53 protein-coding genes and 1 other annotated feature (1 of these 54 only partly in view) are annotated in these 55926 nt (G+C 63.9%); of the genes, 21 read left to right on the plus strand and 32 right to left on the minus strand.

The window, feature by feature from the left end:
* The first annotated feature begins 53 nt into the window (after window positions 1–53).
* A complete protein-coding gene (locus AAIH46_RS07620) occupies window positions 54–236 on the plus strand; it encodes a hypothetical protein (RefSeq protein WP_430305168.1) in 183 nt (60 codons plus the stop codon).
* A 49-nt stretch (window positions 237–285) separates the two neighbouring features.
* On the opposite strand, the gene AAIH46_RS07625 is transcribed toward AAIH46_RS07620, so the two are convergent.
* The 6 genes from AAIH46_RS07625 to AAIH46_RS07650 all read right to left on the minus strand — a co-directional run bounded on the left by AAIH46_RS07625 (window position 286) and on the right by AAIH46_RS07650 (window position 4654).
* The gene (locus AAIH46_RS07625) at window positions 286–825 is read right to left on the minus strand and encodes a MerR family transcriptional regulator (protein ID WP_430305170.1); all 540 of its coding nucleotides are present in this window, start codon (window positions 823–825) and stop codon (window positions 286–288) included.
* A gap of 149 nt (window positions 826–974) precedes the next feature.
* A complete protein-coding gene (locus AAIH46_RS07630) occupies window positions 975–1313 on the minus strand; it encodes an integration host factor subunit alpha (RefSeq protein WP_430305171.1) in 339 nt (112 codons plus the stop codon).
* Window positions 1314–1401: 88 nt separating this feature from the next.
* Window positions 1402–2373, minus strand: a complete 972-nt coding sequence (locus AAIH46_RS07635) for a beta-ketoacyl-ACP synthase III (RefSeq protein ID WP_430305172.1) — start codon at window positions 2371–2373, stop codon at window positions 1402–1404.
* Between the two features lie 19 nt (window positions 2374–2392).
* The gene (plsX, locus tag AAIH46_RS07640; RefSeq protein WP_430305173.1) at window positions 2393–3442 is read right to left on the minus strand and encodes a phosphate acyltransferase PlsX; all 1050 of its coding nucleotides are present in this window, start codon (window positions 3440–3442) and stop codon (window positions 2393–2395) included.
* A gap of 96 nt (window positions 3443–3538) precedes the next feature.
* On the minus strand, window positions 3539–4111 hold the full coding sequence (locus AAIH46_RS07645) for a YceD family protein (RefSeq protein WP_430305174.1): 573 nt from the start codon (window positions 4109–4111) through the stop codon (window positions 3539–3541).
* Window positions 4112–4117: 6 nt separating this feature from the next.
* The gene (locus tag AAIH46_RS07650) at window positions 4118–4654 is read right to left on the minus strand and encodes a ubiquinol-cytochrome C chaperone family protein (protein ID WP_430305176.1); all 537 of its coding nucleotides are present in this window, start codon (window positions 4652–4654) and stop codon (window positions 4118–4120) included.
* A gap of 281 nt (window positions 4655–4935) precedes the next feature.
* Here AAIH46_RS07650 and AAIH46_RS07655 point away from each other — a divergent pair, with 281 nt between their 5' ends.
* Window positions 4936–5418, plus strand: a complete 483-nt coding sequence (locus AAIH46_RS07655) for an outer membrane protein assembly factor BamE (protein ID WP_430305177.1) — start codon at window positions 4936–4938, stop codon at window positions 5416–5418.
* Window positions 5419–5510: 92 nt separating this feature from the next.
* Here AAIH46_RS07655 and AAIH46_RS07660 read toward each other — a convergent pair whose 3' ends face one another.
* The 12 genes from AAIH46_RS07660 to AAIH46_RS07715 form a co-directional block, all read right to left on the minus strand.
* The gene (locus AAIH46_RS07660) at window positions 5511–7649 is read right to left on the minus strand and encodes a sodium-translocating pyrophosphatase (protein ID WP_430305179.1); all 2139 of its coding nucleotides are present in this window, start codon (window positions 7647–7649) and stop codon (window positions 5511–5513) included.
* A 191-nt stretch (window positions 7650–7840) separates the two neighbouring features.
* Window positions 7841–9067, minus strand: coding sequence for an MFS transporter (locus AAIH46_RS07665; RefSeq protein WP_430305181.1), 1227 nt, complete (start codon window positions 9065–9067; stop codon window positions 7841–7843).
* Window positions 9068–9097: 30 nt separating this feature from the next.
* Complete coding sequence (gene nusB, locus AAIH46_RS07670; RefSeq protein ID WP_430305182.1) at window positions 9098–9577, minus strand: transcription antitermination factor NusB; 480 nt, start codon at window positions 9575–9577, stop codon at window positions 9098–9100.
* Window positions 9578–9580: 3 nt separating this feature from the next.
* On the minus strand, window positions 9581–10036 hold the full coding sequence (ribH, locus tag AAIH46_RS07675) for a 6,7-dimethyl-8-ribityllumazine synthase (protein ID WP_430305184.1): 456 nt from the start codon (window positions 10034–10036) through the stop codon (window positions 9581–9583).
* Window positions 10037–10272: 236 nt separating this feature from the next.
* Window positions 10273–10893 (minus strand): riboflavin synthase, encoded by a 621-nt coding sequence (locus AAIH46_RS07680; RefSeq protein WP_430305186.1) that lies wholly within the window; start codon window positions 10891–10893, stop codon window positions 10273–10275.
* Entirely contained in the window at window positions 10875–11963 is a 1089-nt protein-coding gene (gene ribD / locus AAIH46_RS07685; RefSeq protein ID WP_430305187.1) for a bifunctional diaminohydroxyphosphoribosylaminopyrimidine deaminase/5-amino-6-(5-phosphoribosylamino)uracil reductase RibD, read from the minus strand. Before ribD ends, AAIH46_RS07680 begins: the two co-directional genes overlap by 19 nt.
* Window positions 11964–11967: 4 nt before the next feature.
* Complete coding sequence (nrdR, locus tag AAIH46_RS07690) at window positions 11968–12447, minus strand: transcriptional regulator NrdR (RefSeq protein WP_430305188.1); 480 nt, start codon at window positions 12445–12447, stop codon at window positions 11968–11970.
* A gap of 13 nt (window positions 12448–12460) precedes the next feature.
* Entirely contained in the window at window positions 12461–13750 is a 1290-nt protein-coding gene (gene glyA / locus AAIH46_RS07695; RefSeq protein ID WP_430305190.1) for a serine hydroxymethyltransferase, read from the minus strand.
* A 144-nt stretch (window positions 13751–13894) separates the two neighbouring features.
* Window positions 13895–16234 (minus strand): DUF3772 domain-containing protein, encoded by a 2340-nt coding sequence (locus AAIH46_RS07700; RefSeq protein ID WP_430305191.1) that lies wholly within the window; start codon window positions 16232–16234, stop codon window positions 13895–13897.
* A 218-nt stretch (window positions 16235–16452) separates the two neighbouring features.
* Window positions 16453–17778 (minus strand): L,D-transpeptidase family protein, encoded by a 1326-nt coding sequence (locus AAIH46_RS07705; RefSeq protein ID WP_430305192.1) that lies wholly within the window; start codon window positions 17776–17778, stop codon window positions 16453–16455.
* Between the two features lie 384 nt (window positions 17779–18162).
* A complete protein-coding gene (gene ldtR / locus AAIH46_RS07710) occupies window positions 18163–18675 on the minus strand; it encodes a transcriptional regulator LdtR (RefSeq protein WP_430306514.1) in 513 nt (170 codons plus the stop codon).
* Window positions 18676–18906: 231 nt separating this feature from the next.
* Window positions 18907–19347: a DUF6163 family protein gene (locus AAIH46_RS07715; RefSeq protein ID WP_430306515.1), complete on the minus strand. Its 441-nt coding sequence runs from the start codon at window positions 19345–19347 to the stop codon at window positions 18907–18909.
* A 133-nt stretch (window positions 19348–19480) separates the two neighbouring features.
* Here AAIH46_RS07715 and hemB point away from each other — a divergent pair, with 133 nt between their 5' ends.
* From hemB to AAIH46_RS07735, 4 genes are all read left to right on the plus strand, one after another.
* Window positions 19481–20494 (plus strand): porphobilinogen synthase, encoded by a 1014-nt coding sequence (gene hemB, locus AAIH46_RS07720; protein ID WP_430305194.1) that lies wholly within the window; start codon window positions 19481–19483, stop codon window positions 20492–20494.
* A gap of 108 nt (window positions 20495–20602) precedes the next feature.
* Window positions 20603–21061: an RDD family protein gene (locus AAIH46_RS07725; protein ID WP_430305196.1), complete on the plus strand. Its 459-nt coding sequence runs from the start codon at window positions 20603–20605 to the stop codon at window positions 21059–21061.
* 129 nt (window positions 21062–21190) lie between these two features.
* A complete protein-coding gene (locus AAIH46_RS07730) occupies window positions 21191–21958 on the plus strand; it encodes an arginyltransferase (protein WP_430305197.1) in 768 nt (255 codons plus the stop codon).
* A 57-nt stretch (window positions 21959–22015) separates the two neighbouring features.
* The gene (locus AAIH46_RS07735) at window positions 22016–22255 is read left to right on the plus strand and encodes an AbrB/MazE/SpoVT family DNA-binding domain-containing protein (protein WP_430305199.1); all 240 of its coding nucleotides are present in this window, start codon (window positions 22016–22018) and stop codon (window positions 22253–22255) included.
* A gap of 46 nt (window positions 22256–22301) precedes the next feature.
* Here the strand turns inward: AAIH46_RS07735 and parC are convergent, their stop codons facing one another.
* Window positions 22302–24563, minus strand: a complete 2262-nt coding sequence (gene parC / locus AAIH46_RS07740; RefSeq protein WP_430305200.1) for a DNA topoisomerase IV subunit A — start codon at window positions 24561–24563, stop codon at window positions 22302–22304.
* Window positions 24564–24757: 194 nt separating this feature from the next.
* Between parC and AAIH46_RS07745 the strand changes: the two genes are divergently transcribed.
* Entirely contained in the window at window positions 24758–25948 is a 1191-nt protein-coding gene (locus AAIH46_RS07745; RefSeq protein ID WP_430305201.1) for a hypothetical protein, read from the plus strand.
* A gap of 85 nt (window positions 25949–26033) precedes the next feature.
* Here the strand turns inward: AAIH46_RS07745 and AAIH46_RS07750 are convergent, their stop codons facing one another.
* The 3 genes from AAIH46_RS07750 to aspS all read right to left on the minus strand — a co-directional run bounded on the left by AAIH46_RS07750 (window position 26034) and on the right by aspS (window position 30103).
* On the minus strand, window positions 26034–27521 hold the full coding sequence (locus AAIH46_RS07750; protein WP_430305202.1) for a SulP family inorganic anion transporter: 1488 nt from the start codon (window positions 27519–27521) through the stop codon (window positions 26034–26036).
* Window positions 27522–27585: 64 nt separating this feature from the next.
* Window positions 27586–27643 (minus strand) — a sequence feature (sul1 is cis-regulatory element that is thought to sense ions involved in sulfur or methionine metabolism; They are found in Alphaproteobacteria).
* A gap of 143 nt (window positions 27644–27786) precedes the next feature.
* A complete protein-coding gene (locus AAIH46_RS07755; RefSeq protein ID WP_430305203.1) occupies window positions 27787–28116 on the minus strand; it encodes a DUF1236 domain-containing protein in 330 nt (109 codons plus the stop codon).
* Between the two features lie 196 nt (window positions 28117–28312).
* Window positions 28313–30103 (minus strand): aspartate--tRNA ligase, encoded by a 1791-nt coding sequence (gene aspS, locus AAIH46_RS07760; protein WP_430305205.1) that lies wholly within the window; start codon window positions 30101–30103, stop codon window positions 28313–28315.
* Window positions 30104–30344: 241 nt separating this feature from the next.
* Between aspS and AAIH46_RS07765 the strand changes: the two genes are divergently transcribed.
* The 4 genes from AAIH46_RS07765 (at window position 30345) to rnd (ending at window position 34587) form a co-directional block, all read left to right on the plus strand.
* The gene (locus AAIH46_RS07765) at window positions 30345–31595 is read left to right on the plus strand and encodes an MFS transporter (protein ID WP_430305207.1); all 1251 of its coding nucleotides are present in this window, start codon (window positions 30345–30347) and stop codon (window positions 31593–31595) included.
* 80 nt (window positions 31596–31675) lie between these two features.
* Complete coding sequence (locus tag AAIH46_RS07770; protein WP_430305208.1) at window positions 31676–33076, plus strand: multicopper oxidase family protein; 1401 nt, start codon at window positions 31676–31678, stop codon at window positions 33074–33076.
* A 19-nt stretch (window positions 33077–33095) separates the two neighbouring features.
* Entirely contained in the window at window positions 33096–33344 is a 249-nt protein-coding gene (locus tag AAIH46_RS07775) for a hypothetical protein (RefSeq protein ID WP_430305209.1), read from the plus strand.
* An 82-nt stretch (window positions 33345–33426) separates the two neighbouring features.
* A complete protein-coding gene (gene rnd / locus AAIH46_RS07780) occupies window positions 33427–34587 on the plus strand; it encodes a ribonuclease D (protein ID WP_430305210.1) in 1161 nt (386 codons plus the stop codon).
* A gap of 61 nt (window positions 34588–34648) precedes the next feature.
* On the opposite strand, the gene AAIH46_RS07785 is transcribed toward rnd, so the two are convergent.
* On the minus strand, window positions 34649–34903 hold the full coding sequence (locus AAIH46_RS07785; RefSeq protein WP_430305211.1) for a hypothetical protein: 255 nt from the start codon (window positions 34901–34903) through the stop codon (window positions 34649–34651).
* A gap of 273 nt (window positions 34904–35176) precedes the next feature.
* On the opposite strand from AAIH46_RS07785, the gene AAIH46_RS07790 reads away from it, so the two are divergent.
* The gene (locus AAIH46_RS07790; RefSeq protein ID WP_430305213.1) at window positions 35177–36535 is read left to right on the plus strand and encodes an esterase-like activity of phytase family protein; all 1359 of its coding nucleotides are present in this window, start codon (window positions 35177–35179) and stop codon (window positions 36533–36535) included.
* Window positions 36536–36600: 65 nt separating this feature from the next.
* Here AAIH46_RS07790 and ppx read toward each other — a convergent pair whose 3' ends face one another.
* From ppx to AAIH46_RS07810, 4 genes are all read right to left on the minus strand, one after another.
* A complete protein-coding gene (ppx, locus tag AAIH46_RS07795; RefSeq protein ID WP_430305214.1) occupies window positions 36601–38121 on the minus strand; it encodes an exopolyphosphatase in 1521 nt (506 codons plus the stop codon).
* 6 nt (window positions 38122–38127) lie between these two features.
* Window positions 38128–40317, minus strand: coding sequence for an RNA degradosome polyphosphate kinase (locus AAIH46_RS07800; RefSeq protein ID WP_430306516.1), 2190 nt, complete (start codon window positions 40315–40317; stop codon window positions 38128–38130).
* Window positions 40318–40404: 87 nt separating this feature from the next.
* On the minus strand, window positions 40405–41118 hold the full coding sequence (gene hdaA, locus AAIH46_RS07805) for a DnaA regulatory inactivator HdaA (protein ID WP_430305215.1): 714 nt from the start codon (window positions 41116–41118) through the stop codon (window positions 40405–40407).
* A complete protein-coding gene (locus tag AAIH46_RS07810) occupies window positions 41115–42281 on the minus strand; it encodes an AI-2E family transporter (RefSeq protein WP_430305216.1) in 1167 nt (388 codons plus the stop codon). The genes hdaA and AAIH46_RS07810 overlap by 4 nt, the downstream gene beginning before the upstream one ends.
* Window positions 42282–42483: 202 nt before the next feature.
* Between AAIH46_RS07810 and purM the strand changes: the two genes are divergently transcribed.
* Together purM and purN are read left to right on the plus strand one after the other, a co-directional pair.
* Window positions 42484–43557 carry a phosphoribosylformylglycinamidine cyclo-ligase gene (purM, locus tag AAIH46_RS07815; RefSeq protein WP_430305217.1) on the plus strand — a complete coding sequence of 358 codons (1074 nt, stop codon included), beginning with the start codon at window positions 42484–42486 and terminating at the stop codon, window positions 43555–43557.
* Window positions 43554–44225 carry a phosphoribosylglycinamide formyltransferase gene (gene purN / locus AAIH46_RS07820; protein ID WP_430305219.1) on the plus strand — a complete coding sequence of 224 codons (672 nt, stop codon included), beginning with the start codon at window positions 43554–43556 and terminating at the stop codon, window positions 44223–44225. Before purM ends, purN begins: the two co-directional genes overlap by 4 nt.
* 32 nt (window positions 44226–44257) lie before the next feature.
* Here the strand turns inward: purN and AAIH46_RS07825 are convergent, their stop codons facing one another.
* From AAIH46_RS07825 to AAIH46_RS07840, 4 genes are all read right to left on the minus strand, one after another.
* Window positions 44258–44602, minus strand: coding sequence for a metalloregulator ArsR/SmtB family transcription factor (locus tag AAIH46_RS07825; RefSeq protein ID WP_430305220.1), 345 nt, complete (start codon window positions 44600–44602; stop codon window positions 44258–44260).
* A gap of 164 nt (window positions 44603–44766) precedes the next feature.
* On the minus strand, window positions 44767–45588 hold the full coding sequence (locus AAIH46_RS07830; RefSeq protein WP_430305222.1) for an alpha/beta fold hydrolase: 822 nt from the start codon (window positions 45586–45588) through the stop codon (window positions 44767–44769).
* Window positions 45589–45651: 63 nt separating this feature from the next.
* Window positions 45652–46245 (minus strand): NUDIX domain-containing protein, encoded by a 594-nt coding sequence (locus tag AAIH46_RS07835; protein WP_430305223.1) that lies wholly within the window; start codon window positions 46243–46245, stop codon window positions 45652–45654.
* The gene (locus AAIH46_RS07840; protein ID WP_430305226.1) at window positions 46242–48365 is read right to left on the minus strand and encodes a molybdopterin-containing oxidoreductase family protein; all 2124 of its coding nucleotides are present in this window, start codon (window positions 48363–48365) and stop codon (window positions 46242–46244) included. Before AAIH46_RS07840 ends, AAIH46_RS07835 begins: the two co-directional genes overlap by 4 nt.
* An 86-nt stretch (window positions 48366–48451) precedes the next feature.
* Between AAIH46_RS07840 and AAIH46_RS07845 the strand changes: the two genes are divergently transcribed.
* The 4 genes from AAIH46_RS07845 to AAIH46_RS07860 all read left to right on the plus strand — a co-directional run bounded on the left by AAIH46_RS07845 (window position 48452) and on the right by AAIH46_RS07860 (window position 51279).
* Window positions 48452–49318, plus strand: coding sequence for a 23S rRNA (adenine(2030)-N(6))-methyltransferase RlmJ (locus AAIH46_RS07845; RefSeq protein WP_430305229.1), 867 nt, complete (start codon window positions 48452–48454; stop codon window positions 49316–49318).
* A 65-nt stretch (window positions 49319–49383) separates the two neighbouring features.
* A complete protein-coding gene (locus tag AAIH46_RS07850; protein ID WP_430305230.1) occupies window positions 49384–50034 on the plus strand; it encodes a ribonuclease T2 family protein in 651 nt (216 codons plus the stop codon).
* A 16-nt stretch (window positions 50035–50050) separates the two neighbouring features.
* Window positions 50051–50647: a glutathione S-transferase gene (locus AAIH46_RS07855; protein WP_430305232.1), complete on the plus strand. Its 597-nt coding sequence runs from the start codon at window positions 50051–50053 to the stop codon at window positions 50645–50647.
* A 341-nt stretch (window positions 50648–50988) separates the two neighbouring features.
* Window positions 50989–51279 (plus strand): addiction module antidote protein, encoded by a 291-nt coding sequence (locus AAIH46_RS07860; protein ID WP_430305234.1) that lies wholly within the window; start codon window positions 50989–50991, stop codon window positions 51277–51279.
* 101 nt (window positions 51280–51380) lie between these two features.
* On the opposite strand, the gene AAIH46_RS07865 is transcribed toward AAIH46_RS07860, so the two are convergent.
* Window positions 51381–52022: an outer membrane protein gene (locus tag AAIH46_RS07865; protein ID WP_430305237.1), complete on the minus strand. Its 642-nt coding sequence runs from the start codon at window positions 52020–52022 to the stop codon at window positions 51381–51383.
* 369 nt (window positions 52023–52391) lie between these two features.
* Here AAIH46_RS07865 and AAIH46_RS07870 point away from each other — a divergent pair, with 369 nt between their 5' ends.
* The 3 genes from AAIH46_RS07870 to pgsA form a co-directional block, all read left to right on the plus strand.
* A complete protein-coding gene (locus AAIH46_RS07870) occupies window positions 52392–53153 on the plus strand; it encodes an SDR family oxidoreductase (protein ID WP_430305239.1) in 762 nt (253 codons plus the stop codon).
* The gene (uvrC, locus tag AAIH46_RS07875) at window positions 53150–55186 is read left to right on the plus strand and encodes an excinuclease ABC subunit UvrC (protein WP_430305240.1); all 2037 of its coding nucleotides are present in this window, start codon (window positions 53150–53152) and stop codon (window positions 55184–55186) included. The genes AAIH46_RS07870 and uvrC overlap by 4 nt, the downstream gene beginning before the upstream one ends.
* Window positions 55187–55379: 193 nt before the next feature.
* On the plus strand, window positions 55380–55926 hold the 5' portion of the coding sequence (gene pgsA, locus AAIH46_RS07880) for a CDP-diacylglycerol--glycerol-3-phosphate 3-phosphatidyltransferase (RefSeq protein WP_430305241.1). Its footprint extends 41 nt past the window's final position; only the first 547 of its 588 coding nucleotides appear in the window; it begins with the start codon at window positions 55380–55382; its stop codon lies beyond the right edge, outside the window.

The following is a 55926-nucleotide window of genomic DNA, read 5'->3' on the forward strand; positions in this document are numbered from 1 at the left end:
ACGGAGATGGGGTGGCCGGTGTTGGTCTTCGAGACAGTCTGAGGAAAGTTGCGATGAGCACAGATCAGAGAATGCCCGAAGCCCCGGCCAATAGCGATGCGGTGCCGGAGGGAACGCCTGATGCTGCAGAGAACCTTTGCCGGCGCTGCGGCGGCACCGGCAAGCTCGAGCGCGGCCTGTGCCCCGAATGCGATGGCAGCGGCATCGTGCTGACGCCGGTCGGCGGCGCCGGCTGAACCGCTTGCGCGGCAGCAGGTAGCAGGCAGCAGGCAGCCGGACGCGGCGTTAGCGCACCTGGTCGAGCAGGCGCTTGCACTCGAGCAGATCGAAGAGCGCCTCCTGCAGGAGCGCGCGGTCTTCCTTGCCGACCGAGCTCTTGCCGATCGACACTTCCAGCGTGTCCTCCTCGCCGCCCGAGCCGAAGCCGAAGAAGCGGCCGCTGGACTTGGCCTTCGCCCGTCCGACGATCTGGTCCTCGTCGTCGGGCGCGATCTTCGGCTCGCCGCCCGCACGGTCGTTGTTGGCAGCCATGATGGCTTCCATGGTCGCCATGTCGCCGGAGGCGATGGCGGCGACGAACTTGTTGCCGTTCGTCTTCAGGAGCTTCTGGACGCCCTTGATCGTATAGCCGTGGTCGTAGAGAAGATGGCGGATGCCCTTCAGCAGATCGACGTCCTCGGGGCGGTAGTAGCGACGCCCGCCGCCGCGCTTCATCGGCTTGATCTGCGGGAAGCGTGTCTCCCAGAACCGCAGCACGTGCTGCGGAAGGTCGAGATCGTCGGCAACTTCGCTGATGGTGCGGAACGCGTCCGGGCTCTTTTCCAAGATGTCGTCTCCCTCGATCGGCTAAGGCCGACTCAACGCAGGGCCAATTCTCCGATGCTCCGCATTTCAACGGTTTGCGGAGGCGAATTCAAGTCGAATGAGAGAGAATGAACAGCCTAGAGCGGCGCCGGCCCGTGCAGGAGCCGCGTTCAGGCAGCCGGATTGGCCGGCTTCTGCTTGGCCTTGCGGGCCAGATGCGATTTCAGGATGCGCTGCTTCAGCACGTTCGACGCCTTGAAGGTCATCACCCGGCGCGGCGAGATCGGCACTTCCTCGCCGGTCTTCGGGTTGCGGCCGATGCGCTCGTTCTTCGCCCGAACCTGGAAGGTGGCGAAGGACGAGAGCTTGACGATTTCCCCGCGCACGATGGCGTTGCAGATCTCGTCGATCACCGTCTCGACCAGCTCGGCCGATTCCGTTCGCGAGAGACCGACCTTGCGAAACACCGACTCCGCCAAGTCTGCCCGTGTCACTGTCTTGCCGGCCATGACCCCCGCCCGTCAAAGTGTTCATCGATCAACGTTTGCGAACACTATGTGTGTTGTCGTCCAGGGTCAAGCGCTTGTAAATACGAGATTACCAGCGCAGCAGAAGGGCGCCCCAGGTGAAGCCGCCGCCCATTGCCTCGAGCATCACCAGGTCGCCCTGCTTGATGCGACCGTCGGCCGCGGCAACCGAAAGCGCCAACGGAATCGAGGCCGCCGACGTGTTGCCGTGCAGGTCGACGGTGATCACGACCTTCTCCGTCGGAATGCCGAGCTTCTTTGCCGAACCGTCGATGATGCGGCGGTTGGCCTGGTGCGGCACAAGCCAGTCGAGATCGTCCGCTGTCGTGCCGGTTGCCGTGAACGCCGCCTCGATGACGTCGGTGATCATGCCGACCGCATACTTGAAGACTTCGCGGCCTTCCATGCGCAGATGACCGACCGTGCCGGTGGAGGACGGGCCGCCGTCGACGTAGAGCTTGTCCTTGTGCGAACCATCGGAGCGCAGATGGGCCGTCAGCATGCCGCGGTCGGCCATCGTCCCTTCAAGGTCCTGCGCCTCCAGCACCAGCGCACCTGCGCCGTCGCCGAACAACACGCAGGTGGTGCGGTCCGTCCAGTCGAGGATGCGCGAGAAGGTTTCCGCACCGATCACCAGCGCACGCTTGGCAAGGCCTGCCTTCAGATGCGCGTCGGCGGTCGCCATGGCGTAGACGAAACCGGTGCAGACTGCCTGCACGTCGAAGGCATAGCCCTGCGTCATGCCGAGACGGCTCTGGATGTTGACGGCGGTCGCCGGGAAGGTGTTGTCCGGCGTCGAGGTGGCGACGATGACGAGATCGATGTCGGCCGGCGTCAGGCCGGCCTTGTCGAGGGCGGCACGGGCCGCCTGTTCGCCGAGCGATGCGGTGGTTTCCCCATCGCCTGCAATGTAGCGCTGACGGATGCCGGTTCGCTGGACGATCCAGTCGTCGGACGTTTCAACCAGGCTTTCCAATTCCTTGTTCGTGACCAGGCGCTGAGGCAGCGCCGAGCCGAAACCGCGAACCACTGAACGGATCATGCTCGATAAATTCCTGTTCTCAAGCCGCTTCTTCCGGACCTGCCGGAGGCAGGCGGCGGGCATGATATGTTTTCAAATCCTGCGAGATCTTCTCGTTCAGACCGTTACGGGCCATGTCGTAGCCCACGTCGATCGCCGAGGCGTATCCTTCCGCATCCGTGCCACCATGAGACTTGATCACGATGCCATTAAGGCCGAGAAACACGCCGCCGTTGACTTTTCTCGGGTCCATCTTCTCGCGCAGGCGGTCGAAAGCACCCTTCGCGAACAGATAGCCGATCTTCGCCATCAGCGTGCGCGACATCGCCGAACGCAGGAGCTCGGCCATCTGCTTGGCGGTGCCTTCGGCGGTCTTCAGGGCGATGTTGCCGGTGAAGCCCTCCGTGACGACGACGTCGACGACACCCTGTCCGATATCGTCGCCCTCGACGAAGCCATGGTAGGAGATCGTCGAGAGGTTCGATTCGCGGATCATGCGACCCGCCTCACGCACTTCTTCCTGCCCCTTGACCTCTTCGACGCCGACATTCAGCAGACCGACGGTCGGTCGGTCGATCTCGAACAGGGCGCGGGCCATGGCGCCGCCCATCAGGGCAAAATCAAGGAGCTGCTGCGCATCGGCACCGATGGTTGCGCCGATATCGAGAACAATGCTTTCGCCGCGCAGCGTCGGCCAGATGCCGGCGATCGCCGGACGCTCGATGTTTTCCATCGTCCGCAGGCAGAATTTCGCCATCGCCATCAGCGCGCCGGTATTGCCGGCCGAGACGACGACATCGGCCTCGCCGGTCTTCACCGCCTCGATCGCCCGCCACATGCTGGACACGTAGCGGCCGCGACGCAGCGCCGCACTCGGCTTCTCGTCCATGGTGATGGCGACTTCACAATCGTGGAAGACCGACTTCTGCTTCAGCTTCGGATGCCTGTCGAGAAGCGGCAGACACTCCTCGGCACGGCCGAAGATCACGAAGGTCGCATCGGGATGACGCTCCAGTGCCGTGGCGGCACCGGGGATGACGACGGCTGGGCCGAAATCGCCACCCATGGCATCAAGAGAAATTCTGATCACGCGTTTCCTAGTCCTTCTGTCCCGCGCCAGGCGAAATCGGGGCCAAAATACTGGTTTTGCCGCCCCTTACAACCCATCAGCGGATGAATGCAAACGCTATTGCTTGGCGGGCCAGTCCTTGAGCACGGAGAACGGGTTGGGCTTGTCCTCCGGTTGCGACCCATCGGACTCGATGCGATCGCTGAACTCGATGCCCGCCTTGCGCGGATAGGGATTGATCGACAGGGCGGCGAACTCGGCGACTGTCTGGCCGGCGTCGATCGTATCACCGGAAAACAGTTCGGGCAGATCGGGACCCTCCGGATCGAGAACCATCTCGGCGCTTTCGCCGGAGGCCACGATGCGTGCCAGCTTCGATCCCTCCGGGACAAAGATCTGCTCGACTTCCTCGACGATCGTGCTCTCCACCGGCTCCAGCGTCACGACGCAGGCCTGGACGATCCGCGCCTTGACCTGGCCCTTCAGCCGCACGCCATCCTTCTTCCACCGCGTTACCTGCAGGTCGGACGAAAGTTCCTTGACCGAGACCACCTGCCAGAGGGTCGCCAGCCCGGCGCGTTCGCGCTCATCGGCCTCCAGATGCACAGTCACCGGATTGGCGGAGATGTGCCCGACCTTGACCGGGTAGGAGAACGGCGGCTTTGCGCCGCGCACCGTATCATTGCTCATGTAACCTCACTTCCCCGGCGCCGGCAGCGCGACGTCACCGCGCGCGATCGCCTCGTCCGGGACCTGTTTCAGCGCCTGTTCGGCGCCCATCATCCATTCCGCCAGAGGCAGCATGCCCGGCGCCGCATCCTGCTGCGGATAAATATTGCGTTTCAGCGCCCCGGCAAGCGCTGCGGCGTTGCCGGCGTCGATTGCCGCGCCATAGGTCTCCAGCCGCCCATAAAACATCCCGGCGAGCTTCTTCATGCGCTTCGGCACGCCCTGATCCCCGACACCCAGTTCGCGGATCGAATGGTCGATATCCTGGAAGAAGGCGTCGACGATCTCCTGCGCCAGTTGCCGGCCGCTGGTGTCGGAACCGGCGGTGCGCCTGAAGAACAGAATCATCACCGCGCAGAGCATCTCGAAACGGCCCATGACGGTGTCCGGCACATCCATGGCGGCATAAAAGAAAGGAACGCGGGCCGCCGAAGTCAAGACCGCGTATTGCCGGTCGACGATCAGGCGATTGGAATTTTTCTTTCTGAAGAGACCGAAGATCATAAAAGCCCGCACTCTGCGCCGCCAAAGCGACGGCTGGGCAAGCCAGCCTTGTTGCATGGAAACCAAAGCTGGTTTACCGAAGCATGCACGAATTGCAATGCCGGACGGGCGCCATCGATCGCCGACCGGGAAATGCCGATACGGACGAGCGGGACGCTGAAGTTTCGCGGAATAGCCACAATGCTATCGCAGCAGAAGCTATTGCAGCGACGAATGGCTTGGCCGGTCGAACACATGAGGACAGGGTGTTGAAGAAGCGCGTGTTTGGGTCTGACTTGAATATGATGAGCAAGGCCGCAGTGCTGGCAGTCGCCGTGTCGCTTGGCCTTTCGGGCTGCACCACCGGGATCGGCGATACGATCTATAACGGATACGTGCTGGACAAGGATTCGCTCGACCTCATCCCGGAAGGATCCAGCCGCGAACAGGTGCTGCTGTCGATGGGTACGCCCTCGACGACGGCGACCTTCGACGGAGAAGTCTTCTACTACATCTCGCAGAAGCGCGAGCGCCCGGTTGCCTTCATGAAGCCCAGGCTCGTGGAGCAGACCGTCGTTGCTATCTACTTCAACCAGGAGGGCACCGTCGCCCGCCGCGCCGTCTACACGCTGAAGGACGGCAAGGTGTTCGACACGATCTCGCGCACGACGCCGACCGGCGGCCGCGACCTCACCTTCCTGCAGCAGCTGCTGGCCGGCGGAACCGGCGCAGGCAGCGCCGGGGCTGCGGCCTTCCGCAACATGCTGGGCGGCGGCAACAACTGATCCGCAGCCGCTTTCCGGCGATCGAAAATACAAGAACCCGCGGCATGTGCCGCGGGTTCTTCCGTTTCAGGCTATGGCTGCAGGTCTTGGCCTCAGGCCGCCAGCACCGCCAGCAGCAGGAGCGCCACGATATTGGTGATCTTGATCGCCGGATTGACGGCCGGGCCCGCCGTATCCTTGTAGGGGTCACCGACCGTATCACCGGTGACGGAGGCCTTGTGGGCTTCCGATCCCTTCATGTGGCGGTTGCCGTCCTTGTCGACGAAGCCATCCTCGAAACTCTTCTTGGCATTGTCCCAGGCGCCACCGCCGGAGGTCATCGAGATCGCCACGAACAGGCCGTTGATGATGACCCCGAGCAGCGAGGCACCGAGCGCCGCGAAGGCCGAGGCCTTGGAGCCGGAAATCACCAGCACGCCGAAATAGACGACGATGGGCGCCAGCACCGGCAGCAGCGACGGCAGGATCATCTCGCGGATGGCTGCACGCGTCAGGATGTCGACGGCGCGTCCGTAGTCAGGCTTCTCGGTACCCAGCATGATGCCGGGGTGGTTGCGGAACTGGATGCGGACTTCCTCGACGATCGAGCTTGCGGCGCGGCCGACGGCGGTCATCGCCATGCCGCCGAACAGGTAGGGGATGAGGCCGCCGAAGATCAGTCCGGCGACGACGTAAGGGTTGGCAAGGCTGAAGGAGATCTCGCCGACATCGGCGAAATAGGGATATTGCGCGCCGTTTGCGGCGAAGTAGCTGAGGTCGTTGGAATAGGCGGCGAACAGCACCAGCGCGCCAAGGCCGGCGGAACCGATCGCATAGCCCTTGGTGACCGCCTTGGTGGTGTTGCCGACCGCATCCAGCGCATCGGTGGTCTTGCGCACTTCCGGCGGCAGTTCCGCCATTTCGGCGATGCCGCCGGCATTGTCCGTGACCGGGCCAAATGCATCGAGCGCGACGATCATGCCCGCAAGCCCGAGCATGGCCGTGACCGCGATGCCGGTGCCAAACAGCCCCGCAAGCTGGTAGGTGGAGATGATGCCGCCGATGATGACGATCGCCGGCAGGGCCGTCGATTCAAGCGAGACCGCCAGCCCCTGGATGACATTGGTGCCGTGACCGGTGACAGAGGCCTGGGCGATGGAGTTGACCGGCCGCTTGTTGGTGCCGGTGTAGTATTCGGTGATCACCACGATCAGCGCCGTGACGACAAGACCGAGGATGCCGCAGAAGAACAGGTTGGTGCCGGTGATATCCATGCCGGCGACGGCGCCGATTGAGCCCCAGCCGATGGTCAGCGAGGTGGCGACTGCAAGGCCGACGATCGACAGCAGGCCGGTGACAATCAGGCCCTTGTAGAGGGCGCCCATGATCGACCCGTTGGTGCCGAGCTTGACGAAGAAGGTGCCGATGATCGAGGTGATGATGCAGACGGCGCAGATGGCCAGCGGATAGACCATGATGACGCCAAGCGTCGGAACGCCGGCAAAGAAGATCGCCGCAAGCACCATGGTGGCGACGACCGAGACCGCATAGGTCTCGAACAGGTCGGCTGCCATGCCGGCGCAATCGCCGACATTGTCGCCGACGTTATCGGCGATGGTTGCCGGGTTGCGCGGATCGTCCTCCGGAATGCCGGCTTCCACCTTGCCGACCAGGTCGCCGCCGACGTCGGCGCCCTTGGTAAAGATGCCGCCGCCGAGCCGGGCGAAGATCGAGATCAGCGAGGCGCCGAATCCGAGCGCCACGAGCGCGTCGATCACATGCCGGCTGCCGGGCGCGTTGCCGAAGCCGTAGACGAGGATCGCGTAGTAGATGGAGACGCCGAGCAGTGCGAGGCCCGCCACCAGCATGCCGGTGATGGCGCCCGACTTGAAGGCAATGTCGAGGCCGGCGGCGAGGCTGTGCGAGGACGCCTGGGCGGTGCGGACGTTGGCGCGCACCGAGACGTGCATGCCGATGAAGCCGGCTGCCCCCGAAAGGACGGCGCCGATGATGAAGCCGACCGCTGCGAGGCCCGACAGGAGCAGCCAGGTGCCGATGGCGACGACCGCCCCGACGATCGCAATGGTCATGTATTGACGCGTCAGGTAGGCCTGTGCGCCTTCCCGGATATAGCCGGCGATTACCTGCATGCGCTGATTACCCTGGTCCGCGGCAAGAACCGACCGTGTTGCCCAGCCGGCGTAAACCACCGACAGGAGGCCGCAGACGATCACACCCAGTAGAACTGTCATACGCTTCTTCCTCTCCCAAAAGCCGGCCGCAATGATGCGCCGGACCGTAAGGCAGCGTCTCCCCTCCCAAGGAGTTTGGCCGGCCTTCGCGAGGGAGATTGCGGGCGCTTGGAAATGGCGTCAAGGGGCCACCCGGAAAGGCTGTGCCAGCGACGTCGATCCGTGACGGAAGTTGAAGGAGTTAGAGAGGCTTAGGCCGCAGCGGCCGGCTTCCTGCGCAGCATCAGCGCCGCCAGCAGGATCAGGCAGCCAATGGCCACCGGCCAGATGACCAGGTTCATGAACGACCAGCCCTGCGACTCATACACCTTGCCCGACGAGAAGGACGACAGCGCGACGAAGCCGAACAGGAAGATATCGTGGAAACCCTGCACCTTGTCGGCCTCGTGCGGACGGTAGGTCGAGGCGACGATCGCCGTCGAGCCGATGAAGCCGAAGTTCCAGCCGATGCCGAGCAGCACCAGCGCGCCCCAGAAGTTCCACAGCTCGATCCCGAGATGGGCGACGACGGCGCAAGCCATCAACGTCACCAGACCGAGCGCCACGACACGCTCGGCGCCGACGCGAGCGATGATCATGCCGGTGAAGAAGCTCGGGCCGAACATGGCGAGCACGTGCCATTGGATTCCGAGCGTCGCAAGCTCGGTCGGAAATCCGCAGCCGATGACCATGGCGAGCGGCGCGCCGGTCATGACGAAGCTCATCAGCGCATAGGTGCCGATGCCGCAGATCATGCCGGTGAGGAAGCGCTGGGTGGTGACGATCTCGCGCAGTGGCCGGGCGGGCACCGTGGCGTCGGACGCCTTCTTCATTTCCGGCAGCTTGAGGAAGGACAGGATGACGATGGCGATGAGGCCGAGCGGCAGCAGCGCGAGGAACGTGCCGGCAAAGGTGAACGGCGCAAACAGGTCCTTCGCCCAGATTGCCAGCTGCGGGCCGATGATAGCCGAGACGATGCCGGCGCCGAGGATCCAGGAGATCGCCTTGGGCTTGAAGCTGGACGGCGAGGCATCGGCGGCAGCAAAGCGGATCTTCTGGGTGAAGCCGCTGCTGATGCCGATCACCAGCAACGAGACGGCAAACAGCCAGAAATTGCTGCGCAGGAGCGCGATCGTCGCAAGGACGCCGCCGAGCGCCGCGATGATGGCGCCACTGATGAAGGCCGCCTTGCGACCGAGGAAGCGGGACAGGAATGCGATGCCGATGGCGCCGAGCGCCGTGCCGACGTTGAAGCCGGTGACGGGGGCGGTCGCCAGCGACTTGTCGGCCGCCAGCAACTGGTAGCCGGCAAGCGATCCGACGGAAATCGAAAGCGGGGCTGCCGACCCGAGGATCGCCTGGGCGCCTGCGAGGAACGCGACGTTGCGGCGGGCTGAGCGCAGCTGCCTGTCGAGACCGTTGCCGGTAGTGCCGTCCATGGCTTCAGTCCCGCCGTTGATGGGGTGCCGCTACTTCTTGGTCTCGCCGCGGATCTGCTTGGCCAGCCTGTCCAGCACGGCATTGACGATCTTCGGCTCCTCGCCCTCGAAAAAGGCCTGGGCGATCTCGACATATTCGGTGACGATGACCGGAACCGGCACGTCCTTGCGCTCGGTGATCTCGAAGGTGCCGGCACGCAGAATGGCGCGCAGCGTCGAATCGAGGCGCGACAGCGGCCAGCTTTCCTGGAGAGCCGAGCGGATCAGCGGGTCGATCTTCACCTGGTCGCGTACGACGCCGGCAACGATCGAGCGGAACCACGAGGGGTCCGCCTTCAGATAGGTGTCGCCGTCGAGCTCCTGGCCGAGCCGGTGCTCCTCGTATTCGGCGACGATCTCCAGCACGCCGGTGCCGCCGATATCCATCTGGTAAAGCGCCTGAACGGCCGCGAGACGGGCCGCACCACGCTGGTTTGCCGGCTTTACCGGCTGCTGCAGGTCCTTGGACATGGATCAGGCACCCAGTTTTTCACGCAATTCGATCATCGTCAGCGCCGCGCGCGCAGCGAACCCACCCTTGTCCTTCTCGGACTTGCGCACCCGCGCCCACGCCTGCTCATCGTTCTCGACGGTCATGATGCCGTTGCCGATGGCAAGCGATTCCGAGACGGCCAGATCCATCAGCGCCCGCGAAGATTCGTTCGAGACGATGTCGAAGTGGTAGGTCTCGCCGCGGATGACCATGCCGAGCGCGACGAAGCCGTCATAGTTGACGCCGCCCTGTTCGGCCGCATCCAGCGCCATGGCAATCGCCGGCGGGATTTCGAGGGCACCCGGAACCGTCACCACATCATAGGTCGCGCCTGCCGCCTGCAGCGCCGAGGTTGCGCCGTCGAGCAGCGCATCGGCCATGTCGTCGTAGAAGCGTGCTTCGACGATGAGGAGGTGGGGCTTCAAAGAATCGGTCATGGATCGTCCTGGTCGCAATTCGGCGATTTAAGCTGTTGGGAATTGGCGCGGTCAAACCACGGCAGGCGCGGCTTGGCAAGCGATTTTCACGCGAGGCCCTGCCCGGCCGCTGTTGCAACCGTTGCGTCGCGGCGCAAAGCATCATCCGATTCAGAACCAGCTTGCGCGTGCGTCGTTGCATGCCGGAACATGATTATGGCGGCGGACGCCGTCGCCGGTGGACACCAGCGGCGAGATCAGCCGGCGGCAGCGGACGGGAATTCGGCGAGGCGGGCGGCGTAGCGTGCCATGGTATCGACCTCGAAGTTGACGAAGTCGCCGGTCTTGCGGTCGCCCCAGGTGGTAACTTCCAGCGTATGGCGGATCAGCAGCACGTCGAAATCGGTACCATCGACGGCGTTGACCGTCAGCGACGTGCCGTCGAGGGCCACGGATCCCTTCGGGGCAACGAACCGGGCGAGCGCCTGGGGTGCGCGCAGGCGGATGCGGACCGCCTCGCCTTCCGCCGCAATTGACAGGATTTCGGCCTTGCCGTCGACATGGCCGGAAACGATGTGGCCGCCGAGCTCGTCGCCGATCTTCAGCGCCCGCTCAAGGTTGACACGGGTGCCCGTCTCCCAGCCGGCGATCGTCGTCAGCCGCAGCGCCTCTTCCCAGGCCTCCACCTCGTACCAGCGCGCATTGCTGCCATCCTCGGCCCGCCGCGTCACTGTGAGGCAGACGCCGCCATGCGAGATGGAGGCGCCGATATCGATGGTCGCCGGATCGTAGGCGGTCGCGATACGCAGCCTGATGCCTTCATCCAGCGGCACCCGTTCGGAAACGGTGCCGACGTCGGTCACGATACCGGTGAACATTCAAACGTCCTTTCATAGTCGCAGCAGCGATCGTCGCCGAAGCGATCGGCGCGCACGAGCCTGAACCCAGGCGGCATATCGTCATGGACGAGCGGTGATTCAATCCCGCCCTCGCCGACCAGCACATTCCCCTCGAACAGCAGGATGCGGTCGACCAGTCCGGCATCGAGGAACGACCGGGCAACCGAGGCGCCGCCTTCGACGAGGAGTGACGACAGCCCGCGGGCGGCGAGCGCGGACAGCAGCCGCGGGAGATCGGCGGCCCCGATGATCTCGACCCCCGCCTCAGCAAGCGCCAGGGCATTTTCCGCCGGTCCATCGCCGACGACGATCACCGGCACCTGGCGGGCCGTGGCGACCAGTTTCGAGGTGAGCGGCAGACGCAGCCGGCGGTCCAGCACAATGCGCACCGGCGACCGATCCTGCAGACCGTCGAGCCGCACCGTCAGCTCCGGATCGTCGGCGAGCGCCGTTCCGATGCCGACAAGGATGGCGTCCATCTCGGCGCGCAGCACCTGCACCTGGGCGCGCGACACGGGGCCGGTGATCGCCACCTGGCCGTGGCCGGTGCGGCCGATCTTGCCGTCCTTCGAGACGGCGAGCTTCAGCGTCACGTGCGGGCGACCGTGCCGGTGGCGCATGAGGTAGGCCTGCAGTGCCCGGCGACCGTCTTCCTCCAGCACCCCGCACTCGACGGCGATGCCGGCGGCGTCAAGAATGGCGATGCCGCGGCCCGAGACGCGCGGATCAGGATCGGTGAGGCTGATGACGACCCGGGCGACGCCGGCGGCCACCAGCGCATCGGCGCAGGGTGGGGTCTTGCCCCAGTGCGAGCAGGGTTCGAGCGTCACATAGACGGTTGCGCCGCGCGCGCCCTCGCCGGCCAGTGCCAGCGCCTGGGTTTCTGCGTGCGGACGACCGCCGACTGCGGTGACGGCCGACGCGAGGATGGTGCCGTCCTTGACGACGAGGCAGCCGACCGACGGATTGGTCGAAGTCAGGCCGGTATGCTGGCGCGACAGCCGGATGGCGGCCGCCATGAACCGCCGATCTTCGGGCGTCACGCCCATCGCTTTAAGGATCCACCTTGCTGTCGCGTCCGATGCGGGCGCTGATCTCGGCGATGACCTTTTCGAAATCCTCGGCGTGGCTGAAATCGCGATAGACTGAGGCGTAGCGGACGAAAGCCACGTCATCGAGGCTCTTCAGCGCCTCCAGCACCTGCAGGCCGATCTGCTCGGACGAAATCTCGCTTTCGCCGGAGCTTTCCAGCCGCCGGACGATACCCGAGACGGCGCGCTCGATCCGGTCGTTGTCGACCGGCCGCTTGCGCAGGGCAATCTGGAACGACCGCACCAGCTTGTTGCGATCGAACGGAACCTTGCGGCCGGTCTTCTTGGTCACCATCAGTTCGCGCAGCTGGACCCGCTCGAAGGTGGTGAAGCGCCCGCCGCAATCCGGGCAGATGCGCCGCCGGCGGATGGAGGTGAAATCCTCCGCCGGACGCGAGTCCTTGACCTGCGTGTCTTCGGAACCGCAATAGGGGCAGCGCATCGAACCGTGGTCCTTACATGTAGGGGTACATCGGGAAGCGTTCGGTCAGCGACATGACCTTGCCGCGCACCGAGGCTTCGACGGCAGAATTGCCCTCGTCGGAATTGGCAACCTTCAGTCCGTCGAGCGTCTCGACGATCAGGTTGCCGATCTCGATGAACTCGGCTTCCTTGAAGCCGCGCGTCGTGCCGGCCGGCGTGCCGAGGCGGACGCCGGAGGTGACGAAGGGCTTTTCCGGATCGAAGGGAATGCCGTTCTTGTTGCAGGTGATGAAGGCGCGACCGAGTGCCGCCTCGGCGCGCTTGCCGGTGGCGTTCTTCTTGCGCAGGTCGACGAGCATCAGGTGGTTGTCGGTGCCGCCGGAAACGATGTCGAGCCCGCCCTTGACGAGCGTGTCTGAGAGCGCCTTGGCGTTCTTGACGATCTGCGCGGCGTAATCCTTGAACTCGGGCTGCAGTGCTTCACCGAAGGCTACCGCCTTGGCGGCGATGACATGCATCAGCGGCCCGCCCTGGAGGCCAGGGAAGACGGCAGAATTGAACTTCTTCGCCAGACCCTCGTCATTGGTAAGGATCATGCCGCCGCGCGGGCCGCGCAGTGACTTGTGGGTGGTGGTGGTGGCGACGTGGCAATGCGGGAACGGCGACGGATGCTGATCGCCGGCAACCAGGCCCGCGATGTGCGCCATATCGACCATCAGGTAGGCGCCGACCGAATCGGCGATCTCGCGGAAACGTTTCCAGTCCCAGATGCGCGAATAGGCGGTTCCGCCGGCGATGATCAGCTTCGGCTTGTGCTCCTCGGCCTTGCGAGCGACCTCATCCATGTCGAGCTGGTGGTCGTCTTCGCGCACGCCGTAGGAGACGACGTTGAACCACTTGCCGGACATGTTGACTGGCGAGCCGTGGGTCAGGTGACCGCCGGAGTTCAGATCAAGACCCATGAAGGTGTCGCCGGGCTGCAGCAGCGCCAGGAACACCGCCTGGTTCATCTGGCTGCCGGAATTCGGCTGGACGTTGGCGAAATTGACGCCGAACAGCTTCTTGGCGCGGTCGATCGCGAGTTCCTCGGCGATATCGACGAACTGGCAGCCGCCGTAATAGCGCTTGCCCGGATAGCCTTCGGCATACTTGTTGGTCATGATCGAGCCCTGAGCTTCGAGCACGGCGCGCGACACGATGTTCTCCGAGGCGATCAGTTCGATCTCGTGGCGCTGACGGCCCAGTTCCTTCTCGATCGCGCCAAAGATATCCGGATCGGTTTCGGCAAGCGAACGGGAGAAGAATGCATCTCTATGCGACATGAAGGGGCTCCTTGAAGGAAACTGATGCGAAGGGGTCATAGCCGCCTGCCCTGCCGAGGGCAATACGGCGAGCGACATTTGCAGGCCTGATGGCGCGTCGGGCGGATCGGCGCGGGTTTGCCAAGCGAACTTGAGGCCGGTGGATCAGGTAAGCGCTGCCGCCAACCCCTCACGCTCGAAGGCCGCGTTCAGCGCAAAAAGCAGGTCGGAACGCGTCGCCACCTCGGACCCGACGTCGCGCAGGAAGCAGTGAAACTCGAAGTCGCGACCGCCGCCGCCGATCCGGGTGAGGAAGACCCGCGGCTCCGGCGTGGGCAGGATTGCGCCGTTCTGTCGCGCCACGGACAGCAGCAGCCCCCTCGCCCGCTCGACATCCACGTCGGTCGCGATCGTCAACGGAATGACGATGCGGCCGATGCGTGAACTCAGCGTCCTGTTCTTGACGGTGCCGGAGATCAGGTCTGCGTTCGGAATGATGACGTCGTGACGGTCGAACGTCTCGATGCGCGTCGATCGCACCGCAATCTTGCGCACGACGCCGGAGAACCCCGAGACCTCGATCCAGTCGCCTTCCTTGATCGGCCGCTCGACGAGCAGGATGATGCCGGAGACAAAGTTCGACACGACGGCCTGCATGCCGAAGCCGACGCCCACCGACAGCGCGCCGGCGATGATGGCGAGGTTGGAGAGATCAAGGCCGGCGGCCGAGATGGCGATGAGCGCCGAGAGGATGACCCCGACATAGCCGACACCGGTATTGACGGCGTTGCGGGCGCCGCGATCGATGCGGGTCTTTGGCAGCACGACGCGGTCGACGATCCGCTGGATCCAGCGGGTGAGGAACAGGCCGACGAGGAAGCTGACGACGAGGACGAGGAACACCTTGGGCGACAGCCTTGCGCCACCGATATCGATGCCGTTCTGGATGATCCGCCAGACCTCCGACACCTCCGCCGTGCGAGCCCCCCAGATCAGTGCCAGGAGCGGTACGCAGAGCAGCACGATGACGACGCCGAGCAGCATCGAGACCAGCGCTGCCGTCGATTCCTGCCGGCGGAAGCCGCCCCTCACCGGCACCATCAGCGCATAATGCAGGATGAAGGCGAGCCCGAACACGGCAACACTTCCCATCAGCGGCGCGAGTGCTGCCCGCGCAAGCGGCACGTAACCGAGCGCCGCGGCCACCAGCGACAGCACGGCGAGAACCTGCATCAGTCGTGCGCACACGGTGAAGAAACCAGGTCCGAGCGGATTGTCGTCGTCAGCGCCGGCGCTTTGGTGCAATTCGTCGGCGACCGACAGCAGGACGCGGGCGAGACCGGCGAGCACAATCGTGCCAATGACGATGCTGACGCCCTGCAGCGCCGCGAGCCCGGCCGGCGAGAAGGCGAGATCCTCGCCTGCACCATCGACGATCGCCTCTGCCGTCAGCGACGCGGCAAACGCTATACCAAGCCAGTAGCAGGCCCGCGCCGAGCGGTCTCCGAGATGCAGCAGGCGGATCAGCGGCTGCTGCGGGGAAAACAGGATGCTGCCGATCCAGGCAGCCAGAAGGAAGATGAAAAACGATACGATGACGGCCGCAGACAGTCCTTCGGCGCTGGTCGGCCCGATTTCCAGCAGCACGAGCGCCAGCAGCAGCATCGACGCTGCAAGGAGGCCGAAGATCAGCCGTAGGAGATGAATGCCGGCGACCTGGACGAGAAAGGTCGAGGAGCCCGGGCTACCGCGAACCCGGCGTTCCAGCCGGGAGAGCACGAGGTGACCGAGGCCGACCGGCACGAGCAGCGCGGCGAGCGCCAGAAGGGCTGCGGGCAACAGCCTGTTCTCGAAGGGGGCAACCGGTTCACCATCCTGCGTCCGCGGCCGAATCGTGTCTTGCCTGACCTTGGTGTAGTAGCGGACGAGATCCGACCCGGCGGCGCTCCAGCTCGAGGGCATGAGCGGGGACGGCTTCTGCGCCAGCAGATCGCTCGTCGAGCGCGAGCGAACCAGCGCATCGAGCTCCTCTATGAGGACGTTGGCGCGGGCAAAGGCGAGCCGGGCGGCAATCGCCGGCTCCTCGGCGCGCGACAGCGTCTCGGTCAGCTGCTTGCGCCGGGCGGCCAGCGGCTCGGGCTCGGTCTGATCCTTGGCCGGCGCAGGTCCCAGGGTCGCAACCTGCGCCTTCAGGACGCGGATCACGACATGGCCGGAATCGGCGATCGTCTCGGCTTGAGCACGCTGCTCGGCAAGCTCCTGCCGCAAGATCTCCAGTTCCTCCGTCGAGGCCCTGCCCGCCTGCAGCGCTTCTTCGCCACGGGTCGCTGTCCGCTCCCATTCGGCGATCTGCGCCTGCGGGTCGGCCGGCGATGCGGCCGGCAGAGGCGGAGCCGCAGTCTGCTGGGCAGAGACACCGGGTGCCGGTAGGAAGGAAAGCGCCAGGAACAGGGCCAGGACCGCGCCGCAGCGCAGCGGCAGAAATGGGCGACGGACAGGCATCATCGACGGGATCGATCCTTGAGAGGCGGCGTGCGCCGCTCCCCCAGCGGATCGGCCCTGGCCGAATGAAGCAGAAGCGAGGCGCCGCCGCAACCGGCGGTCCACCCGCAGCCTCCGCACCGCTCGCACAGAGACCCATCCTGCGACGAGCATCCTGTCCGCCAGCACAAAAAAAGGCGAACCCGAAGGTCCGCCTTTTCCTGAAATCCATGTTCCGTCGCTTATTGCGGCAGCATGTCGTCGTCGATCGAGCCGGCCGACTTCTCGATACCGGTGGTCGTCTGCAGCGCCAGCTCCTGATTGCCGTCGCGCTGGTAGATGTCGTCGCGGAACTGCACGACGCGGTCCTTCGCCGACCATGCGGTGATGTAGACGATGTAGACCGGCACTTCCTGGGCCAGCTTGATCGGCGTGTTCTGGCGGGCGTTGATGACCCGCTCGATTTCCTGGCGCGACCAGCCGGGCGTATCGCGCAGCAGCCAGGTGACCAGGTCGCGGACGTTCTGGACGCGCATGCAGCCGGACGATTCGAACCGCATCAGCTTGTTGAACAGGCCCTGCTGGGGCGTGTCGTGCATGTATTCGTTGTTCGGATTGTGGAAGTTGATCTTCGTCGAGGCCATGGCGTTGATCTTGCCCGGGTCCTGGCGGAACATCAGGTTCGGTGCCTTCGGCGCATTCCAGTCGACGGTTTCCGGCGCCACTTCCTGACCCCTGCCGTCGAACAGACGAATGTTGTTGCGCGTCAGGTAGGTCGGATCCTTGCGCATCAGCGGCACGATGTCCTTCTCGACGATCGAGCGAGGTGCCGTCCAGTAGGGGTTGAGGATGACCTCGTAGACCTTCGAGTTGATGGCATGCGTCGGTCGGTCGATGCGGCCGACGACAGCGGTGTTGCGCAACGCGACGCGATCGTTCTCAACGGCCTCCACATAGGCTGCCGGAATGTTGACCATCATGTAGCGGTTGCCGAGATCGCCGGCCATCGACTGCAGGCGCACAAGGTTGGTCTCAAGCTGCATCAGGCGCGTCTGCGCCGGAATGTTCATCGCCTTGACCGAATACTCACCGAGGACGCCGTCGGCCGGCAGGCCGTGGCGGGCCTGGAAGCGCTTGACGGCACCGTCGACATAGCTGTCGAAGGCGCTGGAGATGCCCGCTTCGCGCGGCAGGTCGCCGGCGATCATCAGGCGCTGGCGCAGCTGCTGGACCGCCGGATCGCTGACGCCGATGCGCAGCGTCTGCTGCGAGTTGACTTCCGGCCAGCCGCCGTTCTGGACGATGTCCTGGTACTGCGCGATCGCCTGCTGGATATTGGCAGGGCCGGTCGGGCCGAGGACGGGATTGTTGGACGTGACGCCGACAGCCGAACGCGATGTCCCACCATCGAACTGATCATCCCACGTGCCGCGGCGCGGCGACGAGATCAGCCCCTGGAGGGCATCCTGCGCCAGAGCCGGTGCAGCAAGCGTGGCCGCTCCAAGGGAGACGGCAGACCGCAGCAGGGTCCGGCGGGAAACAAGTTCGGATTCGCTCTTTTTCGACATCATTCGATCCATGTTATCCGCAAGCACATCGGACAGTGCCTACAGCGATATGGTTAATAAAGCGTCGTGCGGGAAAGGCCAAAAGCCCGCATTGTCCAATCTCGGCGCATCCGCACGCGGACAAGGTCCGGACGGCTCGCTTCCACGCGCTACAACTGCCTCTGGCGGTCCCATAGCAATATGGCCAATTCTTGTCAGGAGGCGGCGTCTCACATCCACGTGTTGCCGCGTGACCCTGACGCGACAGCCCGGCGCCCTGCACCGCGCGCAAACGCGAGAAAACCGGACGCGCAGGGAACGCATCCGGTTTTGATCGGAACTGGAGGTATTTCTGGGAGTGCAGCGACGCGGGACCGGTGGATCAGACCCGTGGCGGCCGGGGCCTCACATGCGGTAGGCGATCGAGTCGTTCCAGAAGCGGTCGAGGCGCTGGAGCAGCTTGTTCATCTGGCCGAACTCGCTTTCGCCGATGCCGCCGACCTTTTCGATCGAGCCGATGTGGCGTTCGTAGAGCTTGGCGACGACTTCGGCGATTTCCTGACCGGACTTGGTCAGGCTGATGCGGACCGAGCGACGGTCGATGCGCGACTTCTGGTGGTTGATGAGGCCGAGATCGACGAGCTTCTTGACGTTGTACGAAACGTTGGAGCCCAGGTAGTAGCCGCGGGAGCGAAGCTCGCCGGCGGTCAGTTCGGAATTGCCGATGTTGAAGAGGAGGAGTGCCTGGACGGCGTTGACATCGTCGCGACCCTGGCGGTCGAACTCGTCCTTGATGACGTCCAGCAGACGGCGGTGAAGACGTTCAACCAGGTGGAGCGATTCCATGTACAGGTTGCGGATGGCGTCGTCGTGGGTCTCGGCTGCTGCGGTTGCCTGCGGCTTGATCTTGGTGTTCAACATGTCTGCCTCACTGTTTTGTTTGGCGGTGTCTGTTTCTTCCCGCCTTGTGAGTGACACTATCGAATGCGCATAAAATTCGACTTAAAACACACGGCTAACAGCTGCTTAATGCCCACAGGCGAAACGCCGCGAATCGCTGACAGGTGCTGCGCTCGGGTATTTGACCTCAATAAAATCAGTTGGTTAGGCGCAAAAACTGCCGTCAACAGGGCCGTCAAAGCTTAGAAATCAGGGTAAATCAACCCTTACCCGCTCTTCCATCTTGCGCTTTTCCTCCAGCCAGAGAGCCAGTCGGAAGACGATATAGAGGGCGGCGACCAGCCCGTGCAGCAGCGGCACGATAACGTTGTGGCCGTAGATTTCCGGCCAGACCCGGTACATCAGCAATTGCGCTCCCGCCGCCATGACCCACAGGACCGCACCCCAGGAGGTTGCAAGCCAGAGGCCGAGCGAGACGACGGGATAGGCGACGGCAAGCGCCGAAGCGGCGACGCGCCACGGCAGGCTCAGAAGATCGAAGCGGGCCCGCCCGTCGAAGCTGTAGCCCACCAGCATGGCCCAGTACTGCAGGCCGAACCAGAAGCACAGGATAGCGGTCAGCCGGAGAAAGACCACGAACAGGATCTCGACGAGGCTGGATTTCGGCGTGACATGTGAATCAGGTTCCATGCGGCGAAGATAGCGGGCTTTCCAACGGCTTGCCAGCGGTGCGGCAGCCTGTCCCTTCGCAAACACCGGCGCGGCATGATAAGTCGCGTTCGACATCGACACCGTGCGGAAGAAAAGACCAAAGAGGCCCGTCATGAACGACAAGACCCATCTCGTGGACACCATCACCGGCCATCGGCGGATGCGCCGCAACAGGAAGGCCGACTGGACGCGGCGCCTGACCCAGGAAAACCGGCTGACGGTGGACGACCTGATCTGGCCGATCTTCATCGTGCCTGGCCAAAATATCGTCGATCCGATCCGTGCCATGCCGGGGGTCAACCGGATGAGCGTCGACAAGGCGGTCGAGGCGATCCGCGAGGCGGCCGATCTCGGCATCCCGGCGATCGCCCCCTTCCCCGACGTCGAGATGGAGAAGCGCGACCCGACCGGCTCGCAGATCCTCGAGCGCGACAACCTGATCAACCTGTTCACCCGGGCGGTGAAAAAGGCGGTGCCCGAGATCGGCATCATCACCGATGTGGCGCTCGACCCTTTCACCTCCCACGGACATGACGGCATCCTGCGCGACGGGAACATCGTCAACGACGAGACCGTCGACCAGGTGGCGCGCGCGGCGGTACTGCAGGCGGATGCGGGCGCCGATATCATCGCACCCTCCGAAATGATGGACGGGCGCATCGGCGCGATCCGCCGGGCGCTGGATGCCGCCGGCCACCAGGATGTCGGCATCATGTCCTATGCGACGAAATTCGCCTCGGGCTATTACGGTCCCTACCGCGAGGCGATCAACACCGGCGGACTGCTGAAGGGCGACAAGAACAGCTACTATATAAGCCCGGCAAACGGCACCGAGGCGCTGCGTGACGCGGCGATGGACGTCGAGGAAGGCGCCGACATGCTGATGGTCAAGCCCGGTATCGCCTATCTCGACATCTGTTGGCGGATGAAGGAGGCCTTCGGCCTGCCGACCTATGCCTACCAGGTGTCTGGCGAGTACACGCAGATCAAGGCAGCCGCGATGAACGGCTGGATCGACGGCGAGCGGATCATGATGGAGACGCTGCTGTGCTTCAAGCGCGCCGGCTGTGACGGGATCCTCACCTATTTCTCGATAGAGGCGGCAAAGAAGTTGAAAAACGCCTGAAACGGTTGCCGCCAAGCCGATCGGGCCGCTAGGCGGCGACCGCGCGCGGGTCTATTGTGGTGCGACCGGACGATCCTTATATCCGGCGAAGAACCCGAGGAGACCCCGATGTCGTTGGACAACAATCCCGTCGTTGCCGCCCCCGAGGACTGGCGTGCCTATAGCGGCGTGCTGTCCCGGCGGGTGTTTGCCTTCATCATCGACTACGTGCTGGTGCTGCTTCTGTGCATCCCGGCAGCGGTCGTGGTGTTCTTCCTCGGCATCCTGACCCTCGGCCTCGGTTTCCTCCTCTACCCGGCGCTGTTCGTCATCGTCGCGCTTCTCTATTTCGGCATGTCGCTCGGCGGATCGGGCCAGGCGAGCCCGGGCATGCGGGCGGTGGGCATCGCCATGGTGCGCCTCGACGGAAGGCGGATCGACTTCATGACGGCGGTCGTGCACATGGTGCTGTTCTGGATCATCAACTCGGTGCTGACACCGCTCGTCCTGCTCGCCGGCCTTTTTACCGACCGCTCGCGACTGATCCACGACCTGCTGCTCGGAACCGTGGTCGTGCGGACCTCCTGACACATTTCGTTGCCGGCGGCGGCCCTTGCAAAGGTTGACGTTTTGCGAAGTTGCGCCATGCTATCCTGATCGGTTGGCGATCGTGTCGGGCATCGCTCTCTTTACGGCAGCAAAGGTCGGTTTTCGCGGATGAATACTCAGGCGACGCCCTCACCGCAGTTTTATCTGACGGCTCCGGCAGTATGCCCCTATCTTGCCGGAGAGCTTGAACGGAAGGTGTTTACACACCTGGTGGGTCCGCGCGCGGCGGAGATGAACGACCTCCTGACCCAGGGAGGCTTTCGCCGGTCGCAGAACATCGCCTATCGCCCAGCCTGCGAAGGCTGCCGCGCCTGCGTCTCGGTGCGGATCCTGACCGGCGAATTCATACCGCGCCGCTCGATGCGGCGGATCCTCTCCCTCAATTCGGATCTCGTCGGCACGATGATGCCGGCCCAGCCGTCGACCGAACAGTTCTCGCTCTTCCGCCGCTATCTCGACGACCGCCACCAGCGCGGCGGCATGTCGGACATGTCGGCGCTCGACTATGCGATCATGATCGAAGACACCCACGTCAACACGCGGCTCATCGAATACCGCAAACGCGTTCCCGGCGAAGGCATCGGCGACCAGCCGAAGGGCGAACTGATCGCGGTCGCCCTCACCGACCAGATGAGCGACGGCCTGTCGATGGTGTATTCCTTCTTCAACCCGGATGAGGAGCGGCGGTCGCTCGGTACCTTCATGATCCTCGACCACATCAACCGCACCCGCCAGCTCGGCCTGCCGCATGTCTATCTCGGCTACTGGGTGAAGGGATCTGCGAAGATGCATTACAAGACGCGTTTCCAGCCGCAGGAGCACCTGACTGCAAGGGGCTGGGAACGGTTCGTCGATGAGGACGGCGAGCTACCTTAAGTGGTAGAATGCGGCAGCGGTCAGCAATCGCTGCGACCAGTGAGAATGGAGGGAGCCATGAACGTCGACGTTTGTCACATCGGTACATCCCAAGGGATCATCATTCCTCAAGACGTTCTGAAACGCATGGGCGTGAGTCCCGGCGACCAGCTGGAATTGAGCGAACGGGTGGGCCTGTGGTTCTTGAAGCGCGTCGGTGGCAATGCTGCGGATCAGGACGATCTGGAGCGTCAACTGGAAGCCGCCGCGGTCGTCATGGAAAAATACAAGGTGGCTCTGAAGAAGCTCGCCGAATAGAGGCTGACAAGCCTCCGGCACCACGAGGTGCCGGAGGCTTGTCGTGCTACCCGGCAAACTTGCCGCTGCGCGGAAAGCCCTTCGGCACGGCCCGGCCAGCGGTGGCGCGATCGGCCAGCCACTCGACCAGTTCATCGTTCGACTTGGTAAACATGCGTCCGGCAGTATCTTCCCAGGTCAGGCCGTCGGCGATGGCGAAGCACTTCACGTCGGAAATGCCGCCATCCTTGTAGCGCTGCATGCGCACGCCCTTGCCGCGAGTCATTTCCGGCAGTTGCGACAGCGGGAAGACCAGCAGCTTGCGGTTCTCTCCGACGATTGCCACGTGGTCACCGGATACGGTGATCACCAACTTCGCCTCGTCCGGCATGGCGACGTTCATCACCTGCTTGCCCTTGCGGGTATTGGCGACGAGTTCGGTCTCGGCCACGACGAAACCGTTGCCGGCGGTCGAGGCGAGGATCAGCTTGCGTGACGCGTCGTGGACGAAGGCCGTCAGCACGTCCTGATCGTTTTCCATATCGACGATGATGCGGATCGGCTCGCCGTGTCCGCGTCCGCCCGGCAGCTTGTCGGCGCCGAGCGTATAGGCCTTGCCGCCCGTGGTCAGCAGCAGGATCTTGTCGGTCGTCTGCGCTGGGAAGGCCAGCTTCGGCCCGTCGCCTTCCTTGAAGGTCAGGCTCGTGGTGTCGGAGATGTGACCCTTCAGCGCCCGTATCCAGCCCTTCTGCGAGATGACGACGGTGATTGGCTCCTTCTCGATCATCGACTGCTGGATGGCCTCCAGATCGGCCTCCGGCGCATCGGCAAACTGCGTCAGTCGGGCGAACGGCTTGCCGCGACCCTTGGCGAACGCCTTGCGGACAGCCTGGATCTCGTGCTCGATCACCTTCCACTGCTTCTCGTCGGAAGCGAGCAGTGACTCGATGTCGGCCTTCTCCTTGGTCAGTTCATCGAACTCCTTGCGGATCTCGAACTCTTCGAGCTTGCGCAGGTTGCGCAGCCGCATGTTGAGGATCGCCTCGACCTGAATATCGGTGAGCTGCCACTTGGCGACCATCACCGGCTTCGGTTCGTCCTCCTCGCGGATGATGCGGATCACCTCGTCGAGGTTGAGGTAGGCGATCAGCAGGCCGCCCAGGATTTCCAGACGCCGGTCGATAGCCGCCAGCCGGAATCTGGAGCGCCGGACCAGCACTTCCTTGCGGTGCGCGAGCCACTCGAGCAGCACCTCGTTGAGCGCCATGACCTTGGGCACGCGGCCCATCGACAAGACGTTCATGTTGAGCGGGATACGGTTTTCCAACTCGGTCAGCCGGAACAGCGATTCCATCAACAAGGTGGCATCGACGGTGCGGCTCTTCGGCACCAGCACGACGCGCACATCCTCGGCCGATTCGTCGCGCACGTCTTCCAGCAGCGGCAGCTTGCGGGCGATCAGAAGCTCGGCGATCTTCTCGATCAGCCGCGACTTCTGCACCTGGAAGGGGATCTCGGTGATGATGATCTGATAGCCGCCGCGGCCGAGATCCTCGGTTTCCCATTTCGCACGCACGCGAAACCCGCCGCGGCCGGTTCTGTAGGCCTCGATGATCTGCTCGCGGTTGTCGATGATGATGCCGCCGGTCGGCAGGTCTGGACCGGGAATGAACTCGACCAGCTTCTCGATCGTCGCGTCCGGATGGCGGATGAGATGCAGCGCGGCGTCGCAGAGTTCGTGGGCATTGTGCGGCGGGATCGAGGTGGCCATGCCCACCGCGATGCCAGAGGCGCCATTGGCAAGCAGATTCGGGAAAGCCCCCGGCAGGACCGTTGGCTCTTCGTCTTCCTCGTTGTAGGTGGGGCGGAAATCCACCGCGTCCTGGTCGATACCCTCGAGCAGCAGGGCCGCGACCTCGGTCATGCGGGCTTCGGTGTAACGATAGGCGGCGGCGCTATCGCCGTCGATATTGCCGAAATTGCCCTGGCCGTCGACGACCGGGTAGCGCTGCGAGAAGTCCTGCGCGAGGCGCACCAGCGCATCGTAGACCGACTGGTCGCCGTGCGGGTGGAACTTACCGATGACGTCGCCGACGATACGGGCGCACTTCTTGAACGCCGAATTCGGCCGGATGCCCATCTCGCTCATCGCATGGATGATGCGTCGATGAACCGGCTTCAGCCCGTCGCGGACGTCGGGTAGCGCCCGGTGCATGATGGTCGACAGAGCATAGGCGAGATAGCGCTCCTCGAGCGCTGCCTTCAGGTCGATCGGGAGGATATGATCGTCGCCGCCGTCACCGGGCGGAGGTACTAGATTTTGTCCCATGGGGCTTGACTACCGGAAAGCCTGATTCCCGGCAAGAAAGACGGGCAAACCGCCTGTGGATGAACCTCCGCTGCAAGGTCTGCAAATGGCCGCCAGCCTGTGGAAAAGCAATGGACGTTTCCTCTCCGGCGCCTATAACTGACACCCGATAAAAAACAACCAGTGGCGCCCCATCGGGCGCAGGAGGACCGCCCATGATCCTGACCCGTACCACCCGGCTTCTCGTCGCCGGCGCCGCTATCGCGCTGGTCTCCTCGCCCGCTTTCGCTCTCGACGGCAACGACCTGTTCAAGAAGATCGTTGCCTCGGTCAATCTCCAGCCGGAGGACGTGCAGGTTGCCGGTATCGACGTCAGTGGCGCCACCGTCACGCTGAAGGGTCTGTCGATCGCCGACGCCAAGGATGGCGAGCGGATGACGGTCGGCGACATCGTGCTGGAAGGCGTCGAGGAAGGCAGCGATGGTGGATACGCGATCAGCAAGGCCGTGTTCCCCAACGTCAATTCGACGCAGGAAGACACGACGATCACCGCGAGCGACCTCTACTTCGCCAATGTCTCGATCCCGGGCAGCGCCGGCGGACCGAACGTCGATTCCTTCCTCTTCTACGAGCGCGGCCATGCCGGCCCGGTGACCGTTACCGTCAAGGGCAAGCAGGTCGCGTCGATCCGCGAGACGACCGCCAATCTGGAGCGCGCGGACGACAATTCCGGCATCAGCTTCGACACTCTGGTGGATGGCGTGACGGCGGACCTCAGCGTCGTCGACGATCCGAAGTCGCTGGAAACCATCCAGAGCCTCGGACTGACGACGATCAACGGCAAGATTTCCATGCAGGGCAGCTGGGAAGCCGAGCCCGGCACGATCAACGTCGATGAATATGCCCTGGATTTCGCCGATGTCGGCAGGCTGAACATGTCGTTCAGCCTTTCCGGCTACACGATCGGCTTCATCAAGTCGGCGCAGGAAACGGCGCGCGCCTCCGAAGCCAACCCGGACAAGGAAGCCGCCAAGCAGGCCGCCGGCCTTGCGATGCTCGGGCTGCTGCAGCAGTTGACCTTCAACAATGCCGAGATCAGCTTCGAGGATGCCGGCATCACCAAGCGCGGGCTGGACTATGCCGGCAAGAGCCAGGGCGTCTCCGGCCAGCAGATGGCGATGATGGTCAAGGGCATGGCGCCGCTGATGCTGGCCCAGTTGAACCTGCCGACGCTGCAGACCAGCCTGTCGGCGGCCATCAACACCTTCATCGACAACCCGCGTAACCTGACGATCACCGCAGAGCCGCCGAAGCCGATCCCGCTGCCGATGATCATCGGCGCCGCGCAGGCTGCTCCGAACACGCTGCCCGACATGCTGGGCGTGACCGTGACGGCAAACGAATAGTCGGCATGCCAACCCGTTCTACGCGCCGCAATCGGCGGCGCGTAGAACGACCCTATCGCCTTCAACCAAAGCCGATGTCGGCCGCTCAGTGTCCGGTCGCCGCTGCCACTGACGCGTGCTGCTTGTCGTGCAGCGCATAGCGATCGATCATGCTTTCGCTTGCGGCGTTCAATCCCTGCACATCGACATCCACGCCATGGCGGCGGAACTTCAGGACCACCTGGTCCAGCGCGCCGACGGCCGAGATGTCCCACAGATGGGCTCCCGACACATCCAGCGTCACCCGGCTCAGGGGCTCGGCGAAGTCGAACGCGGCGACGAAACCTTCCGTGGATGCAAAGAAGATCTGGCCCTCGATGCGATAGGTGCGGTGCTTTCCTTCGTCGCTGATCGTCGAGTTGATGCGGAAGAGTTTTGCGACCTTGCCGGCAAAGAAGATGCCGGACAGCAGGACCCCCGCCAGCACGCCCATCGACAGGTCATGCGTGACGACGACGGTGATGACCGTCACCAGCATGACGACCGAAGACGACAACGGATTGCGCCGCAGGTCCGGGATCGACCGCCACGAGAAGGTGCCGATCGACACCATGATCATGATCGCAACCAGCGCCGCCATCGGGATGATCTTCAGAAAATCGTCGAGGACGAGGAGCAGGACCAGCAGGAACGAACCGGCGACGAAGGTCGACAGTCGGCCGCGGCCGCCCGACGAGACGTTGATCACCGACTGGCCAATCATGGCGCAGCCGCCCATGCCGCCGATCAGGCCGGCGGCGATGTTGCTTGCCCCCTGCCCGATGCATTCCTGGCTCTTGCTGCTGGTCGTGTCGGTCATCTCGTCGACGATCTTGGCGGTCAGCAGCGATTCGAGAAGGCCGACGGCCGCAAGTGCCGCCGAATACGGGAAGATGATCCGCAGCGTCTCCCAGGTCAGAGGGATCTGCGGGAGCGCGAAAACCGGCAGCGTCGAGGGCAGTTCGCCTAGATCTCCGACGGTGCGCAGGTCCATGCCAAACAGCAGGGAAGCGACGGTCAGGACGATGATGGCGACCAGCGGCGACGGGATCGCCCGGGTGACATAGGGGAACAGATAGATGATGGCGAGGCCGGCGGCGATCATCACATAGGTCATCGCCGGCACGCCGATAAGCTCCGGCAACTGGGCCATGAAGATGAGGACGGCGAGCGCGTTGACGAAACCGGTCATCACCGACTTCGAGACGAAGCGCATGATGCGGCCGAGCTTCACCAGCCCGGCGACGATCTGCAGCGCACCCATCAGGAGGGTTGCGGCAAACAGGTATTGCAGGCCGTGTTCCTTAACCAGCGTCACCATCAGAACCGCAGTGGCGGCGGTGGCGGCCGAGATCATGCCGGGCCGGCCGCCGACGAATGCCGAAACGCAGGCGATGGCGAAGGAGGCGAACAGCCCGACCTTGGGATCGACGCCGGCGATGACCGAGAAGCCGATGGCCTCCGGGATCAGTGCCATGGCGACGACGATGCCGGAGAGGATGTCGGCGCGAATGTTGGAGAACCATTCGCGACGGTAGGTGGAAAATGATGTCATGGTTTTTTTCGCAAACGATGCGCATCGGCCGGGAACGAACCAGGTCGGAATGGCCAATGCTTTGCGTTGTCCGGCGGATCGGCGGCCGGAAGAGCCACCCGGGGATCTCACCCGGGTCCTTGTGATGCCCTGTCCATAGCCGCAGATGGGCGGTTAGGCAACCTCGGCACCAACGCTGCAGCACATGCGGCTTGCTAAAACAGAAACGCCGGGCCCGGAGCATGATGCTCCCGGCCCGGCGTTCTTCTGGAATTCGACCGATGTGTTAGTCGAGAACCTGGATGACTTCGCGGGTCTGCGGATCGACGATCACGCGGCGCTCGTTGACGACGGTGTAGGCATAGTCGCCATAGCCATCGACCACATGCGTCTCGACTTCCTGCGGCAGGACGCGGCCAACCAGAACGTCGCCGCTATAGCTGACGGACGGTACTTCCTGCTGCATGACATAGGTCCGGACCTGCGTCGGCATTTCGCGTACGACGACGGTGCCGGCAACCGGCGGAGCCGGCTCGGTGACGATGACGGTCGACTGCGCAAACGCTGCGGTCGACATGAAAAGGACCGCCGATGCGGCCATGAGGGACTTCAGCATATTGCTCTCCTCGGCGTTGATGCTGGCCTGACAATGCCCCGGGCGCTGGTTGGTTCCCCCGCCCACATCCACTGAAATCCTGGGCCGGCGCGCGGTCCCGGCTGCAGTTCCATCCCTGACCGCAGCAAAAAGCCGCCGGCAGTATTGCCGACGGCTCTTCAAACCTGGGTCCTGATCAGGGCCGATGCAGAGCCGATCAGTCTTTCTTCATCGGCGGCAGAACCCGCAGCGACAGTTCCATCAGCTGCTTGGGGGCCGCCGGCGACGGCGCGTTCATCAGCAGATCCTGGGCCTGCTGGTTCATCGGGAACAGCGTGATCTCGCGCAGGTTCTTGGCGCCGACCAGCAGCATGACGACGCGGTCGATGCCGAAGGCGCAACCGCCATGCGGAGGGGCGCCGTACTGGAAGGCGCGGTACATGCCGCCGAAGCGTTCCTCGACGTCCTGCTTCGACAGGCCGACCAGTTCGAACGCCTTGACCATCAGCTCGGGCGACTGGTTTCGGATCGAACCGGAGGCGATCTCGAAGCCGTTGCAGACGGCGTCGTACTGGTAGGCCTTGATCGTCAGCGGATCCTGGTTTTCCAGCGCCTCAAGGCCGCCCTGCGGCATCGAGAACGGGTTGTGGGCGAAATCAAGCTTCTTCTCCTCGTCGCTCCACTCGAAGAACGGGAAATCGACGATCCAGCACAGCTCGAACCGGTCGCGGTCGACGAGGTTCAGTTCCTCGCCGGCGCGGGTGCGGGCTTCGCCGGCGAACTTGTAGAACTTCGACGGCTCCCCAGCGACGAAGAAGCAGGCGTCGCCCGCTTCAAGGCCGAGCTGAGTGCGGATCGCGTCCGTCCGCTCCTCGCCGATGTTCTTGGCAAGCGGGCCGGAGCCGGCGATCTTGCCATCTTCTTCCTTCCAGAAGATGTAGCCGAGGCCCGGCTGGCCCAGGCTTTGCGCCCAGGCGTTCATCCGGTCACAGAAGGCGCGCGAACCACCGGTCTTGGCCGGGATCGCCCAGATCTCGACCTTCGGGTTGGCGGCGATCATGCCGGCGAACACCTTGAAGCCGGAGCCGGCGAAATGCTCGGTGACGCCCTGCATCTCGATCGGGTTGCGCAGGTCCGGCTTGTCGGAGCCGTATTTGCGGATCGCGACGTCATAGGGAATACGCGGCCAGTCTTTGGTAACCGGCTTGCCGTCGGCAAACTTTTCGAACACTTGCGTCATCACCGGCTGCATGGTGTTCCACACGTCTTCCTGGGTGACGAAGCTCATTTCCAGGTCGAGCTGGTAGAATTCGCCCGGCAGACGGTCGGCGCGCGGGTCTTCATCGCGGAAGCACGGGGCGATCTGGAAATAGCGGTCGAAGCCGGCGACCATCAGCAGCTGCTTGTACTGCTGCGGCGCCTGCGGCAGGGCGTAGAAGTTGCCGGGATGGATACGGCTCGGCACGAGGAAGTCGCGCGCGCCTTCCGGCGACGAGGCGGTCAGGATCGGCGTCGAATATTCGGTGAAGCCGGCTTCGCCCATGCCGCGGCGCATTTCGGCGATGATCTGCGTGCGCTTGACGATGTTCTTGTGCAGCGTATCGCGGCGCAGGTCGAGGAAGCGGTACTTGAGACGGATATCTTCCGGATAGTCCGGCTCACCGAACACCGGCAGCGGAAGCTCCTTGGCCTCCGACAGGATCTCGATCTCCTGCGCGTACAGCTCGACCTCGCCGGTCGCCATCTGCTTGTTGACGGTGTCGTCGGAGCGCGCCTTGACGGTACCGTCGATGCGGATGACCCATTCGCCACGCACCGTTTCGGCAGCCTTGAAGGCCGGGCTGTCCGGATCGACGACGATCTGGGTCATGCCGTAATGGTCGCGAAGGTCGATGAACAGCAGGCCGCCATGATCGCGAACGCGGTGGACCCAGCCGGAGATGCGGACGGTCTGGCCGACATCGGATTTCCGGAGGGCGGCACAGGTATGGCTGCGGTAACGGTGCATTTCGAAGATCCTGGAATCACGGGTGCCGGCACAAAGCATCAGGTCTCGGCCGACAGGGGGAAAATCGGGCGGAAAAGCGCATGGCCTGCCCGATTTGTCAAGGCTGAGCACCGGTGTGGCGAGTTTTCGGCTGTTTTTCAAGAGCGCGCTTGTCTAAGACGGTAACCATCGCATCACCCCGCCCCGTCTGACGGCTCTTCGCCGTCCCACCCCCTCCGCAGACCCAATCCCGGATATCCGCATGAGCCCGATCCGCCCGCTGATTCCCCTCCTCGTGACGGCCGGCATCCTGATCGGCGGCAACGGGCTGCAGGGCACCTATATCGCGCTGCGCGGGTCGGCCGAAGGATTTGCGCCGACCACCATCGGACTGATCGGCGCCGGCTACAGCATCGGCTTTGCTATCGGCTGCCTCACAGTCACACGCATCCTTCGCTCCATCGGCCATATCCGCACGTTTGCGGCCATGGCGGCCATCGCCGCCTGCTGCTCCATCCTGATGCCGCTGATCGTCTCGCCGATCTTCTGGGCGCTGATGCGCTTTGCCATCGGCATCTCGGTCGCCACGCTGTTTGCCGTGGTGGAAAGCTGGATCAACGCCAAGGTCACCAATGCCAACCGCGCCCGCACGCTGTCCGTCTACCGGCTGGTCGACCTTAGTTCGGTGACCGCCGCGCAGTACCTGATCCCGACCGTCGGCATCGAAGGTCCGGTGATCTTCTCGCTGATCGCCATCGCCATGGCCCTGTCGCTGGTGCCGATCTCGGTCTTCGACAAGTCCAGCCCGTCACCGCCCGAGGCGCTCAACGTCAACATCCTGGAGGTCTGGCGCATTTCGCCCTTGTCGGTGGTCGGCGTCGTTGCGGTCGGCCTCAGCATGGCCGCCTTCCGCAATATCGGGCCGATCTATGCGCAGGAGATCGGCATGAGCGTCACGGGGATCGCCACCTTCATGAGCGCCGGGATCATCGGCGGCGTGGTGCTGCAATATCCGCTCGGCCTCTATTCCGACCGGTTCGACCGGCGCAAGGTGATCATCTGGGCGACCGTCGGGACGATCATCACCGGCGGGTACCTGTCGCTCTTTGCCGGCACAGCGGAGACCGCCAACATCGTCGGCATCTTCGTCTACGGCGCGTTTGCGATGCCGCTCTATTCGCTGTGCTCGGCGCATGGCAACGACCACGCAAAGCCGGGGGAGCATGCGCTGGTGTCAGCGGGGCTGCTGTTCTTCTGGTCGATCGGCGCGACGATCGGACCGCTGCTGGCCGCGCTGCTGCTGCAGTTCGTCGGCCCGTCGGTGTTCTTCATCTACACCTCGTTCATCTTCATCGGCTTCCTTGCCTATACGATGGTGCGCATCCGCACCCGGCCCGCGATCCCCCCGGAACAGCGACCGGGCCGCTTCCGGGCGCTCTTGCGCACCTCGGCCTATTTCAGCCGACTGGCTGGCGCACCGGGTGATGACCCCAAGGAGCCGCCGCGTGGCTGACGGCCTGCGGCAGCTTGTCTATTGATGAGGCAGCGGCTCATCTTTAAGGAGAACGGGCCACGCTTCCACGGACAGGCGCCATGGTTGGACTTTCTCGAAGGACATTGCTGAAGGCCTGCGCCGGGCTCGGTGCCTATGGCGCCGGGCTTGGTGCCGCGCGTCTTTACGCGAGCGATGCCGGCAGCCCGACCGTGCTCGGAGCGCGGCTGACAGAGGCGGTGCTCGACGGCCGGCAGCCGACCCGCGGCGTGATGAGCTGGGGCGACGGAAGCGCCGGTGCCGACCCGATGCCGCCGGTGCTGCGGATGAAGCGCGGCGAACCCTTCCACGCACGACTGATCAACCGGCTGGACGAGCCGACGACCATCCACTGGCACGGATTGCGGATCGACAACCGCATGGACGGCGTGCCCTTCCTAACCCAGCCCTACGTCTACACCGGCGACAGCTTCGATTACCGGTTCACGCCGCCGGATGCCGGCACCTTCTGGTACCACCCGCATTGCAATACGCTGACGCAGATGGGCCGCGGCATGACGGGCCTGCTGATCGTCGAGGATCCGGCGGACCCGCAGTTCGATGCGGAGATCGCCATCAACCTGCGCGACTGGCGGCTGGGTGGCGACGGCCAGTTCATCGAGGCCTTCAAGCCGCGCGACGCCGCCCGCAACGGCACGTTCGGCACGGTGCGTGGCGCCAACTGGCAGATACAGCCGTCCTTCGCTGCACCGGCGGGCGGGTTGGTGCGGATACGGCTGGCAGCAACCGACGTGACGCGCATCTATTCGCTGAGGCTGGACGGCGCCGAGGCGCTTGTCGTGGCGCTCGACGGCCAGCCGCTTCCCGCGCCGCAATCGCTTCAGACGCTGGTGATCGGCCCCGGCCAGCGTGCCGACCTGGTGGTGCGGATGCCCGACGGCGAAGGTCAGACGGCGTCACTCGTCGACATCCGGCCGTCGACGGCCAAGACGGTTGCCAGCTTTCGGTCGACCGGTTTTTCGCTGAAGCGCGACATCCGCGACACGCCGCCGCTCGCGGCCAATCCCTTCGAGGCGCCGGACCTGAAGAATGCCGAGGAGATCCCGCTGATCCTCAGCGCCACGGCTGAGAACGCATCCCGCGAATCCTTCTGCGGATCGCTGGGCTATTCATTCTGGGCGATCAACAAGGTGCCGTGGCCGGGCGATACGGCCGATCCGACGGCGCCGCTCGCCGAGATGAAGCGCGGGCGCAGCTATCTGATCAACCTGCAGAACACCACGCCGCACCTGCACCCCATCCACCTGCACGGAATGAACTTCCAGGTCGTCTCGTCGAGCGTGCGGCCGGTGAGCCCGCTGATCACCGACACCTACCTGGTGCTTCCCGACGAAAAGGTCCAGCTTGCGCTGGTGGCCGACAATCCGGGCGACTGGGTGATGCATTGCCACATCATCGAGCACCAGAAGACCGGCATGACCAGCTATGTGCGGGTCGTCTAGGATCCGAGGGACACGCATCATGAGCGAGATGACCAAGACACTGCGGATGATAGAAGCGGGTCCTGGCATCTTCGCCTATTACGATGGCCGGATCGACGGCATGCGACTTTACTCGCCGCGCCGGAACTGGCTCGACGACGGCGCCTACGGGATCGGCTTACGAGCAGGTCCGCCGCGACAACATCGACAGCCTGCGGCAGAGCAAGCGCCGCGTGGAAAAAGACGCATCCGGCGGTTAAATCACGCAATACCTGCTGCCGCAGAATAGAAGAACCGCTCTTCATGTTGACATCGCGAAGGGAAAGGGAAAGGAAAGCTGACCCCTTAGTTTTACTGCCTGAACGAAGCTGATGATTGACACAACTGCCGCCCTCGAGGACGCCTGCCGTAAGCTTGCCCAATCGGAATTCGTCACTGTCGATACCGAATTTTTGCGCGAGACCACCTTCTGGCCGATACTCTGCCTGATCCAGATGGCAAGTCCGGACCTGGAAGTCATCGTCGACCCGATGGCCAAGGGGCTGGACCTGAAGCCGTTCTTCGAGCTGATGGCCAATCCGGCGGTGGTCAAGGTCTTCCATGCGGCGCGCCAGGACCTCGAAATCGTCTATAATCTGGGAAAGCTGATCCCGCACCCGATCTTCGACACGCAGGTTGCGGCGATGGTCTGCGGCTTTGGCGATTCGGTCTCCTACGACCAGCTCGTGCAGCGGACCAAGAACGTCCAGATCGACAAGTCGTCGCGCTTCACCGACTGGAGCCGGCGGCCGCTGACCGAAAAGCAGCTGGACTATGCGCTCGCCGACGTCACGCATCTGCGCGACGTCTATCTGAGCCTCAAGGATCAGTTGGAGAAGCAGGGCCGCACCACCTGGGTCAGCGAGGAGATGGCTGTCCTCGAAAACCCGGCGACCTACGACATGCATCCGGATGATGCCTGGCTGCGGCTCAAATCTCGGCTGCGCAAGCCGCAGGAGCTGGCGGTGCTGAAGCACGTGGCGGCGTGGCGCGAGCGCGAGGCCCGCAGCCGCAACGTTCCCCGCTCGCGCGTCGTCAAGGACGATGCGATCTTCGAGATCGCTCAGCAGCAGCCGAAGGATATCGACGCGCTGGCGCGCCTGCGCACGGTGCCGAAGGGCTGGGAGCGCTCGTCCTCGGGGGCTGCCATCCTGGATGCGGTGAATTCCGCCCTGGCGCTGCCGAAGACGGATATGCCGCACGCGCCGAAGCACGTGCATGCGCCGGAAGGCGCGCAGTCGGCAGTCGAGCTGCTGAAGGTTCTACTGCGGCTGATCTCGGAGAAACACGGGGTTGCCGCCAAGGTGATCGCCAACAGCGACGATCTCGACAAAATTGCAGCCGAAGGCGAGGCTGCCGAGGTGGCGGCGCTCTCAGGCTGGCGTCGCGACCTGTTCGGCGAACCGGCGCTGAAGCTGATCTCCGGCGCGCTGGCGCTGCGCTTCATCGACAAGAAGGTCGAACTGGTCGAGCTCACGCCGGACGCCGTCTGACCCACCAAGGGGCTCGTTTTCACGAGCCCTGGGTATTTCGGGCAGGAGAAGCTTCGCCGGCTCAGTCGTTCGGGAAGCTGATGATCTGCCGCGAAACCAGCTTGAGGCTGCGATCCGGCTGGATCACGTAGGTTTCGTGGTAACGCTGCCCACCGTCGTAGAAGTCGTTGTAGACGGTGCTGCCGACCGGCGCCTTGGTAAGCTTGGCACGCGGCTGGCCGTTGTAGGTGATGCTGCCCGGAATGGGCTCGATTGCGAAGGCGCTGGGAGCGCCGATCAGAAGCGCCAGAAGCGCGCCCGTCAATATGGTTTTCATGGAAGTTGTCCTTTGTAGCCGCAAGGCGCGATGCGCCATTGCATGGGACAGAGATGGGAGCGGTGTTCCTCGACCGCAACGCCGCCTTGATGACCACTGCGTCGCAATTCCGTGAACAGTCCGGCTGGATCATCCCTCTCGGCGCTAACTGCTGCTCGTCGGCAAAGGTGGGCGCGTCGCGGGCCGTCGACGTCGAGCCGTCGCAAATCCGTCAACCGCATGTCACGGCGACCGCTTAGGAGGAACCTGTTCTCAAACTCACAGGTGGTTCCCATGACCAGATCGCTTCTCGCTTCCGTCGCCCTGCTGGCCATCATGAGCGCCGGCGCATCAGCCGACGAAATGGCCTTCCCTGCCAAGCTCGCAGCCCAGGCAATCGTGCCTGCCAACACGATGATCGAAGCGCCGCAGGACGCGCCAGAATTCCTCAAGACATCCGGCAAGTTCACCACCGCCGATCGCAAGCGCACGGAAGCGCTCGGCACCGTTCCGGGCAAGGACGGCGCGCGGCTGACCGGCCTGTCGCTGCCGTTCAAGGGGCAGCCGCTGCAGGGCTTCTCCGGCATCAAGGCTATGTCCGACGGCACGTTCTGGACGCTCTCGGACAATGGCTTCGGATCGAAGGCCACTTCCAGCGACGCCATGCTGATGCTGCATCACGTGCGGTTCGACTGGCAGGCCGGCAAGGCCGAGCGCATCGGCACCGTCTTCCTTAGCGACCCGAACAAGAAGGCGCCCTTCCCGATCGCCATGGAAGGCGCGGCCAATCGCTACCTGACAGGCGCCGACTTCGACGTCGAGTCGATCCAGCCGACCACCGACGGCTTCTGGGTGGGCGAGGAGTTCGGCCCCTATCTCCTGAAGTTCGACGCCAAGGGTGAACTGACCGACGTGATCGCGACGCTGGTCGACGGCCGGCCGGTCACCTCGCCCGACAATGCTCTCCTCTCGGTGCCGGCCAATCCGACTGCCAAGCCGGCCGCCTTCAACATCAAGCGCTCCGGCGGCTTCGAAGGCCTGGCAATGTCGAAGGATGGCGCCAAGCTCTACGGCTTGCTGGAAGGCCCGCTCTACCTCGAAGACAATTCGGTCGAGAAGAGCGACGGCCAGACGGCCCTGCGCATCGTCGAGCTGGATGCCGCGTCAAAAGCCTGGACCGGCCGCAGCTGGCTCTACCCGCTGACTGAAGGCGGCGTGGCGATCGGCGACTTCAACATGATCGACGCGACGACGGCGCTGGTGATCGAGCGTGACAATGGTGCCGGCACCGCCGACAAGGCCTGCGCCGATCCGAAGAAGCCGGAAGCCACCTGCTTCGACCAGCCTGCCAAGCACAAGCGCATCTACAAGATCGAGATGTCCGAGGCCAATGTCGGCAAGGCAGTCCGCAAGATCGGCTATGTCGACCTGATGAAGATCGCCGATCCGGACGGCAAGGCAAAGCAGGGCGGCGGTGAAGGCTTCTACGACATGCCGTTCGTCACCATCGAGAATGTCGATGTAGTCGACGCTACTCACATCGTCGTCGGCAACGATAACAACCTGCCGTTCTCGGCCGGCCGCGCCGTCGACAAGGCGGACGACAACGAGTTCGTGCTGCTGGAAGTCGGCGCGTTCCTGACGGCCAAGTAAGCAAACGAGAAAGGGCCACTCCATCCGCGGATGGAGTGGCCCGTTGAAGAGATGCCGTCAGAGCCTCATTCGAACACGAAGGCCAGCCGCTTGCCGGTCAGCTTCGACAGCTGCTGCAGGCGACCGTCGAGGCGCTCGCCGGAAAAGGCCGAGTATTCGTGCGGCACGACCAGCTCCAGATCGAGATCCGGGCTGTTGGAACGGCGGAAGTGCAGATGGTTGACGATGCCAGGCATCGACGCCGAGAACAGGTAGACGACGCGCAGCAGGCCGCCGAGCAGCTTGGCGAGGTCGAGCAGCCGTGGGGTGGCGATCTGAGACAGAGGTGCTGTGGCGCCGTCGTCGTGGAGGCCTTCGAAACGGTAGTAGTTGGCGAGCGCCAGGTAGGCCCGCCCGGCATGGGTGATGCCGATCAGTGACGAGTGGGCGATGAGGTTCAGCGCCTGCAGGCCGCGGTAATCCGGATGGGCACGCCAGCTGATGTCGGCGAGCAGGCAGGCGGCCCGCCGGTAGCGGCTCTCCTCGTGGGTCTCGGTGACGCCGAAGGCCGGCACCATGCGCCCGGTCCATTCAGCAAGTTCGCGCGCATGCTCGGGCGAACGGGCACGCAGGATGGCCAGTTCATCGGCGGCCAGCAGCAGCGGATCGGCTTCCTGATCTTCGATCGGCAGCTGCGAGTAGAGGTAGCCTTCGCGCACGCCCTGCGCAGAGAACACCACACGCGACGGCTTCATGACGCTCAGCACTTCCTGCATGGCGACGGCACCGAAGGGCAGGAGCGCCCGGCGGTTCTTGGAAACCGACTGCCAAGCCGGGTCCTTGCTGTCCTTCGACAGAACCACCTGCTCGAGGAAATTCTGCATCTCGTTCAGCTGCAGCTCGTAGCCCTGCATCATGTGCAGCGGGTAGCGGATGATCTCCATGTGCAGCTTGGCGATGTTGCGCCAGGTACCGCCGACGGCATAGAAGGTGCGGCCCGCGCCGCTTGCCAGGAAGCCTGCCTTGCGGACCTCCGCCTTGGCGAGGTTGCGCGCTTTGGACAGGGAGTTGCCGGAGGTTTCGGCCAGCCGGAGCCCGCCGAGCGGCAGGGTCACGCCCTTGCCGAATTCCCGTCCCCTGATGTCGATCAATTCCAGCGATCCGCCGCCGAGATCACCGGCGATGCCGTCCACGTCGCCGAAGCCGCTGATCACGCCGAGCGCCGAATAAAGCGCCTCCTCCTCACCCGACAGCACCTGCACCGGATGGCCGAGGATCGTCTCCGCCTCCTCGATGAAGGCGGGGCCGTTCGAGGCTTCGCGGGCGGCAGCGGTTGCAAGCACGAAAATGCGGGTGGAGCGGGCCTGGTCTGAAAGCGCCCGGAAACGCCGGAGCGCGTTCAACGCCCGGCGGACCGCCTCGTCGTCCATGCGACCTGTCGATCCGAGCCCCTTGCCCAGTCCGCACAGGACTTTCTCGTTGAAGAGAACCGTCGGTGACCGGGACAGATCCTCGTAGATCACCACGCGCACCGAGTTTGAGCCGATATCGACCACCGAGACGGGCGCGCTTCCGGGGAGACGCCCCTGGGCTTCAGATCGTACCATACGTCCCTATTTCTTGTGTCCGGATATCAGGCCGGCGATGAGCTTCGGCGCACTTGACTTCAGGGCTTCTCCGCGGCCGGACAGGCTCGGATTGGTCATGAAATACTGTTGCGCGTTGAAAGGTTCCTCACCCAGGCGGACTTCCATGCGGCGCGAGGTTCCGTCGGGCAATATCTCGTAGCTCTGCTGATTGTCAATCAGGTTCCCAAGCATGATCTGCGACAGGATCTGCTCATGCACGGTGGGATTGAGCATCGGCACCAGCGTCTCGACGCGCCGGTCGAGATTGCGCGGCATCATGTCGGCCGAACCGATATAGACCAGCGCATGCTCGGACGGCAGCCCGTGCCCGTTGCCGAAGCAGAAGATGCGGCTGTGCTCGAGGAAGCGGCCGACGATCGACTTGACGCGAATGTTTTCCGACAGGCCGGCGACCTGCGGACGCAGGCAGCAGATGCCGCGGATCACCAGGTCGACATCGACGCCGGCGCGGCTGGCGCGGTACAGCGCATCGATGATCTCCGGATCGACGAGCGAGTTCATCTTCATCCAGATGCCGGCGGGACGGCCGGCCAAAGCATGCGCCGTTTCCTCCTCGATATGGCGCAGGATGCGCGGACGCATCGTGTAGGGTGAGACGGCAAGCTTCATGCTTTCCGGCGGCTCGCCATAGCCGGTGATGAAGTTGAAGACGTTCGCCATGTCGTGGGCAATCTTCGGATTGCAGGTGAAGAAGGACAGGTCGGTGTAGATCTTTGCCGTGACCGGGTGGTAGTTGCCGGTGCCGAGGTGGCAGTAGGTCCGCAGTCTGCCGTCTTCGCGGCGTACCACCATCGACATCTTGGCATGCGTCTTCAGTTCGATGAAGCCGAACACCACCTGCACCCCAGCGCGTTCAAGGTCGCGCGCCCAGCGGATGTTGGCCTCCTCGTCGAAGCGCGCCTTGAGCTCGACCAGGGCGGTCACCGACTTGCCCATCTCGGCCGCATCGATCAGCGCCCGCACGATCGGGCTGTCGTTGGAGGTGCGGTAAAGGGTCTGCTTTATCGCCAGAACTTCCGGATCGCGCGCAGCCTGGAGGAGGAACTGGACCACCACGTCGAAGCTCTCGTAGGGATGGTGGACCACCATGTCCTTTTCGCGGATCGCGGCGAAGCAGTCGCCGGCGTGTTCGCGAACGCGCTCGGGAAATCGGGCGTTGTAGGGCTCGAAGCGCAGGTCGTCGCGCGGCGCCTTGGCGATCTCCGACAGCGTGTTGAGCGCTAGAAGCCCGGGCAGAACCGCGACCCGGTTGTCCGGCACGCCCAGCTCCTGGACGACGAACTGCCGCAGCGAGGCCGGCATTTCCGAATCCGTCTCGATGCGAATGACCTTGCCGCGGCGGCGGCGCTTCAGCGCCGTCTCGAAGAAGCGCACCAGATCCTCGGCCTCTTCCTCGACTTCGATATCGCTGTCGCGAATGATGCGGAAGGTGCCGGCGCCCTTCACCTCATAGCCCGGGAACAACCGGTCGATGAACATGCTCACCACGTCTTCCAGCGTGATGTAGCGGATCGTCTGTCCCTCGTCCGGCAAGCGGATGAACCGGTCGAGCGTCGGCGGCAGGCGCAGAAGGCCGGTCATCGGCTCGCGACCGCTCTTGCTGTCGAGCTGCAGGCCCATGGAGAAGCCGAGGTTGGGAATGAACGGGAACGGGTGCGCCGGATCGATGGACAGCGGCGTCAGGATCGGGAACAGGTTTTCCTCGAAATCCGTCGCAAGCCATTGGCGATCGTCATCGTTGAGAGCCGCCGGGCGGACGATCAGGATGTCCTCGCGGGCAAGATACTGCTGGAGGACGGCAAGCGACGCCTGCTGCTCCATCTGCAGATTGTCGATTTCCTTGAGGATGTCTTCAAGCTGCTCGGCCGGCGTCTTGCCGTCGGGGCTGCGCACGAGAATGCCCTGGCGCACCTGCCCCTCAAGCCCGGCAACGCGGACCATGAAGAACTCGTCGAGGTTGGCGGCCGAGATGGACAGGAAGCGGATGCGCTCGAGCAGCGGATGCGCCGTATTCAGCGTTTCTTCGAGAACGCGGCGGTTGAACTGGAGCCAGGAGAATTCCCGGTTGATGAAGCGTTCCGGGCTGTTGAGCAAATCCACGGCTTCCGGCGGCACGTCCAACGACTTTGCCTGCACTTCCGAGATCTGATCCATCATGGCCCCCTTCGCTGCGCCCGACGCCGGGAAAACCCCGGCCATCCACTTGGCGCCTATACCTTTTCAACGACGGAACTATGACAGTCAACTGTCGGTATCGGCACTGCCCGAGAAGCTTTCCAGCACTTCCGCCGCCAGCCCCCGGCTGATCCGGGTGCCGCGCGCCAGCGCCAGCCGGTCGAGCCGGTCGACGACGCCCTGCGCCGCTTCCATCGACCGCTCCATCCGCTGGACGATGTAGGCGACGATACGGTCGTCGATGTGCAACTGCCGGTCGGCAAACAGCTTGACGATCACCTGCCCGAGCAGATCCTCGTCCGGCTCGCCGATCTCGACGACAGTCGCCGCCTTGAGGCGCGAGCGCAGGTCCGGCAGAACCACCGGCCAGGACATCGGCCACAGGCGCGCGGTGATCAGCAGGCTGCGGCCGTTCTCGCGCACGCTGTTGATGACGTGGAAGAGTTCGCTGTCGTCGAAGCCGCGGCGGTCGGCGTCCTCGAAGACCACCGGCGAGGTGGCAGCGACGGTTGCGGCCTCGGCGCCGCGCGTCGGGTGGATGTCGATGGCGCCGGCCTTGTCGCGCCAGATGCTGGCCAGATGCGACTTACCGCAGCCGGCGGGCCCGGTGAGGATGACGACGGGCGCCTTCCAGTCCGGCCATGCGTCGATCATCGCCAGCGCAGCGCTCACCGGCGCAGCGACGAGCAGATCCTCGCGCCCGGTTGCCGCGTCATGGGTCAGCGCCAGAGGCAGCTGCTCGGCGCGCTGACGCTTATGTTTGTCGAGCGTCTCGGTCATGCGTTCTTGCTGAGTGTTTCCGTCGAAGGGTTTTGCAGCGCCTTGGCGTCCACGTCGTTCATGTCATCCCAGGGCAGCTCGGCCGTGTGGCCGTAATAGATGTCGCTCTGAAGATACCGCGACAGCGCGAAACGGACAAGCACGCCGACGACGGCGGCGGCCGGCACGGCGATCAGCAGGCCGACGAAGCCGAACATCGCGCCGAAGGCGAGCAGCGCGAACATCAGCCAGACCGGATGCAGGCCGACGCTGGAGCCGACGAGCTTCGGCTGCAGGATGTTGCCCTCGATGAACTGGCCGGAGAAGAAAACGCACATGGTGGCGATGATCCAGCCATAGTCGGGCCAGAACTGCATGAGCGCCACGCCGACCGCCAGGATCAGGCCGACCAGCGAGCCGATATAGGGAATGAAGCTGATCATGCCGGCGACGAAGCCGATCAACAGGCCGAAGTTCAGCCCGACCAGCGACAGGCCGATTGCGTAATAGACGCCGAGGATGAGGCAGAGCGATCCCTGCCCGCGGATGAAGCCGGAGACCGCCTGGTCCATCTCCCGGGCTAGCTGGCGAACCGTCACCACCTGATCGCGCGGCAGCCAGCTGTCGACCTTGGCGACCATGCGGTCCCAGTCGAGCAGGATGTAGAAGGCGACGACGGGCGTGACAACGAGCAGCGAGATGACGTCGAGAATGGTCTTGCCGGAATTCCAAAGCTGGCTGAGCAGGCCGCCGAGGAAGCCGGCGCCTTCGGTCATGAGGCTGGAGAAGTTTTCCTTGGCGGTCTGGATCTGGCTGACCATCCAGTCGGGCAGGAAGGAGTTTTCCGGGCTGGCGATCAGCTGCTGCAACTGCGTCACATACTGGGGCAGCTGCTGGGCGAATTCGCTGAACTGGCTGATGATCAGCGGGATAATGACCATCAGCGCGACGGTGAACATCAGGATGAAGCCGATGAGGATGACGCAGGTCGCCATCAGCCGGCTCAGGCCACGGCGCTCCAGCCAGTCGGCAACCGGATCGAGAAAATAGGCGAGCGCCATGCCGGCGACGAAGGGCAGAAGAATGGTCCTGAACGCCAGCAGAAAGATGATGAAGCCGATGAGGGCCGCCACCCAGAAGAGGACGTAGCGCCTCAGGCTTGCACCGCTGATGTGGTAGGCCATGCTCAGATCCTTCTCTATCGTCCCGTGCCTGAGGGATGACCTGTCTTTCCGACAAGGTCAAGGCGAAGCCGTGCACTGCAAAAACCTTGCTGAACAGCTTGGAAAACCAGGGCAGCCCGGCGCGGGTGCTTGCATCTGTCGCCCCGGCATGCAATGCGACGCTTCTTGCAGGACATGCTGACGAGACATGCGGAGACGGGCGATGAGCGACGAAGGCAGGAACGGTCTGACCTACAGCGATGCGGGCGTCGATATCGATGCCGGAAACCTGATGGTCGAAAAGATCAAGCCGGCAGTCCGTTCGACACGCCGCCCCGGCGCCGACGGCGAGATCGGCGGCTTCGGCGGATTGTTCGACCTGCGCGCCGCCGGCTTCACCGATCCGGTGCTGGTTGCCGCCAATGACGGCGTCGGCACCAAGCTGAAGATCGCCATCGATGCGGATCGTCATGATACGGTCGGCATCGACCTGGTCGCCATGTGCGTCAACGACCTCGTGGTTCAAGGCGCCGAGCCGCTGTTCTTCCTCGACTATTTCGCCACAGGAAAACTGAACCCGGAACAGGGTGCAGCAATCGTCCTCGGCATCGCCGACGGCTGCCGCCAGGCCGGCTGCGCGCTGATCGGCGGCGAGACTGCCGAGATGCCGGGCATGTACCGTGACGGCGACTACGACCTTGCAGGCTTTGCCGTGGGTGCTGCTGAGCGCGGCCAGTTGCTGCCGACAGGCGACCTTCAGGCAGGCGACCAGATCCTCGGGCTCACCTCTTCGGGCGTGCACTCCAACGGCTTTTCGCTGGTGCGTAAGATCGTCGGCGTCTCGGGGCTTTCGTGGGCCGATGCCGCACCGTTCGCCGACGGCAAGACGCTCGGCGAGGCGCTGCTGACCCCGACGCGCATCTACGTCAAGCCGCTGCTGAAGGCGATCCGCGAGACGGCGGCGCTGAAGGCCCTCGCCCACATTACCGGCGGCGGCTTCCCGGACAATATTCCGCGCGTTCTGCCCGACAACCTGGCAGCCGAAATCGATCTCGACAGCATTCCCGTGCCGCCGGTCTTCTCCTGGCTTGCCAAGGTCGGCGGCGTCGAGGCCACCGAAATGCTGCGCACCTTCAACTGCGGCATCGGCATGATCGTCGTCGTCGCACCGCAGAACGTCCAGGCCGTCACGGACATCCTGTCTGCTGAAGGCGAAGTCGTGGTGCCGCTCGGCCGCATCGTCGGTCGCGAGGCTGGAGCCGCCGGAACGATCTACAAGGGCACGCTGTCGCTATGAACCCCGGCCCCGGCAACACGGAGCGCAAGCGCGTCGTCGTGCTGGTCTCCGGCAGCGGATCGAACATGGTGGCGCTGGCAGATGCCTGCGCCTCGGCGGATTTTCCGGCCGAAATCGTCGGCGTCATTTCCGACAAGCCGGATGCCGGAGGACTTGCAAAGGCGCAGGCCCGCGGCATCAGGACGCTCTCTTTTGCGCGCAAGGATTTCTCCAGCAAGTGGGAGCACGAGGCCGCCGTGCTCCAGGCGCTTGCCGACCTGAACGCAGAGATCGTCTGCCTCGCCGGCTATATGCGCCTCCTGTCGGCGGATTTCATCCGCCCCTTCGAGGGCCGCATCCTCAATATCCATCCGTCGCTGCTGCCGCTGTTTCCCGGCCTGCATACGCATCAGCGGGCGCTGGACGCCGGCGTCCGCGTCTCCGGCTGCACGGTGCATTTCGTCACCGAGGGCATGGACGAAGGTCCGGCTATTGTCCAGGCAGTGGTTCCGGCGCTTGCCGGCGATACGGCCGAAACGCTGGCTGCACGCGTGCTGACCGTCGAACACAAGAGCTATCCGCTGGCGCTGAGACTGGTTGCCGAGGGCAAGGTAAGGATGACCGATGCCGGCGCTGTCGAGCGCGACGGCAACCAGACGGATCCTGCGGCACATCTCATTTCTGCCTGAGGCTCGCCGGCAGCTGCCCCTGCCGAAGCTGGTCACTCCGGATCGTCTGCCGTTCCGTAGATGGTATAGAGAGCGGCGATCAGCAGCGGCGTCTCGTAGCCTGCCAATCGGTAGAAGATCTGCTTGCCGCTGCGCCGGGTGTCGACGATCGCCGCCTCGCGCAACACAGTCAATTGTTGCGACAGGGTTGGTTGCCGCACCCCCAAGCGTTCTTCGAGCATGCCGACCGAATGTTCGCCCTCCGCCAGCGTGCAGGCGAGCAGCAGCCGCACGGGATGTGACAGCGTCTTGAGAAGTCCGGATACCGCGGGAGCATGCACCCGCATCACCTCCAGGTTCGATCCCGGCTCCGCGACCGGGGTCTGCCTGCCAACCATGCCATGCCTCCCGCAGACATATATCGCCGTTCCGGTACGCCAAAGGGCTGCCGATCCCACCGAACGATAACATACAAAGATCTAATATTATAAACTATGCATGCTGGTGTTAGGCCAGCCGAGACGGGATGGCCCTTTCGGGCCATCCTTCCATCTTCCAGCGATCAGCGACGCAGGAACGCCAGCAGGTCTTCCGTCAACTGCTGCTTGTTGGAGGCAAACAGGCCGTGCGGCGCGCCATCGTACTCGATGATCTCAGCGCCCGGGATGCCGGCGGCAGCGGCGCGGCCTGCCGCATCGATCGGAACTGTCTGGTCGCCCGTGCCATGGATGATCAGCGTCGGAACGCGGAAATGCGCAAGGTCCGGGCGAAAATCGGTGGTGGCGAAGGCTTGCGCGCAGGCAAGCGTCGGTTTCAGCCCGGCAGCCATGGCCTGGTTGAACGACCAGTCGAGCACCGCGTCGCTGACGGTGCCGGTGAACACGCCGACGCCGTAGAAGCTCTTGAAGAACGACTGGAAGAAATGCGCCCGGTCTTCCTTCATGGCCGCTGTCATGCCGTCGAACGTCGACTGCGGCGTGCCCTTGGGATTGTCGGTGGTCTCCAGCATGTAGGGAACGACCGAGGCGATCAGGGCCGCCTTCGACACCCGCCTGCCGCCATGCCGCGACATGTAGCGGGCGACCTCGCCGCCGCCCATCGAGAAGCCGAACAGAGCGGCATCCTGCGCATCCGTCGCCTCCAGCACATCGGCGAGATCGTCGGCCAGCGTGTCGTAATCGTAGCCCGTCCAGGGCTGTTCGGACCGGCCGAAGCCGCGGCGGTCGTAGGAGATGGCCCGGAACCCGGCATCGGCCGCAGCCATGGCGAAATCGTCCCAGGTGTCGGAAGTCAGTGGCCAGCCGTGCAGGAGAACGACCGGGCGACCCTGCCCCCAATCCTTGAGGTAGAGTTCGGTGCCGGAGCGCGTCTTGATTGTCGTCATGCCGGTTCCTTTGCGTTGGACAGACCATTTCAACGCAAGAGGAGGAAGCCTGTTCCTTGACGCCTAGGCGAGGGCCTGCCGGTTCTGGACAGCCCAGTGCAGCAGCATGATCGTCTTGCCGTCGCAGATCTCGCCGGTCTCGATCATCGCCAAGGCGTCGGAAAGCTTGACCTCGAGAACCTCGATATCCTCGTTTTCCTCGTCGAGACCGCCGCCATCCGAGACGCGATCCTCAATGTCGATCGCGGCGGCGAAGAAGTGGATGATCTCGGTGACGGCGCCCGGCGACATGAAGCACTTGAACAGGAAACGCACGTCGCGCACCTGGTAGCCGGTCTCCTCGATCGCCTCGCGGCGGATCGCCTCTTCCGGATGGTCGCCGTCCAGCAGGCCTGCAGGCGTCTCGATCATCCAGCCGGAGTGGCCGTTGAGGAAGGCGGGCATGCGGAACTGGCGCACCAGAACCACCACGTCACGCCGCGCGTCGTAGAGCAGGATCGTGGCGCCGTTGCCGCGGTCATAGACCTCGCGATCGAGGCGGACGGTCTTGCCCGTAGATCCGGTGTAATCGAACGTCACCCGATGCAAATGGTACCAGTTGTCGGACAGCAGCTTCTTCTCGACGATATCGATCTTGGCACGTTCATCAACGCTCATGCTTCGTCCTTCACCAGCCAGACCCTGTTGTCGTGTACCGCTGCACCACCATAGGGCGCCACCGGATCGGCACCGGTCAGCACGTTGATGCCCTCGCCGTCGAGATGCGCCTTGTTGGGCCAAAGGCCTTCGGCAATCAGCACGCCGCGGCGGGCGCCGGGCGTCACGGCTGCGTGCAGCCGCAGCTCGCCGCGCCGGTTGCCGATGCGCACCACATCGCCATCGATCACCGACAGCGCATTCGCATCCTCGGGATGGATCATCACCGAGGGCCGGCCTTCCTTGTCGCGAGAGGTCTTCGTCTCGGCAAAGGTCGAGTTGAGGAAGTTGCGTGCCGGCGAGGTCGCGAGCCGGAACGGGTGCTCGGCATCCGCCACCTCGATGACATCCACCTGGTCTGGGAACGGCGGAAGCTCGGCATGCGGACCAAGTGCGCCGATGCTCTTCGGCGTCTTGTTCGGCGACGGGCCGTCCTGCCAGTCGGGCCGAAAGCGGAACTTCCCGTCGGGATAACCAAACCCATTCAGGTAATGCGCATCCTCGAAGGCCGGCTGGCAATCGATCCACTTTTCGGTGAGAAGCTGGTCGTAGCCCGGCAGGCCGTTCGGCAGAAGCATTCCGTCGATGTGCTGCCGTTCACTGAGGCCGAACCCCGGAAAATCGGAGACGCCGAGACGCTTGGCGAGCTCCTCGATGACGAAGAGATTGGTGCGTACCGTCGCCGGCGGCTCGACGAGCTTTGGCCCAAGCAGGATGTGGTTCTGCCCGCCTGCGCGATAGAGATCGTCGTGCTCGACGAACATGGTCGCCGGCAGAACGATATCGGCAATCTCCGCCGTTTCGGTCATGAACTGCTCGTGCACGGCGACGAAAAGATCGGGGCGCGAAAAGCCCTGCCGGACGAGGCGCTGCTCGGGCGCGATATTCATCGGGTTGGTGTTCTGGATGAGAAGCGCCGTCACCGGCCCGCCATGGCGCAGCGCCACCGGATCGCCGGTCAGCACGCGGCCGATCTGCGACTGGTCGAGCATGCGCACGTCCGGGTCCATGTAGGCGGTTCCCATCAGCTCGCGCTTGTCGAGCTTGAAGATTTCGCCATTATTGTGGAAGGCGCCGCCGCCCTCGTACTGCCAGGAGCCCAGCACGGTGGCGATCGACAGTGCCGCGTGCATGGCAACCGTGCCGTTGCGCTGACGGGTAAAGCCATAGCCGAGGCGGAAGAAGGTTCTGTCCGTCGTACCGACCAGTTTTGCCAGCGCCTCGATCTCGTCAACGCCAAGACCGGTGATCGCCGACGCCCATTCCGGCGTCTTCGTTTCCAGATGCGCCTCGAGCCCGAGCGGATCGTCGGAGAACTTCATCATGTATTCGCGGTCGGCATAGCCGTCGCGGAAGGCGACATGCATGATGGCGCAGGCGAGCGCGGCATCTGTGCCGGGCTTCAGCACCACCTTGAGGTCCGCCTGCTTCATCGTCGGGCTGTCATAGATATCGACGACGACGATCTTCGCACCGCGTTCCTTGCGAGCCCGGATGGCGTGGGTCATGACGTTGACCTGGGTAGCGACCGGGTTGGTGCCCCAGATGACGACGCAGTCGGATTTCGCCATCTCGCGCGGGTCCGGACCGCGCAGCGCACCGGTGCCCATCACGTAGCCGGTCCACGCCATGTTGGTGCAGATCGAGCCGAAGAATCCGGAATAGCGCTTGGCATGGCGCAGGCGCTCGATGGAATCGCGCTGCACCTGGCCCATGGTACCGGCGTAGAAATAGGGCCAGATCGCCTCGCTGCCGTGTGCCGCCTCGGCCTTGACGAAGGCTTCGGCGATCTCGTCGAGCGCCGCGTCCCACGACACTTCCTGCCAGGCACCCTCGCCCTTGCCGCCCAGACGACGCTTCGGGGTCATCAGCCGGTCCGGATGGTAGAGACGCTCGGCGTAGCGCGCGACCTTGGCGCAGACGACGCCGGCCGTATAGGTATTGGCGCTTGCGCCACGGACACGGCCGATGCGGCCCTCGGCGGTCAGGTCGACTTCAAGCGCGCAGGCGGAGGGACAGTCATGCGGGCAGACCGTATGACCGACGGCGTTTTTCACGGAGATCGGGGTCGCAAGGTTCATGCCTTTCCTATAGGACAAGGCGAGCCCCGCCAAAAGCGACTTTTGCGGCGCATCAAATCATTTCACGCGATCCAGCAGAGACCTGAATGAACTATCGGCACATCTATCACGCGGGCAATTTCGCCGACGTCCTGAAACATGCCGTCCTCTGCCTGCTGATCCGCTACATGCAGAAGAAGGACAAGGCATTCCGCGTGCTCGACACACATGCCGGCACCGGGCTTTACGACCTGTCGTCGGAAGAGGCGCAGAAGACCGGCGAATGGCGCGACGGGATCGGCCGGCTGCTGTCGGCGGATCTTGCGCCGGACGTTGCAAGCCTGCTGGCGCCATACCTGGACGCGGTGCGCGAGATGAACCCGGATGGCAGCATCAATCTCTATCCGGGCTCCCCAAAGCTTGCCCGGCTGCTGTTTCGGCCGCAGGACCGGCTGGCGGCGATGGAACTGCATCCGGACGATTTCGGCCGTCTGTGGCGCCTGTTCGAGGGCGACCATCAGGTCCGGGTGACGGAGCTCGACGGCTGGCTGTCTCTCGGCGCCCACCTGCCGCCGAAGGAAAAGCGCGGGCTGGTGCTGATCGATCCGCCCTTCGAGATCGATGGCGAATACGAGCGGCTGGCCAAGGGGCTGGCGACTGCCTACCGGCGGTTTCCCGGCGGCACCTACTGCCTGTGGTACCCGATCAAGAAGGGCGCGCCGATCCGCCAGTTCCACGAGGACCTGCAGGCGCTGGAAATCCCCAAGATGCTGTGCGCCGAACTCCTGGTGCGCAGCGACCGCGAGACGACCGGCCTCTCCGGCTCAGGCCTCATCGTCGTCAACCCGCCATTCACGCTGAAGGCGGACCTGCACCGGTTGCTGCCGGTGCTGAAGGAGGTGCTGGCGCAGGATCGCTATGCGTCGCAGCGCAGCTTCTGGCTGCGCGGCGAGGAGAAGCCTGAAGAGGTGTGACGGCGGAGCCGCTTGACCGGGCGGGCAGATCCGGGACATGCTCGACCAGTCCCGGGGAGGCCAACATGAACCACTTCTTGTCCTGCGCAGTGCTTGGTCTCTCGCTGCTTGCGAGCGCCCTTCCCTCAGCCGCCGAGGATCGGCCCGGCAGCTTCGATTTCTATGTGCTGTCGCTTTCCTGGTCGCCGACCTTCTGCACCGGCGGACGCGCCAAGGAAAACCCGCAGCAATGCGCGGCGGACAAGGAATTCCGTTTCATCGTCCATGGCCTGTGGCCGCAGAACGAGAAGGGTTATCCGCAATCTTGCGCGAGCACCGAACCGAGCCGCGTGCCCGCCGAACTCGGACGCCAGTATTTCGACATCATGCCGTCAATGGGGCTGATCGGCCACCAGTGGCGCAAGCATGGCAGCTGCACCGGCCTCAACCAGGCCGACTACCTGAAAGCCACTCGCAGCGCCTATGACAAGATCAAGCTGCCGCAGCAGTTGTCGACGCTGACGACCACCGAGACACTGTCCGCCGAAGCCATCGAGCAAGGCTTCGTCGCCGCCAATCCCGGCCTTACCCCCGCCTCCATCGCCGTCAGCTGCGAGGGCAGCAGGCTGGAGGAGGTGCGCATCTGCCTATCCAAGGATCTGACCTTCCGCCCGTGCCGCGAGGTGGATCGACAGGGCTGCTCGCTCAGCCGCATCACCATACCGCCGGCAAACTGACGACACAGGATATCCCATGAAGCTGCTCTACTCGCCCGCCTCCCCCTATTCCGCAAAATGCCGCATGGCGGCCCGCCATCTCAACATCGCGATCGAGGACGTGCTAACCGACACCAACACGCCGCCGGCCGAACTGCTGGACAGCAACCCGCTCGGCAAGATCCCGGTCCTCATCCGCGACGGAGAGCAGCCGGTCTACGACAGTGTGGCGATCATGCAGTTCCTCGACCGCCAGTCCGGCGGCAGGCTCTATCCGACGGACGCTGACGAGCGGACGCAGGCGGAGGTGCTGGAAGCGCTGTGCGACGGCATCACCGACTGCCTGCTCGCCATCATGTACGAGAGGCGTTTCCGGCCGGCCGAGATCGTCTACCAGCCGTGGATCGACAAGCAGTGGGACAAGGTCGTGCGCGGCCTGGATTTCCTGGAGAACAACCTGCCGCAGACCGGCGACAGGCTGCATGGCGGGCATTTTTCGCTGGCCGCACTGATCGGCTACCTCGATCTGCGTTTCGCCGGCCAGTGGGCTGACGGGCGGCCGAACCTGTCCGGCTGGACGGACACGTTTTCGACGGTGTTCGTCGATTACGAGAGCATGAAGTCAGCGGCCTGAAGAGCCGCTTTGACAGGTTGTGATTTATAGATCACAATCTGTCGTGACCTTGATCAAGCAGTCAAGCAGCTTCCGGAAATGGGTTGAAAAGCTCAAGGACGAGCGGGCGAAAGCGATTATCGCAGCCCGGCTGCTCAGGCTATCGCTTGGCCATGAGGGCGACTGCGCGCCTGTCGGCGGCGGGATCTGTGAGCTGCGTGTCCATCACGGTCCTGGCTAGCGTATCTACTTTTGCCGCCGGGGCGCCCTGCTCATCATCCTGCTGTGCGGGGGCGACAAGAGTTCGCAACGGCGGGATATCGAGACGGCCAGACGCATCGCCGCCGAGTGGAGAGACAATCATGATTGACACCTTTACCAGCTTCGACCCGGCTGACCTGCTGAAGACAGACGAGGCAATCGAAGCGTTCCTGACCGAAGCCTTCGAGACGGACGACGCAGCCTACATCGCCAGGGCGATCGGCGTCGTGGCACGGGCGAAGGGAATGACGGCAGTGGCGCGCGAGACGGGGCTGGCAAGGGAGCAGCTGTATCGCTCGCTGAGCGAGAGCGGCAATCCGACACTTGAAACGACGGTTGCGGTTTTGAAGGCGCTGGGATTACAGCTGACGGCCAAGCCTCGGGCGGCTTGAACGAGAACTTGCCAGAGGCACCGCCAGCAGCGCCTCGCGCAGCCGGAGACAAAAAAGGCCGGAGGTTTCCCCCGGCCTTATTTCATTACAGATCCGCTGGATCAGAACTTGACGCCAACGCCGACCTTGACCGAGTGGTCGTCGAAGCCGCGCGACACGGTGGTGCCGCCGAGGTTGTAGTCCTTGTCCTGGAAATCGGTGTAACGATATTCCACGCGGGCGGTGATGTTGTTGGTGATGAAGGTTTCAACACCTGCACCGACCGTGTAGCCAACGGCAGTCTTGTCGTCGGAACCGGCAGCGTTGGACAGTTCATGGTTGCCGACAGCCAGACCGGCCGTGCCGTAGATCATGAACGGGCTGAGGTCGTAACCGACGCGGCCGCGGACCGAGCCGTTGAGCTTCTGCTCGGCAGTGACGCCAGCGCCGGCCGAACCCTTCTGGTCGTTGTAGCCGATGTCGGCTTCAGCACCGTAGACGATCTGGCCGCTCTGCCAGTTGTAACCGCCGAATGCGCCGCCGCCCCAACCGTCAGCGTTGGTGTCGCTCGGGCCGCCCTGGGCCGTGCCGAAATCGTACGAGCCGTAGCCGCCGAGGTAGAAGCCAGACCAGTTGGCTGCCGGAGCGGCAGTTTCAACGGCCATCGGAGCTTCCGGGATCTGGGTGACGGCGTCTGCTGCGTGTGCCGAAACGGCGGCGAGGCTGGCTGCAGAAACCATCAGGGTCGCGATGAGAGTACGCATACTTAAATCTCCTTTTTATGCCGAGCTGGGAAGTGATCTAACAAGACGAAAGGTCGTCATTTGTTCCCGGCTCGTTGAGATGGAATTTGGTGGCCAATTGAGGAAATGAAAGTACCGAATTGTGAATTGATTGTGGCGCGCGAATGGCAGAAATTGGATGTTGCTTTGCCGCAACATGTATTTCGTTAACCTTACTCGAAGGTAAACAGAAGTATTACATGTTGAACTACTGGTCACGGCCGCGTGACTACATGACGATTCCATAGCTGAACAAAAGTCTTCTGGCAAACGATCCGGCGACTTGATGATCTCGTAAAGCTTCGGCATGACGTCGCTCTCCAAGATCGGCCTGAAAGGACTGAACGAACCTTGTCTTCCTCCCGTAGCGTACTTGTAACTGGCGGTGCCAAAAGAATGGGCCGGGCAATTTGCGAGGATCTCGCCCGACATGGCTATGGCGTCGCGGTGCATGCGGATCGTTCGATCGAAGAGGCAGAGGCTCTTGCCGCCTTGCTTCGGGCGCAAGGTTATCGGGCGATCGCGGTCAAGGCCGACCTTCTCGACGAGACACAGGCCGATCAATTAATCGATTCTGCAGCAAAAAAGCTTGGGCCGCTGACCGGTCTCGTCAACAATGCCTCGATCTTCCTGGCCGATGCGGCAGATGCCTTCGATGCAAAAACCTTCGACAGGCATTTCGGCATCCACGTGCGGGCGCCATCGATCCTTTCGGCGGCGCTGCTGCGCCAGCTGCCGGCGGATGAAGATGGGCTCATCGTCAACATCATCGATCAGCGGGTGTGGAAGCTGACGCCGCAGTTCTACTCCTACACCCTGTCGAAAACGGCCCTGTGGGCGGCGACGCAGACACTGGCACAGGCCTATGCGCCACGCGTCCGGGTCAATGCCATCGGCCCCGGCCCGTCGTTCCGCAGCGCCCGCCAGTCGGAACAGGACTTCGCCCGGCAGGTCGCCGCGCTCCCCCTCGAGCATGGGCCGAAGGCGATGGAATTCGGCCAGACGATCCGATTTCTTTTTGACACTCCGTCCATCACGGGCCAAATGATAGCCCTAGATGGTGGCCAGCATCTGGCCTGGAAAACGCCTGATGTGGCGGAGATCATTGAATGAACGGAACGAAACTGCCCGAGGGCGGCGTTCTTTATGACGAATCAGATGAAGATGACGACGACATCGTCCAGCCGGACGGCGACGCCGCACGCGTCGTGTCGGGCATCGAATGGCATGAGGGTCTGAAGAACGAATCCGGCCTCAAGGGCGCCGAACTGATTGCCGAATTCGTCAAGCACCTGCCGAACGCGCCCGGCGTCTACCGGATGTTCAACGAGGCGGGCGACGTGCTTTACGTCGGCAAGGCCCGCAGCCTGAAGAAGCGCGTCAGCAACTACGCCCAGGGGCGCGTGCATTCCAACCGGCTGACGAAGATGGTGCGCGAGACGGCGCAGATGGAATTCGTCACGACCCGGACGGAAACCGAAGCGCTGCTGCTCGAAGCCAATCTGATCAAGAGGCTGCGTCCGCGCTACAACGTGCTGCTGCGCGACGACAAGAGCTTTCCCTATATCATGCTGACGGGCGACCACCGGGCGCCGGCCATCTACAAGCATCGCGGCGCCCGTGCCCGCAAGGGAGACTATTTCGGCCCGTTTGCGTCGGCGAGCGCCGTCGGCCGGACGATCAACTCGCTGCAGCGCGCCTTCCTGCTGCGCACCTGCACCGACAGCGTCTTCGAGGTGCGCACCCGTCCCTGCCTGCTCTACCAGATCAAGCGCTGTTCGGGACCGTGCACCCACGAGATCTCCGACGCCGACTATGCCGAACTGGTCAACGAGGCGAAGGATTTCCTTTCCGGACGCAGCCAGAACGTCAAGGCGACCATCGGCCGGCAGATGACGGAGGCTTCCGAGGATCTCGATTTCGAGCGGGCCGCCGTGTACCGGGATCGCCTCAGCGCGCTCAGCCACGTGCAGAGCCACCAGGGCATCAATCCGGCCGGAGTCGAGGAGGCGGATGTCTTTGCCATCCACCATGAGGGCGGGCTGACCTGTATCCAGGTGTTCTTCTTCCGCGCCGGGCAGAACTGGGGCAACCAGGCCTATTTCCCGAAAGCAGATCCGCAGCTGACGGGCGCCGAGGTGCTGAACGCCTTCCTGGCGCAGTTCTACGACGACAAGCCGGTGCCGCGCCAGATCCTCTTGTCGGAGACGATCGAGGAACAGGACCTGCTGGCCCTGGCGCTGAGCGAGAAGGCCGGCCAGAAGATCGCCATCCTGGTGCCGCAGCGGGGCGAGAAGAAGGACCTGACCGACCACGTCCTGTCGAACGCCCGCGAGGCACATGGGCGCAAGCTTGCCGAGACGGCTTCACAGGAACGCTTGCTGAAGGGGTTTTCCGAAACCTTCGGCCTGTCCTTCGTGCCGCGCCGCATCGAGATCTACGACAACTCGCATATCATGGGCACCAATGCCGTCGGCGGCATGGTTGTCGCCGGGCCGGAAGGCTTCGTGAAGGGCCAGTACCGCAAGTTCAACATCAAATCGACGGACATCACCCCCGGCGATGACTTCGGCATGATGCGCGAGGTGATGACCCGCCGGTTCTCACGCCTCTTGAAGGAAGAAGGGCTGCCCGATCGCACCGCCCGGCCATCTCCCGAGGATGCGGCCGATGCCGGCTTCCCGGCCTGGCCGGACGTCATCCTCATCGATGGCGGCCAGGGACAGATGTCGGCAGTGCGCAAGATCCTCGACGAGCTCGGTATCCGCGAGGTGGTGACAGCCATCGGCGTCGCCAAGGGCGTCGATCGTGAGGCCGGTCGCGAGCGCTTCTTTGCCGACGGCCGCCAGGATTTCTCGCTGCCGCCGCGCGATCCCGTCCTTTATTTCGTCCAGCGGCTTCGCGACGAGGCGCACCGCTTCGCCATCGGCTCGCATCGGGCGCGGCGCAAGAAGGAAATGGTCAAGAACCCGCTCGACGAGATCTCCGGCATCGGCCCGACGCGCAAGCGCGCGCTGCTGCAGCACTTCGGCACCGCCAAAGCCGTGTCGCGGGCCGGCATCAGTGACCTGATGGCTGTCGAGGGCATCTCGGAAGGCGTCGCCAAGCACATCTACAACCATTTCCACGAGAACCGCGCCGGCTGACGCCCGACCGGCCCGGATCGCCCGTCACGGCACCGCCTGCCTTGGCCACGGCAGCCCGCATGCCTCGATAACGACGTAAACGAGCCGCACCACAGGAGGGTTGGCCAAGGCTGCAGCAATTCAGTCAGATTGCGTGTTGACGCTCCGGCGTCTAAGCATCAACTAGAAGCACATATCAGGTAACAGGTCCGCCATGGCGTCGCGCGCATACAACATCCCCAATCTCCTCACCTATGCGCGCATCCTGGCCGTGCCGTTGATCGTCGTGTGCTTTTTCGTCGAGGGCCGGCTGGAGAGCTCGGATTTCGCCCGCTGGATGGGCCTGGCTATCTTCGCGATTGCCTCGATCACCGACTATTTCGACGGCTACCTCGCGCGCATCTGGAACCAGACGTCGAATATCGGCCGCATGCTGGATCCGATCGCCGACAAGCTGCTGGTCGCCTCGGTGCTGCTGCTGATGGCCGCCGACGGGACAATCGCCGGCTGGTCGCTGTGGGCGGCGATCACCATCCTGTGCCGGGAAATCCTCGTGTCGGGACTGCGCGAGTATCTGGCCGCGCTGAAGGTGGCGGTGCCGGTGACCCGGATCGCCAAGTGGAAGACGACGATCCAGATGGTGTCGATCGCCTTCCTGCTCGCCGGACCGGCGGGCGACAAGTTCGGCCTCTACACGACGGCAACCGGCATCACGCTTCTGTGGATCGCGGCGCTCCTCACCATCTATTCCGGCTACGACT

The sequence above is a fragment of the Rhizobium sp. 0TCS1.26 genome, assembly GCF_050455525.1.
In the GTDB taxonomy this organism is placed as follows: domain Bacteria; phylum Pseudomonadota; class Alphaproteobacteria; order Rhizobiales; family Rhizobiaceae; genus Neorhizobium.

Coding starts and splice junctions, on each gene's coding strand:
- AAIH46_RS07620 (WP_430305168.1), top strand. CDS start 54: ATGAGCACAGATCAGAGAATGCCCGAAGCCCCGGCCAATAGCGATGCG.
- AAIH46_RS07630 (WP_430305171.1), bottom strand. CDS start 1,313: ATGGCCGGCAAGACAGTGACACGGGCAGACTTGGCGGAGTCGGTGTTT.
- AAIH46_RS07635 (WP_430305172.1), bottom strand. CDS start 2,373: ATGATCCGTTCAGTGGTTCGCGGTTTCGGCTCGGCGCTGCCTCAGCGC.
- AAIH46_RS07645 (WP_430305174.1), bottom strand. CDS start 4,111: ATGAGCAATGATACGGTGCGCGGCGCAAAGCCGCCGTTCTCCTACCCG.
- AAIH46_RS07650 (WP_430305176.1), bottom strand. CDS start 4,654: ATGATCTTCGGTCTCTTCAGAAAGAAAAATTCCAATCGCCTGATCGTC.
- AAIH46_RS07655 (WP_430305177.1), top strand. CDS start 4,936: ATGATGAGCAAGGCCGCAGTGCTGGCAGTCGCCGTGTCGCTTGGCCTT.
- AAIH46_RS07660 (WP_430305179.1), bottom strand. CDS start 7,649: ATGACAGTTCTACTGGGTGTGATCGTCTGCGGCCTCCTGTCGGTGGTT.
- AAIH46_RS07665 (WP_430305181.1), bottom strand. CDS start 9,067: ATGGACGGCACTACCGGCAACGGTCTCGACAGGCAGCTGCGCTCAGCC.
- nusB (WP_430305182.1), bottom strand. CDS start 9,577: ATGTCCAAGGACCTGCAGCAGCCGGTAAAGCCGGCAAACCAGCGTGGT.
- ribH (WP_430305184.1), bottom strand. CDS start 10,036: ATGACCGATTCTTTGAAGCCCCACCTCCTCATCGTCGAAGCACGCTTC.
- AAIH46_RS07680 (WP_430305186.1), bottom strand. CDS start 10,893: ATGTTCACCGGTATCGTGACCGACGTCGGCACCGTTTCCGAACGGGTG.
- ribD (WP_430305187.1), bottom strand. CDS start 11,963: ATGGGCGTGACGCCCGAAGATCGGCGGTTCATGGCGGCCGCCATCCGG.
- nrdR (WP_430305188.1), bottom strand. CDS start 12,447: ATGCGCTGCCCCTATTGCGGTTCCGAAGACACGCAGGTCAAGGACTCG.
- glyA (WP_430305190.1), bottom strand. CDS start 13,750: ATGTCGCATAGAGATGCATTCTTCTCCCGTTCGCTTGCCGAAACCGAT.
- AAIH46_RS07700 (WP_430305191.1), bottom strand. CDS start 16,234: ATGATGCCTGTCCGTCGCCCATTTCTGCCGCTGCGCTGCGGCGCGGTC.
- AAIH46_RS07705 (WP_430305192.1), bottom strand. CDS start 17,778: ATGTCGAAAAAGAGCGAATCCGAACTTGTTTCCCGCCGGACCCTGCTG.
- AAIH46_RS07715 (WP_430306515.1), bottom strand. CDS start 19,347: ATGGAACCTGATTCACATGTCACGCCGAAATCCAGCCTCGTCGAGATC.
- hemB (WP_430305194.1), top strand. CDS start 19,481: ATGAACGACAAGACCCATCTCGTGGACACCATCACCGGCCATCGGCGG.
- AAIH46_RS07725 (WP_430305196.1), top strand. CDS start 20,603: ATGTCGTTGGACAACAATCCCGTCGTTGCCGCCCCCGAGGACTGGCGT.
- AAIH46_RS07730 (WP_430305197.1), top strand. CDS start 21,191: ATGAATACTCAGGCGACGCCCTCACCGCAGTTTTATCTGACGGCTCCG.
- AAIH46_RS07735 (WP_430305199.1), top strand. CDS start 22,016: ATGAACGTCGACGTTTGTCACATCGGTACATCCCAAGGGATCATCATT.
- parC (WP_430305200.1), bottom strand. CDS start 24,563: ATGGGACAAAATCTAGTACCTCCGCCCGGTGACGGCGGCGACGATCAT.
- AAIH46_RS07745 (WP_430305201.1), top strand. CDS start 24,758: ATGATCCTGACCCGTACCACCCGGCTTCTCGTCGCCGGCGCCGCTATC.
- AAIH46_RS07750 (WP_430305202.1), bottom strand. CDS start 27,521: ATGACATCATTTTCCACCTACCGTCGCGAATGGTTCTCCAACATTCGC.
- AAIH46_RS07755 (WP_430305203.1), bottom strand. CDS start 28,116: ATGCTGAAGTCCCTCATGGCCGCATCGGCGGTCCTTTTCATGTCGACC.
- aspS (WP_430305205.1), bottom strand. CDS start 30,103: ATGCACCGTTACCGCAGCCATACCTGTGCCGCCCTCCGGAAATCCGAT.
- AAIH46_RS07765 (WP_430305207.1), top strand. CDS start 30,345: ATGAGCCCGATCCGCCCGCTGATTCCCCTCCTCGTGACGGCCGGCATC.
- AAIH46_RS07770 (WP_430305208.1), top strand. CDS start 31,676: ATGGTTGGACTTTCTCGAAGGACATTGCTGAAGGCCTGCGCCGGGCTC.
- AAIH46_RS07775 (WP_430305209.1), top strand. CDS start 33,096: ATGAGCGAGATGACCAAGACACTGCGGATGATAGAAGCGGGTCCTGGC.
- rnd (WP_430305210.1), top strand. CDS start 33,427: ATGATTGACACAACTGCCGCCCTCGAGGACGCCTGCCGTAAGCTTGCC.
- AAIH46_RS07785 (WP_430305211.1), bottom strand. CDS start 34,903: ATGAAAACCATATTGACGGGCGCGCTTCTGGCGCTTCTGATCGGCGCT.
- AAIH46_RS07790 (WP_430305213.1), top strand. CDS start 35,177: ATGACCAGATCGCTTCTCGCTTCCGTCGCCCTGCTGGCCATCATGAGC.
- ppx (WP_430305214.1), bottom strand. CDS start 38,121: ATGGTACGATCTGAAGCCCAGGGGCGTCTCCCCGGAAGCGCGCCCGTC.
- AAIH46_RS07800 (WP_430306516.1), bottom strand. CDS start 40,317: ATGGATCAGATCTCGGAAGTGCAGGCAAAGTCGTTGGACGTGCCGCCG.
- hdaA (WP_430305215.1), bottom strand. CDS start 41,118: ATGACCGAGACGCTCGACAAACATAAGCGTCAGCGCGCCGAGCAGCTG.
- AAIH46_RS07810 (WP_430305216.1), bottom strand. CDS start 42,281: ATGGCCTACCACATCAGCGGTGCAAGCCTGAGGCGCTACGTCCTCTTC.
- purM (WP_430305217.1), top strand. CDS start 42,484: ATGAGCGACGAAGGCAGGAACGGTCTGACCTACAGCGATGCGGGCGTC.
- purN (WP_430305219.1), top strand. CDS start 43,554: ATGAACCCCGGCCCCGGCAACACGGAGCGCAAGCGCGTCGTCGTGCTG.
- AAIH46_RS07825 (WP_430305220.1), bottom strand. CDS start 44,602: ATGGTTGGCAGGCAGACCCCGGTCGCGGAGCCGGGATCGAACCTGGAG.
- AAIH46_RS07830 (WP_430305222.1), bottom strand. CDS start 45,588: ATGACGACAATCAAGACGCGCTCCGGCACCGAACTCTACCTCAAGGAT.
- AAIH46_RS07835 (WP_430305223.1), bottom strand. CDS start 46,245: ATGAGCGTTGATGAACGTGCCAAGATCGATATCGTCGAGAAGAAGCTG.
- AAIH46_RS07840 (WP_430305226.1), bottom strand. CDS start 48,365: ATGAACCTTGCGACCCCGATCTCCGTGAAAAACGCCGTCGGTCATACG.
- AAIH46_RS07845 (WP_430305229.1), top strand. CDS start 48,452: ATGAACTATCGGCACATCTATCACGCGGGCAATTTCGCCGACGTCCTG.
- AAIH46_RS07850 (WP_430305230.1), top strand. CDS start 49,384: ATGAACCACTTCTTGTCCTGCGCAGTGCTTGGTCTCTCGCTGCTTGCG.
- AAIH46_RS07855 (WP_430305232.1), top strand. CDS start 50,051: ATGAAGCTGCTCTACTCGCCCGCCTCCCCCTATTCCGCAAAATGCCGC.
- AAIH46_RS07860 (WP_430305234.1), top strand. CDS start 50,989: ATGATTGACACCTTTACCAGCTTCGACCCGGCTGACCTGCTGAAGACA.
- AAIH46_RS07865 (WP_430305237.1), bottom strand. CDS start 52,022: ATGCGTACTCTCATCGCGACCCTGATGGTTTCTGCAGCCAGCCTCGCC.
- uvrC (WP_430305240.1), top strand. CDS start 53,150: ATGAACGGAACGAAACTGCCCGAGGGCGGCGTTCTTTATGACGAATCA.